Here is a 57671-nt window from a genome sequence, read left to right on the forward strand (position 1 = left end):
TCCGTTTGTGGACGGTGCAGGAGTGCAGGTCAAAGAAGGGCGGAAAAAGTTTGGCCTGGTGGATTTTGAAATTTTTCCCCTAAAAAGAATTTGGGTTCGAGCCGGGTTCCCATGAAACGTCCGCCGACTATTACAGGAAGGGACCCGGAAAAGAACCTTGAGTCCGGCAGGCGCGAAGATGGGGAGGGGGTGCAAACCGGATTTATTGATTCCCAAGAGTCCTGCCATAGCTCATGCCTCTGAATAATCTGCCAATTGCAATTCCAATAACGAACCAACCAGATACTTTCGGTCTCTTCTCAACCAGAAGAAACTTTCGTCACACCTGATTCTTTTCCAAGGCTCATTTCCACGCATTCAGGCAAACATAGATGGTATGTGGACAAACAGTAGTAGTATTTGTTCCCCAAAATATAAAAAATTCCGGCTCTCCACCCCCTTCCTTTAGGAGAGAAATTGGAATAACAGGACTGAATGGGCTTATTCCAAATGTAAGCACATTCACGGTTTATGCCAATACCTAATTAAGTATAATTATATTTACTTTACCGAGATTAGTGAAAATTTACAAGTCGGAATTTATATCCCAGTCTTTTGAATTTATATTAACCATTTAAAAATAAATGGCTTATTAATTCAGTCAACCGAAAATTCCAATGTTAAATCTGAATAAAATGAGGCAGGAAGTAAAAACGATATTCGAGTTTGGGTGGAAAAAATCGGAATTGTATAAAATATGGGGTTGACTACAGCCCTTAAGGATTGAGACGGGGGAATTTGAAAATTTTGCTTTTTAGCAGACCTTCCTGGATTGGGGAACTGATATTACTGAAATTGAGTGCCACGAGCGGAAATGGGAGGCAAATTGGACGGGACGGGGAAGAGGGCTAGTTTTCCGTATACATAACTTTCTTCAGGATTTCCTGGATCTTCTTCGATTCATAGGATTTGCATAATGCATGCATCCGGTCGGCAAGCTGGGCCTCCTTGTCGCCCAAGTCTTTCAACTTGTGAATATTTTTTTCCAAGTCCATGAACAGACCCATGCGGGCACTCCGTTCAAGACGGTTCCAAAGGGAATGCGGGATGGTAATGGACCCGTAGTCCAGCTTTTTCATAGAATCTTTTTTTGTTTCCTCAGGTGGGGGAGGAGGTTCTGGTTCGGATTCTTCGGCAATGAATCTGGATTTCATCAGGTCCCGAAATAGGTTTGCCAACTCTTCAAATACGACAGGTTTTCTCAGGACGGCGTCTGCACCTTCCTGTAAAAACTCGCGGGTCTGGTGGGTCAGGGTGGAAGCGGTGGCAATGACAAATTTGAACTGCTTTTGCCCGTACTTTTTGTGAATCTCTTTCATCACCTCAATGCCGCTCATACCCGGCATGTTTTGGTCGACAAACAAGATATCCGGCTTCCATTCTTCGACAATTTTCAGACCCTTTTCCCCATCCTCCGCCGACTTTACTTCCACGCCCAGAGTTGAAATGAGTTCCCGCAAAATATCCAGGTTGTCGGGATTGTCGTCCACTAAAAGAACTTTAATGGCGTGGGAGCTGGTTTTTCTCTCCAGGCTCCCTGGAATCGAACCGTCATCTGTTTTCCTGTTCATGCTGACTAAATTCAGGGAAAAGAAAAACCGTGTTCCCTTTCCGGGCTTGCTTTCAAATTTTAATTGGCTTTCCATTATCTGGACCAGCCGTTTCGCGATGGTGAGCCCCATTCCGGTACCCCCTTTTCTCCGACCCTCTTTTCCCTGGCGAAAAGGTTCGAAGATGAGGGCGTGTTCCTCCGGAGGGAAGCCCGGACCGGTGTCGATAATCTCAAACCGGTACTCATCGTTAGCCTTGGAAGTGACTCGAAATAAAACGCCTCCCTTGTCGGTGAACTTGGTGGCATTGCTAAGCAATTTGACCAGAACCCGGCGTAATTTGCCCTGGTCGCCCCAAACCCATAATTCCTCGTCCAACGGAAACGCTTCCAGCTTGAACTGGAGTTCTTTCTGCTCGCAATCCACACGCGTGATCTCGGCCAGCTGCTGGATCAGGTTCGTCAGGTTGAACTCATGACGGTCCATGCTTTCCTTTTCCGCTTCTATTTTGGAAACGTCCAGGATGTCATTGATGAGGGATAGAAGGTGATCGCCGGACCGGTACACCATGTTGATTTTTTCTTTTTGGACATCCGTGAGGTTGGAGTCTCTTCTCAGTATCTGGCTGTAACCCAGGATGGCATTGAGCGGGGTGCGGATTTCATGACTCATGTTTACCAGGAATTGGCTTTTGGCATTGTCCATTTCTCTGGCTTCTTTTGCTTTTTTCTCTGCCTGAAATGCTCTTTGGGTACGCTCGATGACTTGCTCTTCCAATTCCTCCTGGTGCTTTTTGATCACGCTGGTCATGCGGTTGAAGGAACGCGCGAGCAGTCCGACTTCGTCTTTGGAATCGACTGCCAGGTCCACATCCCAGTTGCCGTGGCTGATGGCCTCCGTCTGCCGGGTCAACCGCTCAATCGGTCTTAGTGTGTGGCGAATAAAGGCCCCGACGGTTACAACCAGAATTAGAGAGACAATCAAAAAGCCGGTCAACAGGTGTAATTTCAGGTCCGAAACCGGAGCCAGCACTTCTTCCTCGTCCACAATGGTGACAAGGCTCCACCCGATCCCTTTGAAATTCTGCCAGCCGTCTGAAATGGTATACGCCATTAGGGAAGGACCGTACTCTGTAGGCCCATATTTGAAGCCGCGCCCCTCATTTTGTAGCCGCTTGATTTCCTCCCATTGAGGGTGTTTTTGTCCAAAATACTTTGCCAGGTTGACCGGTTTGGGGACCAGAGGGCTGGCTGCGAAGACCAGGATTTCGCCACTCGTGTTGAGCAGAAAAAGTTTCAGGGACTTCAATTCCGATTTTTTTCGCGAGTCATTCAGGATTTCTTCAAACAGTTCAATATTGAGTCCCGCTCGCACCAGCCCTTCATAACGGCCTTTGCCGTCAGTAACTTTTTTAGATATTTTCAGGGTAAAAGCATTGGAGCTTTCATCGTATTGAACGTCCTCTATAGAAAGGTCGTCCGGGCTCTGGACGGCGTTTTGGTACCAGGTCTCGTCCGCCTGGTAGAAATCCGTGGTGCGCGGGTAGGCCCCCATGATGACGCCGTATCGGTTTACGGCAAAGATCTCGCTGAATAAGTAAAATTTGAATTTGTTGTTCAGGAACCGGATCTTGTTTTCGAATTCCCGGGAGAGAGGATTGAGCAGGATGTTGCGGGTTTCCGGTGTGTCCAATCCTTTTTTCCAGTCCTCATCAGTCCTCGCGATGAAGCCTTCTCGGTCGGGCATGGAGGCGTATTCGTGGTTCGACCGTTCAAACAGGCGGTCGATGAACATATCGAGGGGTTGAAGTTCCACTTCTTCGACCCGCAGAAAGAGACTGCGGTCAACGGTGTCCATGGCATCTTCGGTCAGGTCGTGGATCTCGGAACCGATTCGGTTTTCGAGAACCGATTCAAACTGCTGGATGAGGGAATAAACAGAAAGGCCAACGGCTAGACTGATGCCGAAAACGAACAAGTATACCTTCGGTTTCAATTTCATATGGCCTGCTTAATTTATGCCGGTGCCGTTTTACGCTTTTGCGAGCGCAACCTGAAATCTTTCCAAGTATATTTTTCGTATTTGAGGGAGGAATATTAAGGAAAATGTATCTATAAAATTCAAAATTTTAATAATTTTAATTGTAACCCTAAAAAGGCTGATTATATAGGTTAGAATGAATCAAAGCTTCCAATTAATCGAATGCGCTATAAAAGACGAAAATTGAAAGCGTAAGGCATTTGGGCAATTTTCTATTCCGGGGTGGGGTGAAAGTGACTTGTTTACTCTTTAAATGATTTCCAGCTACATTTTGGACAGGAGCATTTCAACCATGGGTTGGATTGAGGAACAACCTTGGGCGGTCACGATGCGATCGTCGGCGAGAACCGGTATTTCTTCACAGGCGATACCCAGGTTTTCAAGCTCCGATTGAGCGGCGGCATCCGCCGGGCAGGCCGCCCGGCCGGGCAACAGGCCGGCCTTTGCCACGACCACAATGGATGTGCCCAGGGCGGCGATAGTGCTTCCCGCTCGGTGATGGTCGACCAAAATCTGCGGCACGATGGGGTCGTTCCACAAGGATTTGGCCGCTCCTTTGCCTCCGGTCAACACAATGGCAGGGTATTTTCCCGAAAATCCTTCCTGCTTGTTCCAGTCGATGATCGTGCCGTGTGGTGTGAACCGTTCCTTCTTCATGCCGGCTGCCTCCCTCCCCGATTTGGACAGGACCACGACCCGCGCACCTGTGGATTTCAGGGCTTCCAGCAGCCCCAACAGTTCGTCTCCATCGAACTGATTATTTGGCATGATGATAAGGATGGCTTTTCCTTCAATCGGCATAACTTATCCAAAATAGTTGATTTAATACGGTTTTTGTATGAAAATGAGGCTCTGCCGGTTGGGAAAAGCAGTTTTATTGCATCCATTCCTTTTCGTGAGGCCGAAATAACTTGAGTCAGTAATTCCCGAGGTCAAAATGATTCAAAAAAACCTGATTCTGGTGGTGGATGACGACCCCGACAGCTGCCAGATTTTAAATGATTTTTTTCAATCCCTCAATTACAGGGTACAAACAGCCGAAGATGGACAGGAAGGACTGCAGAAGTTTTTTGACCTCAAGCCCTGCCTTGTGGTTCTGGATGTACGCATGCCCATCATGGATGGGTACCAGATGCTGAAACGGATTCGGGAGCTCGACTCTGCCACTCCGGTTATCATCGTGTCCGCCCAGTCCTATCTGGATGGTGCGGATGAATGCATGAAGCAAGGGGCGACCGATGTTCTTCACAAGCCCATTGAACTGGATCAGCTTGAGAAAAAGGTAACCCGCTATCTGGAGAAATGAGGCGCCTCCGTGTAAAAGTAACACCCATAAAAAAGGTGCCTCAGGTATATGAAAGGGGAACCAGGTAAACCTGTTCCGTGTCTTCCTGTTTGATGAAGGATTTTGTGGTGGGGCATTGAAACGGGTTGGCCAACACATTTTTAACATCCGCCGGAAGGTCCTTCCCCTCCCAGAATTCTTCCACGCTTTGGGTCTGATCCGGACCGTCTTCCAGCAACACATGATGGCGGGTGGGGTGCACGTCCCCGCAGGCATCGCACACGCTGTGAACTTCATACTTTTTCATTATCCACTCCCTACCAGAGAAAAAAGAACACCTGAAAAGACAGGCATCCGAATTGTTTCCTTTATTTGCCCTCTTTGTCAAGAGGACTCAATCTTCTATTTCGGGGGATTGAAGGGAATCTCCAGGGTGAATACGGGAGGGTGACGTGAATCGAAATGTGCCTCGGCCACCAGCACTCCACGCTGGTCGTCGCCCTTGACCACCAGTTGGCGCCCGGCTTTATTCAGGTGGGGTTGCCCGGGAACAATCAGGGTGTCTTTCGGAATGAGGGGAATGCGCAGGGATTTGGCCCCCTCAACTTCGTCGGGGTGGCCATCTTCCGCCGGCGGCCAGTTGGCCTTGCCAACCGTGGAGAACATCCATTTCACAAATTCGGTCGGGCGGCCTTCTGGATACATCGCGGTAAACGATGAGCGGGAGACCTGCCGGGGAGAGGACAGGTATCGCACCACCTTCACCGCCTGCTCCAGTCTTGGATAGGCAGGGGGATTCGTCCAGTCAATGAACAAAAGGGGAACGACCAGCAAAAACCCCAGCGCGCCCCAGATGGCAAACGCCTTCGCTCCCTGACCTGCAGATTTCATCTTCCTCTCCAACCCGTTTCATTCGACAAAATCCAGTTTCGCAGAATCTGGAAAAGAATCAATATGGATTTATGAAAGAGGAGAGGGTGCCTGCCACTCAATCTATGTCCTGCTTGAGAACCTGGAGCAGTTCTTTCTGTGCCAAGGGATTGGTGGACAGCTGATCCAGGAACCGCAACTCGAAAATCACCTGCTTGTCCTTGATCCAGATCTTGGGGAAGGGCGTTTCGATTTCGTTGAACACGTACTCCCGCTTGCCGACCTTCATGATGGCCCGGGGCGAAGGGGGTTCGAATCCGAATGCGCTGGTAAAAGGAATTTCCTGTTCCTTTAAAAACGCTTCCAGCTTGCCCTCGCTGTCGGCCACCATCAGCTTGTGATCCTTCGCCCATTCACGAAACGATTTGAACATGTCGCGGGGAAAGGCACTAATGGGAATGGTATCGAGGTGTTCCCAGCGTTCTCCCTTGTTCACTTCAATGACCAGGTCGAAGTGCTGCAGGGTCTCGTGAACATCGGGCAGGGTCACCTCGATGTCTGACTCGCACGCGCTCTCCGCAACCTGGGTAACGGGAACCGAGTTGGTATTCTGCTTGTGAAAAAGCTGACTGCGGATCAGGGTGCAGTTGTGCAATTTGTATTCGTTGGGGACGCTCAGAGTGGCGCCCCCGAATTGATGGTACTCGCTTTCCTGAGGCAAAGCGGAGAGGACAGGAACAGGGAAAATCAGGATTACAAACAGCCAGGGAAGAAGGCTTGTTTTGCGGGAATGGGGTGGACCGGAACCGGGTGAATTAGGAAAACGAGCGGGCATGATCCTTACCTGGAAAGCGGTTGTTTCTGGCAATCATATCTAAATCAGGTTTCGGCGCATAGCGCAAAAATAGGGCAGAATCGGCTTTTAAAAGCGAAAACTTTGAAATTGTTTTCCTAACGCATTTGGTAAGAAGCGTCTATTTAGGACGGAAAGGAATACAGGCAAACTCCTTTCGAAGTGTTTGCGGGAATTTTCGAACAAACTTATTAAAATATTACAGATACGAACTGAAGTTCCAGTCAGGTGAAGGCCGCTTCAACGTCTCAAAGAAGATGGCCCCTGTCTGGTGGCTTCTGTTAAAATCAAAATCTTCGGATTGGCTTCCAAGCCGACACCGCAATTCGTTTTCATGTTGTTCTTCGACCTGCTCCCTGTCTTCGAGTTCTTTTCGAAATGAAACTTTATTCTGTTTTCTTCAAAGCGCTGCTGTTTTACCTGTTCTCTGTGGCAACGGTTTTTGCCGGGCAGGCAAATCCGGAAGTGATCGTCTCCCCTTCCACCGGTATCGAACTGGTGCGCATACCGGGCGGCTGTTACATGATGGGCGACGACCGGGGTTACGATTACGAACGCCCGGCTCACGAGGTGTGTGTTGGTGACTTCTACATCGGGCGCTACGAGGTGACGCAGGAGCAGTACGAAAAGTTGATGGGCAGGAATCCATCGAAGTACAAAGAACCCCGACGCCCGGTGGAACGCATTTCGTGGAACGATGCTGCCGAGTTCATCCAAAAGCTCAACGAAACGGAGAACACGGATGTGTACCGCCTGCCCACGGAGGCGGAATGGGAACGGGCCGCGCGGGGCGGCACCACCACACGTTATTACTGGGGTGACGAAATCGACAACAACTACGTCTGGTATTACGGTTCGGCCGAATTTCAGACGCATCCCGTTGGAACGCGCAAGCCGAATCCCTTCGGATTGTATGACATGCTTGGGAACGTGTGGGAGTGGGTGAGCGACTGGTACGATCCGGAATATTATTCCAAAAGTCCGCGTGACAATCCCAAGGGACCCGGAACCGGGCGTTTCAAAACCCGCCGCGGCGGGGCCGTGACCAACCTCGTCACCTATGTGCGCTCAGCCACCCGCTACCGGGGTCCCCCTGGGCATCGGCATTACATACTGGGCTTTCGCGTTGCCCGCTCCGTGGAGGGAGATGGCGGCCGTTAAAATCCAATTTGAGGTTTCGATTTCACATCAAATGGTGTACGGTTTGGGGCATACCGTCATCGATAATCAATGGAGAGAAAGGGTTATGCCTTCCGAACACCAACGCCGATTTTCACTGGACAAGGTCGAGATCGATCCCGCCATCAAAAACCGTATCATGTCCGCCGATGGAGATGACCATGTCGGCGACTGGGACGGCGAACACATCGAGGACCTGGTCAAGGAACTGGACCGCATTGAGGAGAGGGTGGATCCCAGCTATTCCACTCTGCCGCACCGTGAAAACATCCCTCAGGACTTGCAGGACAAAGTGGAAAAGGATTATCCCGTCTGGGCCTGTGACCGTCATGGCAAGTGCCTGGTCGGGGAAAACTCCGATACCATTGAAACCGTCGAAACCATCCGTGCCCACTATGAAAAAGAATATGGTGGCGTGGACAAATTCCTCGAAAAGCTTCGTATCGAGCGGGAAAAATTCGAAGCGGAGCTGCGCGCAAAAAATAAAGATATATAACCTTAACCCAAACAGGCTAAATTGTTGTGATTGAAATTTAACGGCTTTTTTGCCCGTTTCCGGATGGCCTCATCAATCCCCCCGATCCGCCGGGTTCCGATAACGGATAAGCCTTGACAGCCTTTAAATACCTGATATAAGGAAATTGGATTTAAAGATTTTGAGGGGGATTGTTATGCCGATCGGAAAAGTTAAGTGGTTCAGCAACAAAAAAGGTTATGGCTTCATCCAGTCAGAAGAAGGAAAAGACATTTTTGTGCACTACTCAGCGATTCAAGAGGAAGGTTATCGGTCACTCACTCAGGGGCAGGATGTGCAGTTTGAAATCAGCGACGGTCCCAAAGGCCCACAGGCTTCGAATGTGTTGAAGAAGGAAGTCTAGTCCACCGGCTACAACAAATCTGCAGGCGGGGCTTTGGCCCCGCCTTTTTTTATGCCCGGTTATTTTGAAAACATCGAACTCCCAAGGCGGCAAGAAACAACACCCCGAAGGTGGCAACAATCATCGCACCGGTCGGCACATCGAGTGAAAAAGACAATGCCAGTCCGGCCAGGCTTCCCACCACACCAATCACCGAACCCAGAACGAATTGACGGTACAGGTTATTGGCAAACAACGTGGCACACACTGCTGGTATGATGAGCAGGGTGAACACCAGGAAGATGCCTGCTGTTTTGATCGACACGGCAATCACCAGACCGAGCAGGGCGTAAAACACGAAATCCCATAAGGCACGGTGGTAGGACCCGGCGTCGGCGATTTTTCGGTCGAACCAGGTTTCAATCGACTTCCGCCATTTCCAGGCGAGCAGGCCGACGATGACGGCGGTTGCTGTCAGGGTGCCGACGCCTGTCCAGGTGATCCATAGAATGGAGCCGTTCAGCATGAACTGGATGTGCTCCGCAGCATGCGGCGCCCGGTCGGCAATGATGATGGCGAGGGACGCGCCGACAACATACACAATACCGATCACCGCTTCCTGGGACACTTCGGGAAAGCGGTATTCGACCAGTGCGAAAAACAAGGCGCCCAGGAAAATGAACAACAGGGAGAGTCCTTGCGCCCCCCATGAGTGGGCATCCCATTCCAGTGCAAAACCCAGTGTCGCACCCAGCGCCGCCAATTGTGCGAGGGACAAATCGACAAAGATCACCTCGCGTTTCAGCACATGCAAACCGAAGTAAGTGAAGACAAGGGCAAGAATGATGCATCCGGCGGCAGGTGCGGCCATGAAAGTGAAGAATCCGGTCATGGTTGAAGGGCTCCGTATATCTGGTGAACCAGAAAGTCGAAAAAATCGATTGTGGTCCGGGCTTCAGGCACGCCTCCAACCCCCGGAGGCAGGCTGAGGATACGCGCCCCGGTTTTTCCTGCAAGCAGTTCTGAAAAACGCAGACGGTAATAACTGGCCTGCAAAATGATCGTCACTTTTTGCGAATTCATTTTCTCCGCCAGTTGGGCAAGGTGAACGGGAGTGGGCTGCACTCCGGGTTTCACCTCGACAGTACCGATCGACTCGATACCGAACCGCTGAAGAAAGTAATCCCATGTGCGGTGGTAGGTGACGAGCCGGGCTCCTTTTACCGGTTCCATGATTCGCTTCCATTGCTTGAGTTTTTCCTGGAAGCGTTCCATGAACCGGTCGCGGTTGGATTCGAATTCGCTTTCGTGTTCCGGGTCGAGTTTGGCCAGGTGATCTGCCAGCAGAAACACCATGGGTTTGATGTTCTCGGGATCCAGCGTGTAGTGCGGGTTTCCGAAGGGATGGACGTCGCCCATCGACCGGTCCACCGGACCTGTGGGTATCTGGATGGGATCGACAGCCAGCGACATGTCGAGCAGGCCCGGTTCGCCGAACCGGATTTTTGAATTGCGCGCGCCCTGGATCAACAGGGGCAACCAGCCCACCTCCAGGTCGAGCCCCTGGTAAATCAGGAGATCCGCATCGTGCAGGGTGACCATGAGACTCGGTTTGGCCTGAACGAAGTGCGGGTCCTGATACCCGCGTGTGAGGCTGGCGGCTACCACATGGTTTCCACCCACCTCGCGCACAAGCGAAGCAATGTCCTCCGTGGTGGTGACGACCTTCATCGCGGCGTAACCCGGGACCGCGCCCAGCAACAACAGGAGCGCGATCCCGAAGAACGCCACAGGAAGTCGGCATCTGTACGACGTTGAGTTGCCGTCTCCTCTCATCGAATTCCTCCTCAATACGTGTGTGCAGGATGGGAGCCCATCGAGAAGTTCAGCTGCAACAACACCTGTTGTTCCTCTGAGAATCCCTGGTCGAGATAATTGTACTGCAGGCGGATGGCGGAGAACTCGCTCGGCACGTAACCGATGAGACCGGACCAGCGGTACGAGTCGTCAAAGTGTTGCGGCTGGTGGAAGCCGACGTAGTCGTAGCGGCCCTGGACCCACCAGCGTTCCTGAAACTGGTACTGCAACATGGTGTACATACCGCCCCGGTTGAGGTCTGGGTTGGCGACGTTGGTGACGGGATTGGTCCCGGTCTGCTGAAATGAGCCGATGTACTCCGTCTGCCAGATGAGTGTTTTGTAACGCGAACGCTTGGCGGGATTCCATTTTACCGTCATGTTGCCTCCCACCAGGTTGGTGCGGCCGCGCCCGGAACCGGACTGGGCTCCTGCCTGGTTGCGTCCGGTGGCGAAGGAGCCTCCCAGTTCCAGCGTGGTTTCCTCGTCCAGGTCCCACAGGTTTTTCAAGTGGGCCAGATAGAGAAAATCGTTGTTCAGGGGCCCATTGAATTGGATTTCATTGTCGCCCTGAACCACTTGAAGTATGGCTTCCGAGTACCAGGGCACCGGAACAAGATAACTGGTTCCCACGCCGACCTCAAGCAGGCCTTCGTCCCCAAACAGGGTTTCATTGACCAGGGGCTGGTCAATGAATGGAAACTGATGGGTATGAAGCAGGTTGTGCTTGCCAAAGCTGGTATAAAACTTTCCGGCGCGAAGAGCCAGCCGGTCCATCAACAGTGCATCGATGAAGGATTCCTCGATTCCCACTTCGTCGCCTTCAAATGTGGCACGGAAATTGGCCCGCAGATAGGTGTCCACGTTGGCGGTGAACTGCAGTTCCATTTCCTGGATTTTGAAGCCGGTTGAGTTTTCGTTGTTGGGATCGGTATTGCCAATGGACCGGTACTGCCCGAGGAACAGGCCGTTGACGGATATGGCCGGGTTGAAAAACCGCGACAATCCGGTTGCCGTGGAAAACGAAGAGTCGGCGGAACTGCCGGTTCCTTTTGGCAGATTCTTATAAATATCCGGCGTGGTGGTGCCGGATGGCTGGGTGCCGGGTGCCTGTTGCGGCTCGGTGGGCCCGGATGGCTGAGTCTCCAGCTTTTTGATGCGCCGTTCCAGGCGTTTGATCTGCTGTTCCAGTTTGTACGTTTCCGAATCGGTGTTTGCGTCCTGGGCCCAGGCGGAACTCGCCAGCAGGAACGCACTCCACACCATAACGGAGAGCTTGAGCGGATTCATGCAAAACTCCTGAATTTGAATGCAACACGCAGGGCATGCCACGCGTCCGGAAATTCTGGGCGCAGCAAGGGTGTTGCAGTGAATGATCGTGGATCAAAAACCTTGAATGTTCAGGAGAAAAGGGGAGGGCTTCTGCCGGAGTGGCGGATGGAAACGGGTTCGGTATGTGTTTCCTGGTAAAAGGCGATCTGGGAAACCGCATCAAAGTCCGTGGTCAACGGTTCGAGGATTGGGATCAGCCCTGCATTGGAATGGGAAAAATGGCAGGGGGAGCAATCCTGATGCAGGTCTTTCAGGTCAAATTCATGACTGTGAAGGAAAGGCGATAAGCCCACCATGGCCGCAAAACAGAGGGTGAACAGCGCGGTCCATATGAATTTTCGCTTGAAAATGGGTCTCTTGGTCATCATCGAATTTGCCTTTGCCGGATAATCCGGGTTGCGCTTAGGATGCGTTCAATCCTGCAAGGATTCTAATTTAATCAAAAAATCAGAAAAACAGAGAGGGGGCAGGGGAGATAAAATGGGGCCCAAAAAGAGGAACCCCCCTCTTACTGTGGAAGAGGGGGGCTTGACCTCTAGGGAGGAGTGAGCCCTGTCCTTGGCAGGATTGGACTCGGGAGAAAATCAATCTTCGCTGTAAAAGTGGTCTTCGTATTCCAGCCCACCGTACATTTCGTTCAGCAGTTTGCGATTTACGTCTTTCGGCTTGATTTGGAGGTTTTTCTTTTCCGGATCAAAAAAACTTTCCCAGTATTTTTTGCTTAGGGTCTGTGTGGACACCTCTTTTTTTAATTTACCGTTGCGACCGAAGACTTTAACCGGATATAGCATGATTACCTCCTTCAGCTTAGGTGGGCGGAACCTGATTTATTTGTTACCGGCAGTCGGGGCCGGTTGGTTTAAAATTGACAATGATTTGATTGGGGCAGAATAAGAAGTCCCCCCCTTTTTCTATTGTTATAATAAGAATTGAGAATTAAATGAGGGTTAAAGCAATATTAAAAAATTTTAATTTTAAAGGAGCCATTCGCATTGCGGGGAAGCAGGGAAGCTGGGGGAGAGGACTAAAAAAATTGCCGAAAGGCTTGATTTGGCCGGAACAAAACGTTATTTTTTGAAACATGAATCTATGAGTTTAGGCGAACTCTCAACCGGAATTTTTAAAAAATTATGACTTCGAAATCTCCAAAACCCCTTTGGGATAAAGCTTTTTGGGCCAAACCGCTTAGCCTGGCGGAATCCCTGAAAATCCGGGACGGCCTTTCATCTCCACCACCGCAGCAGGTGCCTTCCCCTGTTTTGCAGGCCATCCAGTCCCGAATGAACCGAAACCGAATTCGTGGTATTTGCCTGAATTGACCGGGTTTTTTCCTCGTGTGATTCGAATTTGAACGGGAAGGGGGGCGGTCGCCAAAAGGAATAATTGCCTTCCCGCCAATAATAAACCCCCTGCCGGGCTCAAACCGGCGGGGGGTTTTTGTTTTCGGGGCTATTTTTGTTTCAAGGGAAGGGTCAGGGTGACTGTGGTCCCCTTTCCAGTTTCACTGCGAATGTCGATATCCCCCCCGTGATTTTTAACAACACCAAGCACCATCATTAAACCCAGGCCAGCTCGCTTGCCGGCTTTTTTGGTGGTAAAGAAGGGGTCAAAAATGCGATCACGGATCTCTTCAGGAATCCCGCAACCCGTATCCTGGATATGGATTTTGACGTTGTCTTCCAGCTGTTCGGTGGCAAGCACAATTTTCCTGTTTTCACCAGAGGTTGCCTCCACGGCGTTGCGGAACAGGTGTTCAAATGCAAGCTTCAATTGCGCCGGATTACCCTGGACCGGTCTCAAATTTGAGAAGGATTGCTCTTCAAGACGGATGGAACCATCTTGAGGAACGATGTCCGGTTTCTTCATAATCTCTCTCAATAATTCATGAAGGTCGATTGCCTCCGGTTTCCCCAGCGGAGGAATTTCGCATCGTTGCAACCGTTCGCTGAGATCCGCAATGCGGCGGCATTCGTTGAGAGCAACCATCATGAGCCCTTTATGTATTTCCTCCATTGCGGCCCGGTCACTGAGTTGTTCCAGAATATTCTGAATTCCCTGGATTGGATTGGTGATCTGGTTCGCAAGTCCAAGAAGCACCTTGGTGGCGGCCGCAGAGCGTTCGGATGCTATTTGCTTTTCGTGGTGCTGGTTCATGGACTGGAGGTAGTAATCCATTCTTTCCTGGAACTCGGTTTTCATGCGGGCCAGTTCTGACTCCAGTCGGTTGCGATTGGTGTTGTCGTTCAAAACCCCGCAAACCCCATACAGGATTCCGGACGAATTTCGCATAGGGTGTTTGACCATTGTGTAATTGTGGATTCCGTCATCGTGCAGAATGGAATCCTTGGACTCCACATTCTGTCCCTTATCCAGTGCTTGCCGATCGGATTCGGAGAGTATATCGGCAATATCTGCAGGAAAAACTTCATGGTCCGTTTTCCCAATTAACTGATCGCGCCGGACATTGAACAGCTTCTGAAACGCCGAGTTGGCAAGCAGGTAACGCCCGTTCATATCCTTGATGTAAATGGGCAGCGATGCCTGGTTTAGAATATCGATCAGGTGGCGCTCGCTTTCCTGAATGGTTTCTTCCGCACGAATCTGGGGTGTGACGTCCCTTATGATGTTCAGGCTCATCTTTTCGTTTTGAACGAGGAATGAACTGATGACCACCTGTGCGGAGAAAACGGTGCCGTCCCTTTTTGTGAAGTGGGCGAGATTGCTTTTTTTCCGCGGATGGAGTCCCAATGCGCTTCCCTGGGTTCCCCCGGAAAATTCTGAATTGGACCCGTTGACCACGAGGTCGGTGTATTTCAGTTTGCCCAGTTCACCCCGGCTGTATCCGAAAAGCCTGGTTGCGGCTTCATTGCCGTCCAGTAACTGGTTGTCCGAAAGGTTGACAAGAAGAATGGCGTCGGTCTCCGCCTCCATCAGCTTGCGGAATTTTTCCTCGTTTTCCATTGAAGCGATTTCAAATTCTTTGCGTTTGCGAACGTCGTGGATGATCCCCACGAACATGCGGCGGTAACCCTGGTAAATCTCGCGTACCGCGATCTCCATGGGGAAAGTCGATCCATCCTTGCATTTTCCAAGAAATTCCCTTGGCTCTTTTCCCACCAAATTGCTTTTGCCCGTTTGTAAATAACGGGAAAGATAGTTTCCATGTTCGCTTCGGTAAGGTTCCGGCATCAGGATACTGACATTGTGGCCGATAACTTCCGCGCTGCTGTATCCGAACATCTTTTCTGCCGTGCTGTTGAATGACTGGATGATTCCGCTCTCGTCAATTGTGACAAAACCATCCACTGCCTGGTCAATAATGGATGAAAGAAGAGCTTCTCTTTGTTTGATATTGTTTTCGTGTTCGCGCATTTCGTGGATGTCCTGCGCGATGGCGATGATGGAAGCGTTTTCCTGTTCACCCTCCTTATTTATAATAAGGTTCCAAAGGAGGTTTCGTTTTTCAGAATCGTGTGTGGGGGTGAGGCTTTCAAACTGATGGATCCCCTTATTTTTTAGCGTTTCCTGTGCTGAACTTTCCATCGCCTTCCAATCTTTACCTGGCATGATGTGCTCAAAGAAATTACGGTTTTCAACCTCAGGGCTGCTCCAACCCAGACTGGATTCCGCATCGGGGCCGACTTGGAGGATTTTGAAATCTGCCGAAAGGAGAATGGGAACCAGCCCGGACTTTTTCAGGATGGAATCATAATAATTTTTGATCTCCTGTTTTTCCGTTTCCGCAACTTCCTTCAAGCTTTGCAATTCCCCTTCCAGTTTCGTGCGCAATTGCCTAATTTCTTCAACGGTTTTTGGGTCATGAGAAATGTCAACTAGAACGCCAAACGCTTCCTTGGCTTCATTTCCATTTTTAAAGAGAGCCAGGCTGATCAGTCCTTTCTTGCAGTTTCCCTGCGAACCATTTTCAAAAGTCAGTGGAAGAATCAAAGTGGTCGAACCCTTCTCCTGGAGGGGATCAAGCACGTCTCTCTTCAATTCAATTTCCTCACCCGGGGGAAACAGAAAGCTCAGGGATTGCCCCTGTGCGGCCTCTTCAAGGTAACCGGTCAATTCCTGGGCACCTTGATTCCACGTCATGATGGTGCCCTGTGTGTTCATGGTGAAAAGGGGCAGGTCCACTTTATCCAGTCGTTGGTTCTGGTATTGGAGATCTTCTATCTGGTAATCCTTTTCTTCCAGATCTTTCAGCATTTGCTGGTTTGCTATCTCCAAATTGCCCATGTCATGCCTCAGTTCCTTTAGTTCACCGGTTTGCAGATCCAGTTTATCCTGGATTCCCCGGAGTTCTTCCAGCTCCGATTCCAACAGGGTCCGGGAAGCTTCCAGCACTTCCTGATTTTCCTTGTATTTTTCAAGGTCCTTTTTGAGCTGGGTATATTCTGTTTCCACCCAGTTTTTAGCAACATGGGCCTCGTCCAGAGATTCTTGAATTTGCTGTAACTCCAAGTCCTTGGAATCTACTAAAGCCTGGAGGTTTTCCAGTTCTTCCTCAGATGGGGCATTTTCCCTGAATTCCTCGAAACTTTTTTGAAGAGTCTGTAATTGGGCGGTTTTTTCTTCCAGAAGGGCCTTCAATTTTTCAATTTCATTTTTAAAGGTTTGAGCTTCTTTTTTATAGTCTTCTTCAGGTTTTTCCTGGATGCGTGTCTTTGAAGCTCTATAATTTTTTTCGGAAATGGAATTTTGTGGTGACTCCAATTGGGATTTTAATTCTGCGATTTCAGCTTCTCTGTCTGCAATTTTTTTCTCCAAAACCGTGTGTTCAACTTTTATCTTTTCTTCCAGTTTTTCTTTTACATGTAATTCGTTTTGAAGTTGAGCCTGAACCTTTTGCAGCTCGATGGATTTGTTGGAAAGCTGTTTTTCAAGGTTTGTAGCGAATGCGGATTTCGCTTCGCCGGGGTTTTGAATTTGCAGGGCCTCCCGAAGTTTCTTTTCATCTTCCAGAGCCTGTTTTAGTTTTTGAAGCTCCTGGGTTTTGGAGGCGAGTTCCTTTCGGGCGGACTCTTCTTTGTTTGATATTTGGGATTCAAGATCTTCTTTCACTCTTTTGGTTTCATCCAGTTTCGCCTGAATCGCTTCAAGCTGCTCATTGTTCCCTATGGCATTATTGTCGTCTTCCTTTAAAGCCTTTATCTGCTCTTCAAGGGACTGCTTTGTCAGCTTTTCCTGTTCAAGAAGGTTGTTCAGCTTTTTCAGCTCCAGGTTTTTAGTCTGGAGCTTTTCTTCCATTTCGGTTTGGGCTGATTTCAAATTGGCTTCGCTGGCTTTACTGAGTTTCAGCTTGTTCTCAAGTTCGGTTTTTACGGTTTCAAGACTGGTAATACGTTCTTTGATCTCTTCACCCACTCGGCCCTGTAGTTCTAGGATGTCATCATCTTGAAGAGGTTCATCAAAGCCAAGGCCCAGCTCTTCTTCATTCCAGTCCAAATCCGGGTCGCTGAAGCTTCTTTCGGCAATGGGCGCACCACTGGAGTCCCTCTGGGAGGGCTTTAAAAGATTTGACATTTGCCGGGCGATGATTTTCAGGATTTCGACTTCGTCCGAGTCCCATGATTTTGGTTCATGTATGGTTTCGAAACCAATGCATCCCAGAATGATTTCATCGGAAAACAGCGGGACGAGGAGCAGGGATTTTGCTCCCTGTTTATTGAGAAGTTTTTTTTCAGCGCTGGCTTCCTTGGGCAGGTCCCCTACGTTTGGTATGTGCAAGGCTTCCCTGTCGTTTAGTTTCTGGTTCAACCAGGGAAGTTTTGACAATTGGATTGGATCCGCATCGGGTTCCATGTCAGGTTCGTCTGAAACCCAGATGTGGGTGTTGTTCATTGTTTGACCGTCTTCGGAAATTATATTGATAAAACCATGGTCCACATTGGATAGAGTTCCGTAATCTTCAAGGACCTGGTTCATTTTTTGGTTGAAAAAATCCTGATTGGATACATCACCCGGTTTCAATGAAAGCAGGTTTTTCTCCAGGTCAAACCAGAATTTGAAACGAGCTTTTGCATGAGCTGTTTTGATTGCTTCCTGGTGGTATTTCTGTTTGTTTTCATTTAACTCATTGGTCAGTTTCTTGATCTGAGGATCGTATTTGGATTTGATGGTTTCCAAATCCTTTGTCAGGGATGTCTGCGCCGTTACGTCCTGGCCGGAAATGATGGTCCCATACACCTGATCCCGCTCATCCTTGAGCATGGCGGCCTGCCATTCGACTCTATGTTCCTTGTTTGATTTGTTATGCACCGGGGTGGTGAACATTTTAAATTGTTTGGAGGGATCGTTTACAAAAGCAAGGAATTCGCGCCGCAACACCTCCCGCTCCTTATTGCGAATGAGAAATGCCATCCAGTCTTTTCCAAGCAACTCCTCTTCTTTATAACCAAGGAATTTGAGAGCCTTTTTATTGACCTGCATGATCTGGTTTGCGGTGTCCACGACAATTAAGATGGAATTGTCCACACTAAAAAATATGCGAGAGAGAGTTTTTTCCCCAGCCAGGGATTCTTCTACCAGCTTGACTTCTTCGTGGAGTTGCCGGATTTTTCGAAAAGGAATGATCAGGGAAAGGCAGACGATCACCAGGCACGCGGCTATGAACTCCCACCGCTGGAAGACCGAAAAATTCCCCGATTGCGAAAGGGTGGCCCCAAAAAGGAGTGGCTTGAGAAAATACTCCCAAGCTAACAGAAGGAAAAGGGCAACGATCAGGGTGACCCCGACCTGCGCTCCAATTTGCTCATTCTTCTTCGACATGGAGGTTTCCTTAAATTATAGGACTTTGTCCATTGTGCGCAGGGGTAACGGTTTGAAGCGTTTTCCCGGCCAATGTCCAAGGTTCCCTTTAAGGCATTTCACATCCCCTCCTTCTTAAGATCAAGAAAGATGCCGAAAAGGAACTCTTTTCACAGGGGCGGTGGCGAGCCGCTCCAAATGAAAAGTGAGATCACTTTTTATTTCAGGGTACCCTGAGTATAGCTAATAACACTTTGAAAAGCAACAAATTAGCCGGGATCGGCAAAAATTTGGGAAAGGGTGGGGGAAGTTATACCAGGCAAGCCTTTGCGGCGCCCGTTGTAAAGCCATAAGTCCTTTTTTTATATGAGGTTGTTGAGGGTTTGGAGGGAAGAATCGGGTGTCGCCCGGTTTGGAGAAAGGGCGATGAACCGCCCGCGCGGGAAGGAAAATATTGAAACTGCTTTACTTAGCCTCACTCTGTGGGGGCGGAGACCGGTTCGTGGTGTGCGTAAAAAACACTTTTGGGGCTGATCCTCAGAATGAATCGCTCATTGCCCTGCTCCGGCACGATGACATTAAGCGAAAAACGCCATTGGGCCACCTTGTCGGATTGGTGGGGGCCGCCTTCGACCAGAATGGCGGATTGATGGGGGTTGTTCACAAGCTGGAAATCGGCGGGCTCATCAGGCCCTTCATTATACCGGTACACCCAGCCGAATAGATGGCTGATAGTTTTTACTCCATCATTCCGGATTTGGAAGAGGATGAAATTCCGGTCCTCATCCAACTTGTAAGCCCTGTCATATGAAACCAGGCCCTGTGAAACGAATTGGTCCGATTTGGATTCGGGTGCCTGGGCAGGCAGGGAGGTGGGGAATAAGGTTAAAAGAATCCCCCCTGTCAGAAATCTCGCAATGCGAAACCGGTTTCGAATCGTTCGTTCTCCCTTTATGCCCTGATGTGTCAGCATATGATCAAAAAAAAGTTGTTGTTCGGGAAGCTTGCCTTACACTAAAAATACTAAAACGACAGTCCGGATCGAATCAAGAAATTATGAGTCAGGGGACAACCCAAAATCAGAAATATAAAATTCTCTTTGTCGATACTGAAAGGAAGGTATTGGCATCTGCGAAAAAAATTTTCGCCCAGAGTGGATACCAGATTGAAGTGTGCGACGGTGCCATGCGAGCGGCGGATATGGTGGCAAACAATGGTCCCATCGCGGTCGTTTTCACGGATGAACGCATGCGTGGAATGCGTGGAACGGAACTTCTTGAAATCGTGAAGCGTGTTTCTCCCAACACCGTCAGGGTGCTCACCGCCGCACAGGTCGAAGATCACATTGTAGAAGATATCATCAATAAAGCGGAAGTTTACCGATTCATAAGGAAGCCCATCGATTTCAACGTCGCGCTCAAGGTGGCGAAGCAGGGGGTTTCGTTTTATGAACAGGCAGTGAGAAATGAGCACCTGGATCTTGCTCTTCACGAAATTGAAGCCGAGAAAGACAAGATTGTCCGCGAGGCAGCCGGTCTTACGGCGCGAATCAACAAGCTCAAGCGGTCCACCCTCTACTGGTTCGGAGGTATCCTCCTCGTCATCGGGCTTGCGTTTGGTTTCAATTTTTATCAGGAATACCTCCGGCAGCAGGACCTTCAGGCCTCGAGCAACAATATGGGCAATTGGGTTGCCTATAAAAACCATACGGCGCTGGACACGGTTAACAACCTGATGTGGATGACGCGTGATTTCCGCATTATTGAAAAACGGTACCCCACTTCCTGGCAGGAAGCGATGGATTGGGCGCAAAAAATGAATGCCCGGAACTACGCGGGTTATTCCGATTGGCGGCTACCAACGGTGGCGGAATATAAAAACACTTTCGATCCCGACCGGACCAAACTGGCCTTCGACGGTAACCAGGAGTACCCCGTTGGATACCCGAAGCCCTTTGAAAGCGGTGGGGGATATGGATTCTGGACGAGCGAGAGGGTCGGAGAGAATTCGGCCAAGTATTTCTTTTTTGTGGGGGGCTACGGCCGCACCGAAGCTCTCAATTATGGTGGGCCCACAATGAGCGTCCGGCTCGTTCGGAATTTGAAATAAACAGTTCTTGCGGCAATATCACCCGCAATGCTGCGCCAGCAGTTGTTGCCAGCGCGGTCCTTCCACCAACCGGCGCACGGTCAGCATGGCTTCCGGACCGAGGTCCTTGCGCTGAAACAATACCCCGGGTGACTCCGGAGTGTGCGCCTTCCAGTCGCCGGATTGCCACTGCTTCAATACCCTTTCCATCAGCTCCACTCCCAGCTTGATGGTTTTTCCGATCAGAGACTGTTCGTCATCGCCGGTTTCGATGTTCACCGTGTCCTTTGCGAGGATGGCGCCGGTGTCGATGCCGGGGTCGATTTTCAATATGGTCGCACCCAGGCAGTCCAGACGTTCATCGTGAATGGGCCAGAAATTGCAGGATGAACCACGATACTCCTCAGTAAGTCCGACATGCAGGTTCAGGATGCGGCCGGGAAACGCGTTTATGATCGGTTCGCCGACCAGCCCGCAGTCGAACAGGAGAACCAGGTCAGGGGCAGCGCACTGCAATTTTTCTAAAAACCCCTCCCTTTTCAATCCGCCCGGTTGCAGGGGTTCATAAACGGGATGGTTGACGCCGGGCCAATTTCGGGCGGGGGCAAACTCGCGCTCTTCGTATTCCTTTCGCCGCTGGAAAAACCAGTGCCACGCGTTTTCGGCTTCGGTGGTGGTGGACGGAAGGGACGGATAGTTTTTGCTTTCTATGAAAACAGATTGAACGGGGTGACGGGCGTTGATGCGGCGTATAAAATATTCGTGCCGCAGGTCGTTGCCAGTGACCAGTGTGAGACGGGGTGACTGCATTTGCCTTCCTTTGTTTACCTATGATTCTCAGTCAGTGCAATTATAACAGAGGCGGTGGGGCTTCCAACCTGGGAATGGTACAATGATTCCGGTTTGTCGCGCCACCCTCCTCAATCCCGAGTGGAGCCGTCCTGTTGCTGAACATCATCTGGGTTTCATTCTTTCTGGTCGCCTTCCTGGTTGCCCTCTTGAAATGGATCGTGTGGGGCCAGGGGGACGTCTTTGTCTCCATCATGGGTGCGACCTTCGAGATGTCCCGCGTGGCATTCGAGATCGCGCTGGGCCTCGTCGGAATCATGAGTTTCTGGATGGGAGTCATGCGCATTGGCCAGCGGGCCGGAGTTCTGGACCTGTTCGTCCGCATCCTTCATCCTTTTCTCCACAAATTGTTTCCGGAAGTACCGGAGCGGCACCCGGCCTTCGGCGCGATGGTCATGAATTTTTCCGCCAATATCCTGGGTTTGGACAATGCTGCTACGCCGCTTGGCCTCAAGGCGATGGACGAATTGCAGGAACTGAATCCAGATAAGAATTCCGCCACCAACGCGCAGATTCTGTTTCTCGTTCTCAACACCTCGTCGGTCACGCTGTTTCCCGTCACCGTCTTTGTGTACCGGGCTCAACAGGGTGCAGCGGATCCCACAGACGTGTTCCTGCCCATCCTGCTCGCTACCTTCTGTTCTACTTTGGTGGGTTTGATTTCCGTCGCGGTGGTACAACGAATCAACCTGAAAGACCCGGTCCTGCTGGCGTATCTGGGGGGACTGGTCGCATTGATTGGGGGACTGGTTCTGTACTTTTCACAACTCGACCAGGCCGCCATGCAGGTACAGTCGGCCCGCCTCAGTAATTTTCTTTTATTTGCAGTGATTGTGGCATTCATGGCTTCGGCCCTGTGGAAGAAAAAGAATGTGTTCGATATTTTTATTGACGGCGCAAAGGAGGGTTTTGAGGTAGCGATCAAGATCGTACCTTACCTTGTCGCCATGCTGGTGGGAATTGCTGTTTTCCGGGCCAGCGGCGCCCTGGAGATGTTGCTGGACGGAATCCGCTGGCTTGTGCTGGGCATCGGTGGGGACACTCGCTTCGTCGATGCTCTGCCGACAGGGTTCATGAAACCATTGAGCGGCAGTGGCGCGCGGGGCATGATGATTGAGACCATGCAGACGTTCGGTGCCGACTCCTTTGCAGGGCGCATGGCGTCGGTCATGCAGGGGAGCACCGAGACCACCTTTTATGTTCTGGCGTTGTATTTCGGAGCGGTGCGGGTGCGCCAAACACGCCACGCCCTGCCTTGTGCCCTGTTGGCCGATGCGGCGGGTATTTTGGCCGCCATTTCGATCAGCTACTGGTTTTTTGGCTGAGAATCACTTCAATTCATCCCAACGCATCGCAGGTTTCAAAAAACAATCGCAGTGCCTCGCCCATGCCATTTCGCAGGAACTGGAGGCGATTGGGATCCACTGATAATTCTTTCCGATCAAACCAAGGTTCTTTCAGGTAAAGCTTGCGGTTCATTTCGATCTGAATCCAGGGGATCGGCCGGTTGCCGTAGGTGCGGGTGATGTGACCTCCGGCGAACGGCTGGTTCAAGCTGACTTCCCTGGCTGGCAAATGAAACACCTTTCTCAAACAATCCGCAAAGACATTGGCAATGACGTCCGGGCAGGTTTCGCCAAACCGGTTGCCGAGGCAGAAGGTGGGCCGAGGTTTGCCCGCATCGGGGGAAATGGGTGGGGCCAACTCCGACATGGTGTGGCAATCGAAAGCGATTTGTAAATCCTTTCGCGTTTTCAAAGTGTCTTCAATGAATCCGTGAAACGGCCGATGGAATGTTGCGATCAGTTTTTCGGCCAGCGCTTCATCCATGGGCTGTGCGGGATCGTACACCGGGACACCAAAGCAGGTGTGGGTTTTGACGACACCATCCGGATTGGCAGGCGGGCGGTCGCCGGCATCGCGATTCAGATCGACCACCGGCCGCGCGACGTCCGTGTCCTTCCACACGCTCACCCGTTCGGACAATGCGTAAATGTCACGGGTGCAGGGATCGATGTCATCGAACAGGTCTTTCGCGGGGAGGATGAACCGGCCTGCAAGAAAATCAGGAACGCGGGTGCCACCGTGGGGAACTGTGATCAGGCAGGGCAGGGTATCCATGGAATCAGTCGATGCCCGCGGCGGTACCGTCGCGGCGGATTTCGGCAACGCCCTGAAACGTATCGCATGTTTGCATCTTGACCACCGCGTGCACCGCGCCCAGGTAGAACGCGTAAGGATCCTTGGGTGACATTTTGTAGCCCGCATTTTTGAGATACTTGATGACCTTGGAGGGAAAGCGCTCGGTTTCGTAACTGAGTGTGCCGCCCAGCGTACAATGCATGCGCGGCCGGACCATGGCCTGGTCGATGGGCAGATTGCCGTCGATGATGTGGGTGAGGAACTGGCTCATGGTGGAGAAGATGCGGTCGCTTCCCGGGCTGCCCGCCACCATCCACGGTTGTTTTTTGTAAAAGACGATCACCGGTGCAATGCTGCTCCACGGCACCGCACCGGGCCGCAGGTAATACGGGTGGCTGGGATCGTGAACCTCCATGGCGCTCATGTAATTGTTGTAGAGGAAACCCAGTCCTTTCGCTGCCGAGTGGCAACCGTAAACGCGCTCGATCGATTGCGTGATGCCCACGGCGTTGCCGTCCGCATCCATGGCAGAGAGGTGCGTTGTGTCCTGCCCGGATTCGTACGGCTCGGCCAAAGGCAGGCTGGGGTCGATGACGTTGCGGATGGTGGAAGACAGTCGGTGGGCGTAGTCTTTACTGAGTATCCTTTTGTCGTCCGGCAGCTGTGGGTAGATGTTCGGATCGTACGGCCGCTCTTTGTGGTTCATCAACGCCTTGCGGAAAGTTTCCGCAATGAAATGAAATGATTCCGGGGAACGGTCCCGCAGGAACTTGGACGGCAGGTTGTTGAGCATCTGCAGCGTCAAAAGCAGGGTGCGGCCGGAGGTGGGCGGCGGACAGGTAAAAATCTGCGTTTTGCGGTACCGGCGTTTGAGAGGTTTTCTCTCCACGGGCCACGGAATGTAGGCGAGGTCTTCTTTGCGCAGAAATCCGTCGAAAGCGCGCATGTCGGCATCGATCTGTTCCGCAATCTCTCCCTGGTAAAACGATTTGGGTCCGTTGTACGCCAGGTGTTCGAGCAGGTTGGCCAGGTCATTCTGCACAAACGTTTCACCCGGAACGTAGGGAACCTTCCCATCTTTCAAGAAATACCGGGCCCCCCATTCGCAGGCCGGTTTTTGAAATGTTTCCAGTTCCCGTTCCTGAAGCTGGCTTTGCAGAAGGGTGATGCGGTAACCCTCGCGGGCGATTCGAATGGCGGGCGCACACACCTGCCGCCAGCTCAGGCGTCCGTAACGGAAATTGAGATAGCCGAGGAAAGCGACGGTGCTGGGCACCGTGGTGGCGCGGTGACCGACCAGCAGGTTGTCGTCCTTGAAATGGTCGATGTGGGCCAGCGACGGGGCGCGGCTGGAACCATCGACATAAATGACCTTGCCATTCAGGTGCAGGATGCCCGAGGACTGCCCGCCAATGCCGCTTCCCTGCGGTTCGCAAACCCCCAAGGCGAGGGCGGAGGCCACTGCGGCGTCCACCGCGTTGCCGCCGGCCCCCAGCATGTCCACGCCCGCCTGCGTCGCGTCCGGAAATGCTGTGGAGACCATGCCTTTCCTGGCTATGGCGCTTTTACCGTCTGCCCGGACCTCAAGTCGTGTTTCTATTCGGTCGAGTTTCATTCCTTGAGGTCATTCGCGGAAAGGTAGATCAGGTATGCGAGGAGGATGGACCGGTCGAGCAGGCTGTCGCGTACGACGTATTCGTTTCGCGTACCCATGCCTCCTGAGATCGGTCCCAAATTACCCAGAACCGGTTTGTCCGGTGAAACGTGACAGAGGGATGTGGACGAGGTGCCGTGTTCCTTCTGTAGTCGAATTTCCAGGTTTTTGGCGACTTTGCTGACCTGCTCGTAAAAACTGGCGGTCGCTTCCGATTCCATCAAGGGCAGACGCAAAAGCGTGCGCGAGATATTGACCTTGATGGGACTGGTGGCGCTGACTTCGAAAGTTTTGTAAATCTGGTCCTTAAGTTGCTGGCTGAGGTCGGGCGACCGAAACCGGATGCGGAAATTGAGATTGGCAAAATCCGGAGTCGCTTCATCGAGTCCCTGGGTATTGATCGAAGTGATGGCAACAGACACATCCTCGTCCTTCGTGGTCATCTTGCGAAGAGCGTTGATCTTTTGTGTGAGGAATGAGATCAGGTCGGTCTGTTCCCCTTTGGTCTTGGACAATTTCCCCGGGGCGTACTTGATCTCCACGTTGTATTTCATCACTCCGGAAAACGATGTGGTTGCCTGGCCGGAAAGCCCCGCTCCCTGTAAACCAATCACATATTTTGATTTGTTGGACAGGTCTCCGATGAGCCCTTTTGAAGTGCGCCCGCCGGCGGTTTCGTCGGATATCAACAGGATGCCGCATTTCACCTTTTTTGAGCGACCGCGTGTAGCGCAACGCCTGCAGGGCGCCGAGCAGGATGGCGAGTCCGCCTTTACCGTAGTAGACGCCGGAGCCGTAAAGTTTGCCGCGCTCTTCCTGGTAGGCAACGTAATCCTGGCTTGGAATGGGGTTGTCCAGCTGGCCGATCAACAACACGTCATTTTCTTCGCCGGTGTGATTGGAAAAATATAAAACGTTTCCGAACTCCGCCTTGGTGTGCACTTCACGCTGGAATCCCATGCGCCCCAAATGGTTGGACACCCATTTGCCGAGAGAATTGACTCCATCCAGGTTGCGGGCGTAGGAATTGATTTCCACCATGTGGGCAAGGAAATCTTCCATGGTGCTCACATTGCCGCGAAGGTGACTGCGCAGCCGCACTGGCAAAGAAGTGGTCTGGCTCTTTAAAAGACTTTTAAAAAAAGATTCCTTTTCAGGAACTTCATTTATGTCCTTTTCTCCGAAATACCGCTCCACGGCGACATCGAGCATGCGGTTGATGAGGGTTTCGTAGGTATATCCCGCAACCTTGGCAGCGTGGACATACGAACCGGTAAGCCCGAGGCTGGCCATCGAGTTCAGCTCCAGCACGTACAGGTTTCCCTTGTCGTCCATACGAAAATCGGCGCGGCAAAAATCATATAGGCCGAGAGCGCGGAACGCCCCTTTCGTGAGTTCGCCCATCTTTTCCGCCGTGGCCTCATCAATCTTGGCCGGGCATACCTTTTCCTTCGGCTTTTTCATTTTCTCGTCGTAGGTCTGGATGGCGTTGGGATCGCCTTCCATATCGAATTCGACGATGGGCAGGACTTCGGGGTCACCGTTGCCCAGAAGTCCCACCGCGAATTCGCGTCCGGGAATGAATTCCTCCACCAGCACCTGCTGGCTGTATTCCTTGACCAGCGTTTTGACCGTTTCTCGCAGGCGTTCGATGTCGTGAACCACCTCGATACCCATCGACACCGCTTCCATTTTGGGTTTGACGATGACGGGGAATGGGATGTCTCCCGGTATCTGTTCTTCACTGAAGAACGACCAGTAGCGCGGGGTCGCCACATTATTAGCCTGGAACAATACCTTGGAAGTGATCTTGTCCAGGGCGATGCCGTGTCCCGCCGGACTGGATCCGACGTAAGGGATGCCGACCATCTCCAGCAGGGCCGGAACGTGGGTGTAGCGGCTGACCCCCTGTATGCCGTAAGCCATGTTGAATACCATGCCGGGTTGCTCGCCGTGCATCACTTTGGGCATGAATTCATTGAGCTTTTCAATGAGATGGATGTTGCCGTCGATGACACGGACGTTGTGTCCGCCTTTTTCAAGAGAACTCGCTACCCGCTCCACGGTTTTGGGGTTGTAAATTTCACGGTTCTGGGCACCGAAGACATTGATGACTTCCGACTGGTTTTTGTTGTAAATGACCGCTACTTTCATTGGACGTTCCCCGAAAAAGTGATATTTTGGGCAAAAGCTTCCAATGCACCCGTTACCAAATTTATGAAATCTATTGTAACGCTATTCAAATATTTTTGATGGTTGAATTTATTAATTCAATGAGGGGAATGGGTTATGGAGATCCTGCGCGAATGGATGAGCCAAAACTCAGGAGTGGTCTGGGTGGAAGGCGGGTTCTGGGCCCTTCTGACATTTTTCCTGCTGCTCTTTGTACGGGGCCGTCTGCGCAGCATTTTTAAAAACAGGTACCAGAGAACCAAGGCGCTGGGCGACCGCCTGGTCAAACGTCTTTCGGATAAAACCCACTGGCTCTTCCTGCTTGTGATCGCGCTCTATGCCGGAAGCCAAAAATGGCCCATCCCGGATGACCTGGCTGACCAGTGGATGCAGGTCACGTTTCTGCTGGGTCTCGTTCTAGTGGGGGTGTGGGGTCACAATGCCATCCTGCTCTGGGCGGAACAGGCGTACGAAAAAAGAAGGACAAAGACCAGTCCTTTGCCACAGCCCTGGGTGTGATCAAGTTCATCATCCTTCTGGGATTTTATGTGGTGCTGGCGCTGGTGGCGCTGGAAAACGTCGGGGTGGACATCGCGGCCCTGGTTGCCGGTCTGGGTATCGGCGGCATTGCCATCGCACTGGCGGTGCAGAAAATATTGGGCGACCTGTTTGCCTCGCTCACCATTGTCATGGACAAGCCGTTCGTCATCGGCGACTTCATCATCGCGGGGACGGATATGGGTACGGTACAGCACATCGGCCTGAAATCCACCCAACTCAAAAGCATTGATGGGGAGCGGTTGATCATTCCCAATTCCGATCTGCTGGACAGCCGGATCCGGAATTTCCGCAAAATTCCGGAACGCAGGCAGTTGTTTTTAATCGGTGTCACCTACGACACCCCGGCGGACAAGCTGGAGCGCATCCCTGGCATGATCAAAGAAATCATCGAGGCCCAGCCGGACACCCGGGTGGACCGCATTCATTTCAAGCAATTCGGGCCGTACTCGCTGGATTTTGAAACCGTGTACTGGTTGTTGAGGGGGGATTTCGAATTCAAGATGGATACCCAGCAGGCCATCAACCTGGCGTTGTGCAGAAAATTTCAGGCGGAAGGCATTGAGTTCGCGTTTCCCACGCAGACCATCCAACTGGAACCGGGCGAGAACCCTCCTCCCAGACCGGACCGGGTTTGACAGTCTCCGGATTTCCCCGTATGATCCCGTTCTGAAATTTTTGAGAGAGGGGTTTATTTTTCGCATGCCGTCTGCGTCCAGCCCGAAACCCTTCAAGCAGATTTGTACCCTGATTATTACAACCTTTCTGGTGTCCACGCTTTCCGCCTGCGCCAACCTGGGTGCGAACCGCATTGAAGGCGAGCGGTCCAATTACAATGTCGCCATCCAGCGCACCAACGATCAGCAATTGTTGTTGAACCTGGTCCGCCTGAAGTACCGCGATACCCCTTATTTCCTTGAAGTGAGCAGTGTAGCGGCGCAATTCACACTGACTACCAGCGCCAACGCCAGCGCGTCGGTGCCGGAGGGAGCGTTGTCCACTTTCGGGTTCGGTGCGGGGGCGCAGATGCAGGAAAAACCCACCATCACCTACTCCCCTTTGCAGGGGGACAAGTTCATCCAGCGGGTGCTCTCGCCCATCTCCATGCAGACCATCACCCTTTTGTACCATTCTGGCTGGCGGGTGGACCGCCTGTTCCGCCTGTGCTTTCAGCGCATGAACCGGATTAAAAACGCGCCCGGCGCTTCCGGACCCACGCCCGGCCGCTCACCGGAATTCGAGACGTTCACACGGATGGCGTCCATCCTGCGTACTTTTCAGAAGAACGACATGATGGAACTGCAGTACTCCGAGGAAAATGATGTTCCAATGATCATCATCAAGCTGGATGAGGATGCCCGGGAAACGGAAGATGCCCGCCTGCTGGCCGAGCTTTTGGAGGTGAGCCCGGTGCAGGGACGTTATTACCTGACTGCGGTGGACGATCCACGGTACATCCGGGTGCAGACGCGGTCTTTGCTGGGCGTCATGTATTATCTGTCACAGGGGGTGGAGGTGCCGCCCGACCACGTCGATGAGGGCAAGGTGACCGTAACCTATAATGACGATGGAAGCCGCTTCGACTGGCAGAGGTTGACGGGCACGCTCTTGCGGGTGCGCCATGGGGAGGACTTCGATCCAAACGCGTTTGCGGTGGCCATCCTGCACCGCGGCACCTGGTTTTACATCGACGATTCCGACCTCAATTCAAAATCGACGTTCTCCCTGCTTTCGCAGATATTTTCATTGCAGGCGGGCAAGGTGCCGTCTTCGGCTCCCTTGTTGACCCTGCCTATCGGGCAATAGGGGTCATTCCAGAAAGTCGTCTTCGCTGTAGTTCCGGTGCCAGGCTTCGTAACCGCCCATCAGGCTGTGCACGTCTTTAAATCCCTGCTGGCTGAAAAACATGGCGGCCTCGATGCTGGAGATGCCATGATAACAGCAGACCACGAGGGTTTTGTCTTTTTCGAATTTTTCCAGACACTGTTCCACCGGTGTGCGGCTTAAAGGGACGGCGTTCGGCACGTGCCCGGCGTCATACGAGGCTTCGTCGCGGATGTCGAGCACGTTGACCGGCCCTTCTTCCAGCAGGTCGTGGAGTTGCTGAACGGTCATTTGCTTGATTTCGGACATACTGCGCTCCATCATTTATAAGGCCCAGCCTGAGTCAGCGGTTCCGGTTCGATTTGATACGGAGGGCGAACCGTTTTCTGGTAAGATTGGGACATTTTCATAACCGATTCTCGTTGCACTCTGCGGTTTTACACCGCCTGGAGTTGCAATTCAAGTTTTATCCGGAGGACTGACGAACATGGCCAATCAGCAACACGTGGAGTTGATCAAAAAAGGAGTTGAGGGCTGGAACGCCTGGCGCGAGGCAAACCCCACCGAGGCGGTGGACCTGTCGGAGTCGGACCTGCGCGGCGCCAACCTGTCGAAGGCCAACCTGAAGGACGCCAATTTGCAGGGCGCGAAGCTCCAGTTCGCCAACCTGAGCGGCGCCAACCTCCAAAACGCCAATCTCAACCAGGCACGCATGCAGGAGGTGAACCTGAACGGCGCGCAGTTGCAGGGCGCGCAGGTGAAAGGGTGCAACCTGATGGAGTCGTCACTCATGCAGGCGAACATGGAAAACGCGGACTTGCAGGGCTGCCAGTTCAACGAGGATGTGGAATTCCACCAGGCCAACCTGAAAGGCACCAACCTGGTGGAGGCGTCGGGACTCAGCATCGGGCAGATCAAGGCCGCGCAGTATGACGCCAACACCAAACTTCCGGAGTACCTGAGCGACGACACGGATGATGAAGATTTTTTGAATTCCTTTTTATGAGTGCTCTTTCATAAGAGAGTGCTCCAATGGTTCGTTACCAAACATTCTGGAGAAGGCCATGAAAGCAAATGAAGGTGGAACGGTGTACCCGCACAACCTGTTGCGGACGGGAGACGATGAAGCCGACCTGAATTACATTTCCACCGGCATCTCCCGTCGGGACTGGCTGGCGGGGCTGGCCATGCAAGGACTGCTGGCATCGGAGGGCATGACCGCCGACCCCACCCGCGTCACCGAGCACGCCTACGAGATCGCCGACATCATGATCGAAAAAAGCACCGAGGACAAAAAGGACAAGTGAGGAAAGGGGTGCGGGGCACCACGCGGTTCCCAGTTTCTAGTAAATGTCTTCGCGGTCGTCCGGTTCCAAAAACTTCCACTTGATCTCCGGAAACCGCTCGCCGATGCGGTCCTCGATCTGGTTGAACGCCTCGATCAGGTGCGTCACCTTCTGAATTTTTCCAGGATGAATCTTGATGCTCAGCATCACTTCGTTGTCGCCGGTCTTGAGCGCGATGAAGTTCAGGATTTTCGCGCCGGGCAGGTATTCACGGGTGATGGTCTCCACCTCGTGCCGGTAATCCCGGGCCGGGGCCTCGCCGATGATAAGGCTCTTCACCTCCACCGACAGCACCACCGCCAACACAACCAGCAGCACGCCGATGAGGATCGATCCCAGTGCGTCCCACATGGGATCATGCAACGCCCACGAGAGTCCGATGCACCCCGCCGCCAGCGTCAATCCCACCAGCGCCCCCAGGTCTTCCGTGAAAATGACCAGCAGTCCCGCCCGCGTGGTGCGCCGGTACCAGTTCCAGATGGGCATGCCGGGGTCGCGTTTGCGCACTTCCTTCAGGCACGCCAGAAACGAATATCCTTCCAGCAGAATGCCGAAAATCAGGATGCCGAGGGCGAGGCCGGGATTGGTCACCTCGTGCGGATCGGTGATCTTGTGCGCGCCTTCGTAGATGGCGAACAGCCCGCCCATCGAGAACAACAGGATCGCCACCACAAACGACCAGAAAAACGACTCCCTGCCGTAGCCCAAAGGATGCGACGCCGTCGGCCGTTTGCGCGAGCGCTTTTCACCAACTAAAAGCAGAACCTGGTTGGTGCAATCGACGACGCTGTGGATGCCCTCCGCCAACAGCGACGCACTGCCGGAGATGAACGCGCCGACGAACTTGGCGACGGCGATGCCGAGGTTGGCGCCGAGCGCGATGACGATGACTTTTGTGGAACCGGATGCGGACATGCGTTTTCAGTTAGAGTGGGAACAGAGCGAACAAAACGTGGCGGATACTATAACACGGTCGATTGATGGAAGAGAATGAAGGGATTGGAAAGGAAAGCTTAACGAAACAAGAAAAGGTCACGGACCATTCCGTAACCTTTTTATGAAAAAACTGGTCGGGGCGAGAGGATTTGAACCTCCGACCCCCTCAACCCCATTGAGGTGCGCTAGCCAGGCTGCGCTACGCCCCGACCCTTTTGATCTGGTGTGCGGTGTCCGGTCCCGCCCGCCCGTCGAGCGGTTCGAATCCCCCTTGTTCCGGTAAATGCACGCGCTGCGAGTGTGCCTCCGGGGACCGCATTGTGGTTTCAAAATAGTGGATGTCCCCAGATAAGTCAACACATTATCCCTCTGCCAGCCGGCCGTGTCGGAACCGCTCCTACAATTTTTCTTGAAGCCGCCGGGTTCTGTGGTAGAATCCCCCAAACTTCGCAATTTCAATGGGCTTGGGGCCTTCCCTCGGCCTTTTTTAAGACAAAGGGGTGGGCATGAAAGTTCTCAAGGTTCGGGACCAGGCGGCCTTCAAGACTGAGAAGATGAACAAGGTCAGCCTGTTCGACACGGATCGGTTTTTCTGCGACGTCTATTGCCTGGAACCGGGCCAGGCGCAAAAAGTTCATGCGCACGAGGGCTCGGACAAGATATACTATGTTCTCGAAGGCAAGGGCCGGGTGACCGTCGGCACGGAAGAGAAGGAAATGTCGGCGGATGAGATCACCCTCGCCCCCTCGGGAGAAGAACACGGGGTCGTCAACCACACCGACCGGCGGTTGGTGATGCTGGTCTTCATGGCTCCCAAACCGCAATAACGCGCCCGGCTTTGCGGCCCGCGGTACGGAATGTTTTGAAACATGATCTACCTGGTTTTTCCATCGTCGTGGCATCCTTCCCAGCCCTATCTGAGCCTGCCTGCGCTCAAGGGGTTTCTGCACCACAACGGCATCGATGACGTCGTCCAGCGCGACCTCGCCATCGAACTGCTTGACCACCTGTGCACCTGGGAAAAAACCAAGCCGCTTTACGACCGCATCCTGAAACAGGCGCGCGAGCTGGGTTCCAAGCCTTACCACACCGATCTCGAACGCGAAAAATATGAAAAGCTGATGGAGGCGCAGGAGATCATTCCGGCGCTCTGCGACCAGATCGACGCGGCGAAGGCGTCCCTGCGCTGTGAGGAGTTCTACGAGATCGACCGCTACATGGAGTCGCTCAAGATCATCGACGTGTGGCTGGACAGCATCCTCGCGCCGTACTACCCGTCGCAGTTGACGGTCATCGGCAGTCAGCTCCGCTATTCGCCGTATTCCACCGAGGAGATCCTGCAATCGTTTCAGGACCCGAACGAAAACTTTTTCCTCGATCTCTACCGCGAGCATTATCTACCCGGCATACTGAAAGAAGACATCGACATCTTCGGCATCTCCATCACCTCCGTCGAGCAGGTGATTTCCGGACTCACGCTGGCGTACCTGGTCAAGCAGGCACGGCCGGAAATCCACATCACCGTCGGCGGCAGTATCTTCACCAAGCTGGTGGACGTACTGGAAAAGGGCTCGCCGCTGTTCGACTTCGTCGACAGCTTCATTGTGCACGAGGGCGAGACGCCGCTGTTGAAACTGGTTCAGCAACTGCGCGGCGACAAGGACCTCACCCAGGTGCCGAACCTGGTTTATAAGGACAAGAAGGGCACCGTTCAGGTAAACCGCCCGTTCGGCAAGGAGGAGTTGAACGCTCTGCCGACACCGGATTTCGACGGCCTGCCGTTCGACCTGTATCTCTCGCCGGAGCGGGTCCTGCCGGTGATGGGATCGCGCGGCTGTTACTGGGAGCGCTGTGCGTTCTGTTCGATCCCGTTTGACCACATCGACTTCCACGTGCGTTACGCGGAGACGGTGGTGCAGGATTTCAAGAACCTGAAAGAAAAATATAACTGCCGCTACTTCTTTTTCACCGACGAGGCCCTGCCGATCAATTTCTTGCGCACTTTCGCCCAGAAGCTGGTGGAGGAAAAGGTCGATGTGCAGTGGACCGGTGAGTTGAAGTTCGAAAAGAGTTTACTGCGCGACAACCGGCTGGAGCTTCTCTACAAGTCGGGGTGCCGCAAACTGATTTTCGGCATGGAATCGTACAACCAGCGCGTGCTGGATTTCATGCAGAAGGGGTGCCCGAAGGAAGTCATCGACCAGACGGTGGAGGAGTGCATCCGCATCGGCATGGGAATGCATTTTTACATCCTCGTTGGTTTCCCCACCGAGACGCGGGAAGAGGTGATGGATTCGGTCAACTTCGTTATGGACAACCGGCGCATTCTGGAATCGCCGGGTTTTTCCTGCATCGCGTCGCAATTCGACCTGGAAAAGGGCACGCCCATCGCCAAGGACCCGGAGGCGTTCAAGGTGTACGACCTGTTTAACCCGCCGCACCACGATTTGGCTCTCGGTTTCAACCACAAGGTACGCGAGGGATTGACGCCGGAGCAGGCGACGGAACTGTACCAGGAGATCGTACAGAAGATCAGCCGCGAAGTCATGACCTTTCCCCACAACTACTCCCTGGCCGACGGATTGCTATACCTCGGCTACCACGACAAGGAAATCATTCAGGAACGGCTGGCGTCGCTGGTTGTCTGATTTTCCACTTTCCTAGAAAAAAGCCAGAATCCCGAAGGGCAAACTAAAAAGCAGCAGCATCACGATGGCGTTTGCCGCCTGCAGGATCATGATGTTGTCATGAATCGTGGACAACAGAAACTCCACACCCACACGGCGAACGGCGCTTTCGATGTCGGCGCGCGTCACCTCCTCGCCGGGCTTCTTGCTGATCTCCTCCATCATGTCATCAAGGAAGAAAAACTTCAGCGCTTTTAAAATGATGCGGAAGATGAGTCCCTTGATGTAGCTGATTGGACCACCCTTGAGCTTGAGATCTTCCATGAACTTGTGGCCGATCTGATCAAACTTTTCTCCCAGCTCTTTTTTGGAAATGTTTTTGCTGAGGTTGGGGTAATAAGAAAACACGCCCTTGACCAGGATGTCCAAAAGGTCGTGCAAACCGTTGACGGCTTCTTTCAGTTTTTTACCGACGGTAGCCAGAGCGCTCGCCACCAATCCGTGAAACATGCCAAGCGGCAACAGCCAACCCAGCGCTAGAATCAATATCAGCCATTGAAGGCCCATGCTCAATCCGGTTGGATCGAGGAACCACGTGTCCAATCCCCATCCTGCGAGTGCGGCCAGAAACATCCCTGCTGTCGCAAACAGGAAGAGGCTTTTGAAGGTTCCGACCAGTAGGTCGCTGAAAAAGTTCCGCCAGTAGGTTACGAGTTGGGTTCGATCCATAGGACGTTTCAATCACATACGGGTGGGTGTGGGTTGCGGCGCCGCTTTGGTGGTTTGCGGACGCACGCGCGTTTCGGTTTCCATCGGCTCCGGCGGTTCACCCTGGCTGATGCTGGAGCTCAGGTTCATGAGGCTCGGAATGAGAAACAGCGTGAACAGGGCGCTGAAAAACAGTCCCGATAAAATGACCACGCCGATGCCCCTGTAAATTTCACTGCCCGCGCCGGGAAACACGACGAGCGGCATGAGCCCGAAGATGCTGGTGAATGTGCTCATGAAGATTGGCCGAATCCGGTTGCTCACGCTTTCCAGGATGGCGTCGCGGTAGTGCATGCCGTCTTCACGAATGTGCAGAAGTGCCTGATAGATGATCAGGATTGCGTTGTTCACCACGACGCCGATCAGAATAATGAATCCCAGCATGGTGAGCACGTCCAGCGGTTGCAGAATGAATTTGTTGAGCGCCCACAGGCCGAATACACCGCCGACGGCGGCCATCGGCACGCTGAGCATGATGATCAGCGGAAATCCCCAGTGCTGGAACAATACCGCAAGCAGGAGATAGGTGATGACCAGAGCCAGCAGGAAATTTCCGCCCATCGCCTCGCGTGTTTTTTCCAGCTTGTCCGCGTTTCCGGTGAGGGTGATGGAGTAGCCTGCTGTCAGGATTCCCTGGTCACGCAAGGGCTGAATGATTTTTTCCTTCACCATGGCGATTGCATCTTCCAGCGCAATCGTCATGGGCGGGGTGATCTCCAGCGTCACCGCGCGTTGGCGCTCAAAGTGGCGGATTGTTTCCGTGCTCACGGTTTCCACCATGTCGGTGATGCTGTTCAGCGGTACCGCTTGCCCCAGGGGAGTGCGGATGATGAGGTTCGGGATGTCTTGTGTTTTCCGCAGTTCCATGTCCCGGCTCATGAGAATGAGGTCGATGCCGTCACGCGGCAAGTAGGGCGTCGCAACTTTATCGGCATCCAGGTAAACCTCGTCCGCGAAGACGCCATCCACCAGGGCCGCCACGGAGTAACCCAGTTCCGAGGCATCGACGCCCATCTCTGCGGCTTGTTTCCACCGGGGTCGAATCTGGATTTGTGGCTGGCCCAGCTCGATGCCGGGATTGGGGCGGATCTGCGCCTCGGGCATGATTTCTTGCACCTTGAAAAACGAGTTGCGTGCGATTTCAGTGATGCGTACCAGGTCCGGTCCCGTGATGTTCATCTCGATCCCGCGCGAACCGGTGAATGCGCTGGAGAATAAGGACAATTGTTTGGAAACGGCGATCATGCCCGGAACTTTTTTCAGTTCTTCACGGAGAACCGGAATGAGGTCCTTGGCGCGTTCCGGGTCCTTTGCCTTGACCACAGTGAACAAACGCCCGCGGCTGCCGATGAACAAAAAGTTGCGTACGGCCGGACCTTTCAGTTGTGCCTCTTCCGGGCTACCTGGTTCTACCTGCCAGTACGGCGCATAGTTTTGCTCCATTTCATTTCCGATGCGGGTCATTTCCTGGATATTGTATCCTTGAGGCGGAATCATCATGCCGATGATGACGTTCTGGTCGCCTTCGGGCAGGTATTCGGTTTTCGGCAACATCAGCCACGCGAGATACGCCGGCACCGCCGTCAACACCAGGATCACCACGACCTGTCGCAGCTTGGACTGGAAAATGAAACGCAGAATGCGGACCACCCCTTCATTGAACCTCGATGCCAGCGGAACGATGCCGAACAGGTTGCGGAACGAGGAGATGAACCGGCTGTTCGATGAGGCATGGATGTTTTCGAAATTGAGCAGTTTGCGGCTCAATGCAGGAATCACAAGAATACTGACAATCATCGACAGAGTGACCGCGGCGCTGATTGCGACGGCGATGTCCTGGAACAATTGCCCGACTTCTTCTTCAATGAACAGGATCGGGATGAACACCGCGAGGGTTGTGAGGGTGCTGGCGAAGATGGCACCCCACACTTCCCGTGCCCCGTCGTGCGCCGCGTCGAAGGTGTCTTTGCCTTTTTGCCGGTGACGGTAAATGTTTTCGAGCACGATGATCGACGCGTCCACCACCATGCCCACGGCGAAGGCCATGCCCGCAAGCATGATGACATTGATTGTCTTGCCCATCAGGGTGACGACCAGGAACGAACCGATGACGCTGATGGGAATGGCGACAGCAACGACCAGGGTGCTGAAAAAGCTGCGAAGGAACACGAGCAGAATGATAATGGCGAAAGTACCACCCACCACCAGGTTGAACATGACCATGTCGATGGAACGCGAAATGTATTCGGTTTTGTCCGCGGTCTGGTGAAGATGCATGCCCATCGGGTTCAGCACGTTGTCATTGAGGTCCTTCACCACCGCCTTGAGCTCCCCCATCACCTGCAGGATGTTGGAACCGATCTCCCGGCGGGCGTTCAACGAAATACCCGGAAGGCCGTTGTGGCGCACATAATCGCGTAGTTCGTCATGCGCGAGCCGGACCTCGGCTACGTCCTTGACGTATACAGGCGTTCCATTGACGTGGGTGAGGATGGTGTTCTCGACTTCTTCCTCGGATTGGAACTCTCCCGTGGTTCGAACGATGTAACGCCGTTTTCCTTCATCGAAATCGCCACCGCTTATGTTGCGGTTCTTTTTGCGCAGCTCTTCACGGAGTTGGAAAATGGTGATTCCGCGTTCCGCCAACGCTTCAGGATCGAAGACGACCTGCAATTCGAGTGGACTGCCGCCGTACACCTCGCTGTCGGAAATTCCCGGGACGCGCTGAAAACGGGTCTGGATCACGTCCTCGGCGAAATCGCGGTAATCGTAAACGTTGATCTCTTTTTCCTTGCCTGGGAGCGGTTGCAGAACGAACCATCCGATGGGCCGGTCTGAGATGTTGCTGGTCTTGATGATGGGCTGGTCGACGTCTTCCGGATAAGTCTCGACCTGGTCGAGGGCGTTGGCGGTACGGACGAGGGCCATTTGCAGGTTCGTGCCCACCTGGAATGTCAGGTACACTTCCGCGACGCCCGTTTTTGCCGTGCTTTCCATTTCCACCAGCCCGACGATGGATTTGAGCTGGGTTTCCTGCTCGTCGATGATCTCGCGTTCGATCTCTTCCGGGCTGGCACCGGGCCAGGTGGTGCGGATGCTCAGTTCCGGTTCGCTGATTTCAGGAATCAGTTGGACGGGGATACGGAGGAGGGACATGATGCCGAACATGAGGATGAGGATCACCCCCACGGCCACGGTAACACCATATCTTAGGGATTGTTCGACCAGCTTCATGGCACATCAATTGAGATGTTTGTTGATGATGCGGACTTCGGTGTCGGGTTTCAAACGCTCGTTGCCATCTACCACCACCCATTCACCGGGTTCGATTTTGCCTTCGATAAATTCCACGGCAATCATGCTGTCTACCAGTTTACCTGTTTTCACCGTCACCTTGTAAGCCATCATTTTCTTTTCTTCGTTCTCGCGCACCACCCAGACATTTGCCCCTTTTGGGGTGCGCACGATCGAGTCCTTGGGTACAAACATGCGTTTCTCAAGGTCTTTCTGGTTGGGGGTGAAACGGACTTTCACCAACATGCCGGGTGCGAGGGTGGAATTGGTTGTGGAAACCTTGATCCGGATCGGAAACGTGCGGGAAACCGGATCCCCCTGCGGTACTTTCTCGATGACGTTACCCGAAAAAATAAGGGGTTTGCCGTTGGTGTCTCGGTTTTCCAAAATGATTTCGGCGGCGGAACCTACCCGGACTTCGTTGAATTGAAATTGCGGAATATTGACTTCCACTTTAAGTGGACTGGCGGCGATCATGGCAACCGCCTGGTCACCCTTTTCCAGCCACTGGCCGACTTCGGTGAGTTTTTTCGTGATGTATCCATCGAATGGGGCATAAATGGTGCCCTGCTGGATATTGTCTTCGATCAAATGAATGCGCGCGTTGGCGGCTTCCAGGTTGGCTTTTTCCTGCTGGATGCGTTCGATACGCGGTCCGGCGACCAACTCTTCCAGCACCGAACTTTTTTCCTGCAGGAATGCCGCCGCCTGGTCGGCTTCCGCAGCGGCCTTGTCGTAAGCATCGAGACTGAGGACGCCTTCCTGGTACAGTTTTTTGATGCGGCGCAGTTCATTTTCCGCAAGGGTCAGCCGGGCCTTGGCCTGATCCACCGCATGCCGGGCGGCTTCGATGGTTTCCTGCCGGGTTCCGGTTTCCAGTTCCTGCAGAAGGGTTTCGATACGGCGTTTTTCAGCCACCGCCAGGTCGCGTTCCAGGAGCAGGGGCCGGATGCGTAACTTCACCAGCGGGTCGCCTTTTTTCACCCGGTCCCCTTCATTGAAAAGGATGCGTTCGACGCGGCCGTCGATTTCCGCTGAAAGCTGGGTTGTGGCCCAGGGATAGACCGTCCCGGGAAGTTCGATTTTTTCCCGCACCGACCGCTTCACCGCCTTGGCCACACCGACGGGGACGGTGAAGTTGAACTGGCTCCACACTTGCGACGGCCAGAAAATCAGGCAAACCAAGAAAACGGCGCCAAGCTTTGGGAGCAAATAGCCTTTATTCGAATAGGAGTGGGAGCGGACGAATTGATTTATCAAAGGATCGGTCACGGATATTTGGAGGATCGGTAGAAGTTTGAATGATCGATGGCTAACATTGGATTTAAAACCATGAGCTTACAAGCATAGCGCATTTGAGGCCGGGCTTGCATCAACCATTTTAATGTGCCTGTGTGGCCACTCGATAAACAGATAAGGGCCGTCAGGCAGTGACTTCCACGGTCAGGATCACATCCCCGCGGCGATCTCCCTGTATTCGGCCCTTATTGCGGATGCGAAGGCGACCACCCGGCTGAATGCCGGCCGGGATGGCTACCATCAGGTGCTCGGTATTCTCGCCTACCTTGTAAGTCAATTCCTTTTTTGTGCCTTTCCGAGCTTCATCGGAAGGGATGGCGATTTTGAAATGAAGGTTCAGGACATTCTGGTGGGTGTCGGTCTCGGGTTTGACAAACAGGGCCTTCACCTTCTGAAACAGGCCAGGTTGCCCGGTGTCCTCCACCCCCTCCGCCTGGCCCTGCGCTTTTCTGCGCCGATTCATGGTGTACAGGGCGGTGCCGACCGATTGCAGGACCCACAGCCCGGTTCCGATCCGGCCGATGGGACCGGGAATCATGCGGAGCATGCGGGCCAGGGTTCCTGCGGCGCCGGTGAACAGCATGGTTTCGAAAAAACCGGTCCCGTGGCGGAACCCGGACTGCTGGAAATCGCGGTTCAGGTTGTTGAACATGTCGCGACCGAAGGCCTGCCGGAACATGTTCTCGAAAATTTCCTGCTGGGTGTAGTTGAATTGCCGGCCCGACTGGCCACCCCCCAGGCGGCGGAACATATCGTACTCCTGGCGTTTTTTGGGATCCATCAGGACTCCGTAAGCTTCCGTAATGTCCTTGAATCGTTCTTCGGCTTTCGGGTCGTTGGGGTTTCTGTCGGGGTGGGTTTCCACCGCGAGCTTCCGGTAGGCTTTTTTGATCTCTTCTGACGAGGCGGCTTCTGCAACTCCCAGAATCTGGTAATAGTCTTTGGTGTGGGTTTTCATGGCTTCCGGAAAAGCCGGATCACATTCCCAATTGTTGTGGATACACCGCCTCGGCTACGGCAGGCCCTTCCAGCTGGGTGTTTCCCTGGACGGTGGCCAGGTGAAACGTTTCATCCTTGTGAAGCCTCTGTTTCATGTTCTCGAAATGAATCAGGACGGGTTTCGACTCGATTATCCCCTCTGGCGACTGGGGTGCGATGATAAAATCCTCCTTCGCCAGAACATCCCGGTATTTTCGTTTCATGTTCATGGAGTAGGCGACGTAGCCGGGTATGGTTTCCGTTCCCAGGTAAGGCTCCTTGTTGATGACCTTGTAATTTTCCGGTATGTACACGTTGGCGAAGTAGTCCTTGCCCAGCGAATGGTGGACGACGGTCTCGACTTTTAAAATACTCAAGGGACCCTCGACATCGGTCAAATTCATTTTGACGAAATACGTACGGTCGTGAAAATTCAGGTTTTCGAGGAAGACTATGCCGTACAGGATATTGAATTTGAATTGCAGGAAAATACCGAGACATATCCAGCCAAAGATGGCCCAGAATTTTTTCAATTTTCCGCCCTTCGCTAAATGGTTCTATGATAAGGTTTAAAGACCGACATGGAGCAGAAAACGGCTTGGTGGAAACGCGTCCCGCCCGTTCGGGTTGGCTTTTTTTAATAATTATGAATTAAAAAAAGCCAAAAGCAACTGTCCGAAAACGCCATTGCGGGGCCGGAATTTTCCTATGGATACTGGGAGCGATATGAAGTTGGACCGCGGCTATCTGATTGCGCTGGAGGGCATTGACGGTACGGGTAAGACCACGCAGGGGAACCTGCTTGCTGATTATCTGGAACAGCGTGGTCTGCCTGTCGTTCGCCTGCGTGAACCCACGCAGGGGATGTGGGGGCAGAAAATCCGCAGAATTTTAACGGAAGGGCGGGGCGGCACAACCCCGGAAGAAGAGTTGCAGTGGTTTTTGAACGACCGTAAAGAGGATGTGGAGCAGAACATCCGGCCAGCACTCAACACGAACAAGCTGGTGGTGATCGACCGTTATTATTTTTCCACCGCCGCCTATCAGGGGGCGCTGGGGTTTGACCCGGTAAAAATATGTGCGGACAACGAAGCCTTTGCTCCGCGTCCCGACCGGGTCCTGATATTTTCCGGTTCACTGGAGACCAGCTTTGAACGCATCGCAAAAGGTCGGGATGGATTCAGCTCCTTTGAAAAAAAGGATTATCTTCAAAAAGTGCAGGCTATTTTCGACTCCTTCGAGGGACCCCATATCCGACGCATTGACAGCGATGGTTCGGTCGAGGCTGTGCACGGTCAGGTGGTGACTGTGGTGGATGCTCTTCTCGGCATCGGGGAGCCGCGATGAAGCGATTCATTCTTGCGATCACCGGTGCCAGCGGTGTTTGCTACGCAAAGCGGCTGTTCGATGTCCTGCAACCGTTGGCGGAACTGCATGTGGTCCTTTCCGAGCGCGGGGTGGAACTGCTCAAACTGGAACTGGATCTCTCGCCGTCCTATTTCAAAAAAGAAAACGCAACAGTCTATAAGAATTCGAAGATCAACACCTCCATAGCCAGCGGTTCATTCAAGACCGACGGCATGGTCATCGTTCCCGCCAGCATGGGTACGGTCGGGCGCATCGCCGCAGGGATCTCGAGCAGCCTTGTGGAACGCGCGGCGGATGTGGTTTTGAAGGAAAAGGGTAAATTGATCATCGTGCCCAGGGAGGCACCGTTCAGCACGATTCATTTGAAAAACATGCTGGCGCTCGACCAGGCGGGCGGTCTGATCCTCCCCGCCAATCCGGGATTTTACAACAACCCGAAATCGGTTGGGGATCTCGTCGATTTCGTGGTCGCCCGCATCCTCGATCAATTGGGTGTCGATCAGGGCATTGTGCCGCCCTATTCGGCCTGACAGGAAACAAGAATGAAATGATTTATCTGGACAACGCCGCCACCACACCGATGGACCCGGAGGTGATCGAGGTGATGACGAAGTCAATGCAGGAAGACTTCGGCAACTCCGGTGCGGTGTACCGCCTCGGCCACGATGCCAAGCAGAAAATTCAGGAGGCGGAGGATTGTATCCGCGATAGTTTGTGCATTCCCGCGCGGTTCCGCATCGTCTTCACCAGCGGCGGAAGTGAATCGAACAATCTCTTCATTAAAGGGACGTGTTTTCCCGACAAGAAGGTGGCGTATTTGGGGCTGGAGCATCCCAGTGTGAAAGAAACGCTGGACGCTTTAAAGGAATACGATAACGAACCGGTGTCTTTGCTGGAATACCAGAAAGACGGCAGGCTGGATACGGCCTCGATTCCCGAACTCAAGAAGCGCAAAGTGCGCTGGTTGTATTTATCGCACGTCAACAACGAACTGGGCAGCATCAACGATCCCCGAGTCATCGCTCCTCTTTTAAAGGAGCACGCACCGCAAACTCGGCTGTTTCTTGACGGGGTGCAGGCGGTGGGCAAAATGCCGATCACAGAGACCATGTGGGAGGGCCTTTCGGGCTATTCGGTATCGGCCCACAAGTTTCATGGGCCGAAGGGCATCGGTCTGCTGGTGGTCGATTCCCGTCTGAGTCTCAAGCCGCAGATCCACGGCGGCAAACAACAACACGGCATGCGCTCCGGCACTTTACCGGTGCCATTTATCGTGGGTCTTGGATGCGCGGTTAAACTGGCAGCCCATCGGGCATCATTCGCGAACAAAACATTCTCTATTTTGCGGGAGCGCCTGGTAACGGGACTGAAAGCGCTCGCATCCAGCAATTCCAACCTGAACTTGAAATTCAATTCTTCCGTTGATCCGGACAATTCATTTCAATCGCCGGCAATCGTCAATTTCAGTTTCGCGCCGGTTGAAGGAGAAGTGGTCCTTCATCATTTGGAAAAGCTGGGCATTTATGTGGGTCTCGGTTCTGCGTGCAGTGCCCACTCGAAAGAACCGTCCAAAATTCTGATGGGCATCGGGTGCACGCGGGAAGAGGCGAGGTGCAGTCTTCGCATCTCCTTCAACCACAACAACACGGTGGAAGACGTGGACTGCTTTCTTGCGGCTTTCGCCCAGGCTCACGAAACTCTTTACCCTTCCTTTTCTCGTCGATTCGCCAACTCATGACACAACAATGCACGATCCTGGTCCGGTACGATGAAATCGGGCTCAAGGGAAAAAACCGAAGTATGTTCATCAACCGGCTTGCCGACAACATCCGCCACGCGTTGAAAGGGTTGGACGGGATCGCAATTCAAAAACCACACGGCCGCATCCGCGTGGACTGTCCAATGGAGGCGGCAGATGCGGCCGGGCAACGCCTTGCCTGTGTTCCCGGCGTGGCTTCGTTCAGTCTGGGGGTGGCGATGGAACCGGATTTCGAGAAAATGGCGGAACTCGGTGTGCAGTGGATCGAACCCCTCCTGAATCATGGAAAACATCTCAAGTTCTGTGTGAAGACAAAACGCGCTGACAAACGGTTCCCTCAAACCTCCACGGAGGTAAATTACGAAGTGGGTTCGCGCATCCTCGGCCGGCTTCACGAACGTGGCCTGGAAGTCGATATCGACCACGCCGATTTCACCCTGGAAATCGAGATCGGCCAGGAACATACCGTTGTGTTCAAGAACCGAATCGCGGGCTTGCGGGGATTGCCCGTTGGCAGTTCCGGCGAGGTGCTGGGATTGATTTCCGGTGGCATCGACAGTCCGGTCGCCTTGTTTCGCATCATGAAACGCGGATGCCGGGTGCATGGGATTTTCTTTGACAACCAGCCGTACATGGGTCGCGGCGGATACGACAAGGTGAAGCGACTGTCCCGCCAACTGAACCGCTACCAGAGTCGGGCCCGTTTGTATGTAGTGCCGTTTGAAACGATTCAGGAATCGATTCGTGATCACTGCCGTGCGCCCAATCGTGTGGTTCTGTACCGTCGCATGATGTACCGCATCGCGCAGTCGGTGGCAGAAAAACAGGGATACCTGGGGCTGGTGACCGGCGAATCTCTGGGACAGGTGGCATCGCAGACTTTGGAAAACCTGAACGCGGTGTCAGGACTGGTGGCGCTCAGCGTCTTCCGTCCCCTCATCGGCACCGACAAAAACGAGATCATTCGCCAGGCGAAGGAACTGGGGACATACGAAATTAGCATCGAGCCCCAACCCGACTGCTGTTCGGTATTCATGCCGCCCAATCCAACCACCAAAAGTAAAATTCACGAACTGGAAGAAGACGAAGCGCGATATTCCTGGCAGGAACTGATGCAGTCGGCAATCGAGAAAATGGAGATCATCGAAGTCGATGAATTAGGTTGAGGCCGGGAGACGCGTCACTTGCAAAGGGTCCCGCACCTCCCTCAGCAGGTCTGCAATGGTTTTGTCGATCGTGGGATGAACCAGGTCCGGTGCGATTTCCGCCAAGGGTTCCAGTACAAACCGCCGCTCGGCGATACCTGGATGCGGCACTTGCAGATTCTCTTCCTTTACCGTGTCCCCATTGTACAACAACAGGTCCAGGTCGATCTTGCGCGGCCCCCATTTTCCCCGCCGTTCCCGCCCCATTTCCTTTTCGATGCTCAACAGGACATGTAGAAGATCCACAGGTGAAATATTCGTTAACACCTGAGCAACGGCGTTGATGAACCAGTCCTGGTCGGTTTTGCCGTAGGGTTGGGTTTTGTAAAGGGAAGAAGTGGTGTGCAGGTTCAACGCCGGGTGTCTGCGCATGCGGTCGATAGCTTCCCGGCAATGGCCGGGAGCGTCTCCCATATTGGAGCCGATGCCGATGAAAGCGGTGTGGGACATAACGGGTCCCTTAAATAAAGCCGTCGTTAAAACTCGAACTTCACCGTGGCCAGGCGCTTTTTGATTTCCTGCATGATTCGAACTTCGTCGGCTTCATCCTTGGCCGCGAAGGTGGCGGAGAAGCGGACGAAATTGCCGACGTCGTCCCAAGGCACGGTGGAGATGAGGTGTTCGGTGATCATGTACTGCGAAAACGCTTCGGCATTTTCGAACTTGGGTCCGCCCTGAATGCCTTTCGGTGCCTTGACGTACAGGAAGAACGATCCGCCGGGCATGGTGGCTTTGAACCCAACCGAGTTCAGGCTGTCCACCAGCAGGCGCAGGCGGCGTTGGTATTTTTCCACGATGCGTTGCGTGATCTCCGGGTGCTCCAGCGCATAAATGCCTGCCTTCTGGATGGCCGCGAACTGGCCGGAGTCGATGTTGTCCTTGATATTGGCGAAACCTTTGACCACCAGCTCGTTGCCGACGATGAAGGCGATACGCCATCCCGTCATGTTGTACGCTTTGGAATGCGAATGGAACTCCACGCCGACGTCCATCGCTCCCGGAACCGAAAGAAAGCTGAGAGGCTCGGTGTCGTAAGTGAGCGTGGCGTACGCTGCGTCCTGCACCACCACGATATCGTTGCTCTTCGCGAACTCCACGACCTCTTCATAAAACTTGCGGGTGGCGTTTGCCCCGGTCGGGTTGTTGGGATAATTGATGCAAAGCAGTTTGGCACGTTTGGCGGTATCGGAGTCGATGCTTTTGAGATCGGGAAGAAACTGGTTCTCTTCCGTCAGGGGCAGGTTCACCACCTCGCCTCCAAGATACTGTGTGTGCGTGCCCATTACCGGGTAACCGGGGGTGGTCATCAGGGTCACATCGCCAGGATTGATAAAAATCAGCGGCATCATGGCCAGTCCGGGCTTGGAACCGATACTGTGGTTGACGTGTATTTTAGGATCAAGCCCTCTCACACCGAATGTCTTTTCCATGTAACGAACGGCTGCTTCCTTGAAGGCGTCAATGCCGTTGTCGGTGTATCCGCGGTTTTCCGGTTTGCGCGCTTCCTGCTCCAGCGCGGCGATCACGCCGCCATCCGCCATTTCGTCCGGTTCACCCACGCCCATGTCGAACAGCTCTTTGCCGGGATTGGCTTCCAAGGCCGCGCGTTTGGCCCGTTTGATCTTTTCGAACTTGTAGATTTTGGTGTCTTTGCCAAACTGTGTGCCGCCAATGCGGTTTGCGAACTGGGACTGTATATAACTTTCCGACATGAGTTGGACTCCGGTATGTCTGTGTGATTAGAGGTGTGGACTTTCAGGAGGGGTTAATTTAGCCAAAATCAGGGTGGGTGTCAAGGCGGGGAGGGGCACTTCACCCTTCCTCCACTTCATCTTCCTCGATTGGATCCTCAACCGGTAAAGGCTCGTCAAAAAACTCATCCATCGCTTCCGCATCCATCACCAGGTTGGCTTCCTTCTGGCTGTAACGCAGGTACTTGATGATTTCGGTGATTTCTTCATCTGTGAACTTGCCTTTCTGTGAAGGCATTTTGCCGGAACCGTTGTTGATAGTGTGACGGATTTCCTGGTCGGAAAACTCGCTTTTGACAAACACTGCATCGATCAGGTTGGGGGCTTTGGTATGGCCACCGAGGGCATCGGATCCATGACAGTTGGAACAAACAGCATGAAACAACTCCTGCCCGCGTTTGTATTCTGCCGGAACGGTTTTAGTGGGCTGGGGGGCACATGCCACCAGCCACAGGCAGAATAAAAAAACAATTGACGAAGTTCGGGTCCAGTTCATTCCTGTCTCCAGATATTATGACCGGTTTCAGATAACCGGATCAATCGAGGGTGAATGCGATGGGCAGTTGAATCGTCATCGAATCGCGGTTAAGCGCTTTGGGGATGACGGGAAAGGGTGCACCGTTCTTCACCGATTCCAGTGCGGCATCATCCAGTATGCCGCTTCCGGAAGAAAGCGCCACGTGCAGATTTTCAATGCCGCCTTTACGTGTGATTTTAAAATGCACCACGGGTTGCCCTTCCAACCCCCGCCGCTTGGCCAAACGGGGATAAAACTTGTATTTTGCGATCCGGTTTCGGATTTCCAGGATGAAACCGTTTTTCAGGGTTTCCAGATCCTCTTCCTCATGGAGGGAACCCGTGAATCCTTTGGATGCAAATGGGTGGTGACCGGATTCGATATTTTCTGAATTAATTGCATCCTTCATTTTTTGGGAAGGAGGTGCTTTACCGAAACTTTTTTCCGCAACCGGTTCTTTCAGGGGCTTTTTCGATCCCGTTTCCGGGCCGGTCCATGAGGCTGTGGGGAGAGTTGGAAGAGATTTTTCATCCAAAAGTTCCGTGGTTTTTTCATGCGAGAAGTGCCTTTGCCCGGTTTTTGTTGCCGGCTTGATGCCGGCAATGGTGTGAGTGGGTTGCACGGCTTCGGCGTGACGGCCTCCCGCAGGAGCTTCCCAACCGTGAAATTGCGCGAGCGTGGGCCGTCCCGGTAAGGGCGGGATGTAGTTGATTGGAGACTTGGGAAGGATTTCTTTTTTAAAAGCGATTCGGGCCTGAGTCCTGGGCCGAACGGAATTTATGGTGTTCACGGTCACGGTTTGGGGAGCCACATGAAAAATGGAAATGGATTTTGAAGAGTGGGGGAGCAAGAGCTCCGTCGGCTGTTTGTTTACTGTCGAGGGAGAGACTGAATCGAGGGGGAGCATCTGGTCTGTTTTGTTTTTCCATTTGAAATGCGGCGATCGCATTTTTGCGGGAACTCCTTTGAAGGAAAACTCTTTTGATTCAAAGGAGGGGAGCTCCTTTTGCAGGATCTCCTGTTGGCGACTGGTACGAGAACCGGAGGGTGACGAGGTCACAAGCCGGACCTTCTGGACTTTAAAGGTTTTATTTTCCACCGCACTCTCTTGGGATTTTGGCCAGAAAGTGAGACCCCAAAAAACCAGGCCATGCAAAACAAGAGAACATGTCAGCGCCAAGAAGAAAGTCCGCTTGGATTGAATGTCCCTGTTGGTGGAAAACATGGTCTTCAAATCAGTGAAAGGAATATTCGAATCCGGCGTAACCGGAAATTCCAGCTGTTCCAAAGAACAGCGACTCCTCGTATTGTTTGTTGAGCAGATTTTCTCCGCGCGCAGTCAGTTTGAGCTGTTTCGTCAACTGGTATCCCAATGCTGCGCGCACGATGGCGCGTCCTCCGACGCGTCCGGTGCCGGAAACCATCGCGCTCCGGTACTGCACCGTCACCAGCCAGTCGAGCAGGTTGCGCCAGGTGTGGTGCAGGGTGGCGGAGGCCGTATGGCGCGGCCGCCTTACAAGAAGCGCGCCGGTACTGGAGTCTACCGCCTGATTCCACGTGTAGGCGGCGTTCACATCGATGTCATCCATCACCTGCCAGAGAACGCTTGTTTCGATGCCCTGCGACCGCGCGCGGCCGATGTTCTCGGCGATGAACGTCGCCGGATTGGGCTGGATCTGGTTTTTCAGATCCATATTGAAATACGTGACGGCCACGGATACGCGGTCGGCCAGCAGGGCCTGCTCCACTCCGATCTCAAAACTTTCCGTTTCTTCCGGCTGGATGTTGGGATTTCCAAAAAATGGAAACAGGATTTCATTGACGGACGGGGCGCGGAAGCCGGTGGCAAAACCACCGCGCAGACGGGTATTGGTCTCCAAAAAGCGGTAGGCCGCCTCGATCTTGTAGGTGAACTTGTTGGCGAAACGGGTGTTGATGTCTTCCCGCACGCCGGCGTTAAGCAAAAACCGATTGTCGTGATTGAATTGGAACTGAAGGTAATAGCCCTGGTTTTCGTTTTGCAGGGCGATGCCCTGGCTGGCGTTGGAGGCGTTGGTGGCCTGGTGCTCGAATCCGAAAACGGTCGAAATGTTCTTATTAATATATACATTGTTCTGCACGTCCACCGTGTAGGTCCTGTTGATGATGAACGAATCGCCAAAGGTGGGATCTATAGTGTCCAATTCGTCCACGAACACGCTCGGAGTGATTTTCAAATCCCAGTTTTCGGTGAGGGCTTTTTGCAGGGGCAACGCGCCGTAAACGGTGTCGTTGTTTATGTGATGCGGCAGGGTGTCGGAGAAGGTGAAGGTGAGGGGATTGAATCCGTCAAAGTGGCTGCGCGCGCGGATGTAGCGTCCAATGAACTCCACCCGTCCGTCTTTAAGAAAGTTGTAACCGAGGCGGGTGGAGAAAGTGCGATTTGAATAACGGTCGTTTTCCGTGCCCCCGCGCCGTTCGTTGAATGCGGAAAAGCCTTCGCTGTCGGTGTTCGACGCGCTCAGAGAGTAATCGAAGCTTTCATGTGAACCCGAACTGGTGAGGGTTTCCTTGAACGTTTCAAAACTTCCGCCCTCGAATGACAGTGTGTGCGTGGGTTTGCCCTTTCCTTTGCGGGTGACGATGTTGATGACGCCCCCTACCGCATCGGCGCCCCACAGCGTGCTTTGGGGACCACGCAGAATTTCAATTCGCTCGATGTTGTCCATCTGCAAATGAGCAAAACTGAAACTGCCGGTGGAATTGGTCTTCACCTGAACGCCGTCGATCATCACCAGTGTCGATTGAGAATTGGCTCCGCGCATGAACAGGGTGGTGGAACTGCCCAGCGGTCCCGTCTGTACGACGTTGACTCCCAGTTGTTCCTGAATGATATCTTTTACCTGCATGTGTTTTTTCTTTTTAATTTCTTCGCGGGTGATCACCGTGTAGGACGCGGTCTGGTTTTCCGGTTTGATCTGCGAACGGGTGGCGTGGATTTCGATCGCGTCCAGTATTTCCAGTTGCTTATCCTTTTCTTCGGCGATCGCGTGACCGAAAACGAAGGGCACACATAGGGAGATACCTGTTATGAATAAAAGCTTCTTCATTTTTTGATTCCGGTTCCTTTCAGTTTTCAATCAACGCTTCAATGCGTTTCATTTCTATAGAAGCGTTCAGCCATTCTGCCAGCCGGTCCCATTGCCGTTTGCGGAACAGCCGGTAATCAAACGGTTCTTTGACTTGTGGAATGTCGCAGTGACGGCGGACACGGTTCAACAGCGCGTGGCGCAGGGGATCGTTGTCCAGAATGCCGTGCAGGTAGGTGCCGATCAGGGTGCCCGTTTTGTTGCAAACCCCCAGTGCATCCGTATTTTCTTCACTTCTATTTTGGAACAATGGGGCGCAGGGACCGGCAATCTCCGAGACGCCGTTATGGATTTCGTATCCCCACGCCGTCAGGCCGGCGTCGAACGCTGGTGAGCGGTGGGTGGTGCACCGCACCTGCCGTGTTATTTTTTCCGCCTGCATCTTTGTGATGACAGGCAAAAGGTCCAGTCCGTCTATTCTTCCGACCGTGCTTTCAATGCCATTGGCATCGGTGAGTTCCTGCCCCATCATCTGGAATCCGCCACAGATACCGAACACCACGGCTCCTTCTTGATGGCAACGATGAACGGCGCGGTCGAGTCCCTGTGTTTTCAAAAACCGCATGTCCTCCAGCGTGTTCTTGGTACCGGGGAGGACGATGAGGTCCGGCGATCCCAACTGCGCCTCGGTCCATACATAGCGCACCGCCACCGCCGGGTCTTCCATCAGCGGCGAAAAGTCGGTGAAGTTGGCAATGCGCGGCACGCGCAGGATGGCGACGTCCAAGAGGCCCGCGTCCGTTTTCATTTCGCCGTGCGTTCCAAAGGGCAGGGAGTCTTCCTCGTCCACGAACAGGTTGTGGTCGAATGGAATCACCCCTAACACGGGTTTGCCGACCAGGTCTTCAAATTGTTTGAGGCCGGGCTTGAGGAGCGCGACGTCGCCGCGAAACTTGTTGATGAGAAACCCGGCGACGCGGTCCTGCTCGTTTTCACTCAGCAGGTCGTAGGTGCCTTTCATCCAGGCGAAGACGCCGCCGCGATCGATGTCCCCCACCAGCAGCACCTTCGCATCCGCCTCCTTCGCCATCGCCATGTTGACGAAATCCATCTCGCGCAGGTTGATCTCGGCGGGGGATCCGGCCCCTTCGAGGATAACCAGGTCGTATTCACGCCGCAGGTCCCCCAACGCCTGTTTGACCTGATCGAGATAAGCGGGTTTGCCCTGGTAATAGTCCCTGGCGTTGCGGGTATGCGCGGGGCGGCCCATAAGGATGACCTGCGACAAATTGTCGCCCGCCGGTTTTAAAAGAACGGGGTTCATCTGGACCGTGGGGGCGATGCCGCAGGCCTCTGCCTGGAACGCCTGCGCGCGCCCGATCTCGCCACCGTCCTCACAGACGTAGGCGTTGAGCGACATGTTTTGCGCCTTGAATGGTGCGACCTTGAAGCCTTTCCTGTAAAACCAACGGCACAGGGCGGCGGTGATGACGCTTTTGCCGACGCCCGATCCGGTTCCCTGCACCATCAAGGTTTTTGCGGTCATGATCGAATCACCTCTGCCGTTTCAACAGCCACACGAAGAATGGTCCCCCGAGAAGCGCCGTGATGACGCCGACGGGAATTTCCACCGGCGCGATGAAGGTTCGCCCGAATGAATCGCAAAGAATCAGAAAACTCGCGCCAAAGAAAAACGACGCGGGAATCAGGAGGCGCAGGTCCGGCCCGATCACCAGCCGCACCATGTGCGGTACGATGAGCCCGACAAAACCGATGGGTCCGCTGGTCGCCACCACCGTTCCCGTAGTGAGAGACGCCAGTACGAAGGCCAGTTTTTGCGTGCGTTTCACATCCACGCCGCGGCTCTGCGCCGAGTGGACGCCGGCGCTGATGAGGTTGAGATCGCGCGCGATGTAGAGCAGCCCGCAAAACCCGATCAGCACCAGTGGCAGAATAGACCACACGGTTTCGTAGCTGGTGATGTCGAGTCCGCCCATCATCCAGCGCACGATCTGGAACGACTGCGTGAAATCGGACAGGTAATGAATGAACATGACGAGCGATGCGAAGAAGAAATTCGCCGTCACCCCGGCGAGAAGAAGAACACCTGTTGGAAAATCGCCGTGCCTGGTCTTAACCAGACTGAACACCAACAGCATTGCCCCGAGCGCACCGAGGAAGGCGGCGATGGGCACTGAAGAAAATCCGAGGAACATGAAATTGAGGTTGAGTGCGATGGCGATGACCGCGCCCAGCGATGCACCGCTGGAAATTCCCAGCGTGAACGGCGCGGCGAGATCGTTGCGCAACAACGCCTGCAAAACCGCGCCGGAGATGGCGAGCGCACCGCCGGTGAGCGCGCCCAGCAAAATACGGGGAAAGCGTGCGACGAATAAAATATTCGCATCCACGTTCTCCGCGAACGGGATGTCGCTGGACAACGCTTTCATCAGGTTGACGCTGGTGGGACCAATCAACGGGGCGATTCCCAGTACCAGGAGAAAGAGCAGGAAGAACGCGGTGACCACCTGCACGTAGCGGCGGGGTGTGAGTCCATGCGTGTGGGTCAGCATCACGCGCCCTCCGGAGAAATCAGGAAACTGCCGTCGGCCTCGTCGCGATAAATGTTGACGCCGATCTCGTACACCTCCTCCAGGATGTCCTTTTGTAAAACTTCCTCTGGTGCGCCGTCTTTGATCACTCGCCCCTGTTTCAGCAATACAAGGCGGCAGCAGTATTTTGAGGCGAGGTGCAGGTCGTGCATGGCCACGGCGATGGTGACATTCTGTTTGCTGTTGAGGTCGTTCAGAATCCGCAACAATTCCACTTGGTATTTGAGGTCGAGTGCGGAGGTCGGTTCGTCCAGCAACATCGCTTCCGGTTCCTGCGCGATGGCGCTGGCCAGCATGACGCGCTGTTTTTCACCGCCGCTGATTTCGTTAAACAGGCGCTCGGCGAACATCGAAGTCTGCGTCTGTTCCAAAGCGCGGCGGACGATCTCGAAATCGCTTTCGCCCTCGAAGGTGAACGCGGAGAGATACGGATGCCGCCCCATCATCACCACCTCGCTCACTTTGAACGGAAAGGGCATGTGGTGCTCCTGCGGAATCCAGGCGATGGACTGCGCCAGTTGCTTGCGGTTGCAGGAATGGATGTCGCGGCCGCGAAACAGCACGCGCTGGCTATCCGGTTCCAGAATCCCCGCCATGAGTTTGAGCAGGGTGGACTTGCCTGAGCCGTTTGGACCGATGATGCCGACGAACTCCCCAGAGGCGATGTCCAGCGACACCTCCCGCACCACGGGGTCCTTGTCGTAGGCGAACGAAATGCCTTCGGCGCGCAGGAGCGGTTGTGTGGTTGTGGAAGCGGCGGTGGTCATCCCTGTCCTCCCGTAGACGACGTTTCATTTGATGGTCCGAACACCTCCGGGTGCAGGGCACGGGCGAAGTCGTCCAGAATGCTGAGCAGGCGCGGTCCGGGGATGAGGATGTAGTCGGCGCTGATGAAATGGATGTTATTTTCGGACACTGCGCGGATGGTGGAAAAGCGCCGCCATTCTTTAAGACGCGCCGCCTTTTCTTCCGCTGTCATGTTCATGGCGGGTCCAGCCTCGATGATCACCTGCGGCGATTGCTGGATGATGTACTCCTTATTGATCTTCGGGTAGGGCGCAATCGTGTCGGTGACGATGTTTTTTCCACCCGCCAGCTCCAGCAGTTCCCCGAGAAACGAACTCGGCCCGACAGCGTAAAGACTGCGTCCCGGCTCGTTGCTGTCGCCCAGTATCAATAAGGTGGATTTCGGCGCGTGTCCTTTCAGTTTCTGGCGGTATGCGTCGATTCCGGATTTCAGGCGGTGGATCAACTCCTTCGCGCGGTCTTCGATATGAAGCGCCTTCCCCATTTTGTGTAACGATTCGTAAATCTGTTCGAGGGTCTGCATCTCGACGGCGAGCGTGCGGATGTGGAGATTCACCGCGTTGTTCTTAAGAGTATGGCTGGTGGCCTGGTGGATGACGAGGTCCGGGTTCAGCGTGATCCAGCGCTCGATGCTGGGATGCAGGAGACTGCCGATCTTCGTGCGTGCGCAGGCTTCGGGCGGATACTTACAGAAGTTGGTGACGCCGACGACGCGGTCGCCCACGCCCAGCTCAAACAGAAACTCCGTGATCGACGGCGACATGGAGATGATGCGTTGCGGCGCGTTACCGGGTTCCACCGCCCACGATGAAAGCGGAACCGCCAGCAGAGCTAGCAGGCACAACGCCGCACAGACGCTTCGGAAATAGCTTCCGAACGTGGCGGGCTTTGAATACAACGATGGCTTGGGAAAGCGATTGATTGCCGGGCGCGCGGTCATATCCGGTACCGATCCGGAAACCTGGAAGGCCCAAACAAAAAATCCCTTTCCGGGTGGAAAGGGAAACAGGTCATGTCACCTTCACCTCTCAGGTCCCGGAGAGTGTGTGAAGCATATTCAGACAGGCTTTCTGGCTTCCGGATCGTCCTACCGCCCGCGCCTTCCCGTTCCCTGGAACAGTGGCAAGATGCGGGTGTCGTCCCCGGTTACAGCGGCGGCACCGCGACGGATTCGCACCGTCTTTCCTTCATCTGAATACAGCGATTCAATTTGGGATCAGCATAGCAAAACGCTGGGGCAAGTCAACGAAATTCCCTGGAATGGGGAGAGGGGTCAGACCTCGAGGAACTTGATCAAATCCTGGATGTTTTCCGCGCTCACTTCGTGCCCCTGCGGGGTTTCTTTGATTGTCAGGGTATGGCCGTGGCTCTGCATTTCATCCAGTGCGTGCTCGGCCAGGAAAGAGGGCACCACATCGTCGTTGGCACCGAAGATGCCGAGAATCTGCGCCGCGACGTTTTTGGTGGTGATCTCCGGCAACTCCGGCAGGAAGCCGCAGATGGACGCCACCTTGTGCACCGGATGTTTGCCCATCAGTGCGTACACCAAAGACGCCGCGCCGCCCTGGGAAAATCCCCACAGGCAGGTGTGGAATCCGTTGGCGACATTCTGTTCCTTCATGAAGCGGTGGGTTTCGTCCACCATTCCGGTGGTGAAGTCGAGAAACTGCTGGACCGCTTCCTTTTGCCGGGGACCGTCCAGCCACCAGCTCCACACGCCGTTGCCCGCATCCACCGGACCTTCCGGATAAATGGCGACGATGTTGTTCAGTTGCAGCCGGTTGCCGTGGATCAGCATGTTCTCCGGTGTCGATTCCGCCCCGTGAAACCCAATGAGCACATTCACCGGTTTGGCTGAATCGATTTCCGTCTGCCCGATAATGACTTTCTTTCCCAGCCAGGTCTGGTTCTGATATTGCATGTTCATGTTTCCCGCTTGAGTTTGAGTTGTTGGATGAGATCGGCGGCCAGCGCCTCGGCCTGCCTGCGCGTGGCAATGCGCCCCAGAACACGGGCTTCCTCCACGCGGTCGAGTATGGTTTTGTATGCGGGAGACGGTGACAGCTGGAATTTGCGTGTCAGCGTTCTCCCGTTCAACAGCGTCGGGTTTGCCTGTGCCGGCCGGTAAGTGTTCAGGTAAAACTCCACGAGCCGGTTGAGGGCCAGCAGGAACGGTTGCAGGTCGTCGCCGACCTCCATCTTAACAGCCGTTGCCAGAATGGCTCCCGAAAAGAAATCGTCTTCCGCCTGTTTGCATAACTGGTAGATTCCGGATAGGTCGTCTTCCTCGTTGGTCGCGGGCATGTTGGTCGCGTATTCCAAAACGTTGTGGTGCACAGCCAGGGCCCGGTCGGTGAAAAGAATGTGGTCGTTGCTGAGCCGCAGGTCTTTCATGATACGAACGGGGAGAGAATCGTTGCGGATTCTTGTCCCGGTTAAATGCTGATCGGGGGCATCCTCCAAAGGACGCAACAGCACCGCGAGCTTGAGCAGGGCGCGTCGAGGTGGTACGTCGATGTATTCGCGGAACCGGGTGCGGTGCTTCGGCGAAATCTTTTCGGTTTCCACAAGCAGGATTTCCAACCGGTCCAGGATGCGAAGGGCCTCAGCCCCGTTGTCCGTTAAAGAATCCGCAGGGCCGTCGTCGAAATGCAGGGCTAGTTCCGGGATGAGCGCGGACAGGAGACCCGTCTCCACCAGGCGATCGAGGTGCGAGTTGGGAGTGCCGAGCAGGATCAACAGTTCGTGGGACAGGCGTTCGGCGGCGACGGTGCGGATGCGTCCGCGGGTTTCGGCTATGCGCCGCGAGGTTTCTTCGTCGATGTCGAAACCCAGCGTGTTGGCGAAACGGTAAGCGCGAAGCAGGCGCAGGGGATCGTCTTCGAACACCGGGCCGGGCAGGGCGCGTACGGTGCGGCTTGCGATGTCCTCAACCCCGCCAAAGGGATCGACCAACGTGTCTTTTCCGGCGATCAAATCTTCCAGCGGCTGACCCATCGCATTGATGGTGAAGTCGCGGTGCGCCAGGTCGTCTTCCAGCGTTTTGCCCTGCAGGGTGGTGAAATCGAAATACACGTCGCGCGCGATCACCACGCGGTGGGTTTCGCGTCCCGGCGTGGAGTCCAGAGGCACCAGGGTGAGTGAATGTGCTTTCGCAAAGCGCTTGGACACCTCCGGCGCTTCGTTGCAGGCGAAATCGAAATCGGCGCAGGCCTTGCCCATAAATCGGTCGCGCAGGGTGCCGCCCACCACGTAAAGCGGGCGACCCAACTCGCGGCTGAGACGCAACAGGTTTTCAAGCTGGTTTTGGTAATCTTTCGACATGCGATCCCGGAAAAAGGGTTTCTGCGGGATATCTTAACAGATTCGAAAAGAGGGGGCAGGCAGGGTGAGCGGACAGGGGGCGGTGAGGCGGGTGAACCTCAGCGGTCCCAG

52 protein-coding genes, 1 tRNA gene and 1 riboswitch (1 of these 54 only partly in view) are annotated in these 57671 nt (G+C 53.6%); of the genes, 17 read left to right on the forward strand and 36 right to left on the reverse strand.

Translation table 11 applies throughout. The features are described from left to right. Nucleotides 1-887: 887 nt before the first annotated feature. Together TX82_RS09375 and TX82_RS09380 are read right to left on the reverse strand one after the other, a co-directional pair. Nucleotides 888-3590 carry an ATP-binding protein gene (locus tag TX82_RS09375; protein WP_005009696.1) on the reverse strand — a complete coding sequence of 901 codons (2703 nt, stop codon included), beginning with the start codon at nucleotides 3588-3590 and terminating at the stop codon, nucleotides 888-890. 303 nt (nucleotides 3591-3893) lie between these two features. Continuing rightward, nucleotides 3894-4430 (reverse strand): DJ-1/PfpI family protein, encoded by a 537-nt coding sequence (locus TX82_RS09380; RefSeq protein WP_005009698.1) that lies wholly within the window; start codon nucleotides 4428-4430, stop codon nucleotides 3894-3896. Nucleotides 4431-4566: 136 nt separating this feature from the next. Here TX82_RS09380 and TX82_RS09385 point away from each other — a divergent pair, with 136 nt between their 5' ends. Next, nucleotides 4567-4935: a response regulator gene (locus TX82_RS09385; RefSeq protein ID WP_005009699.1), complete on the forward strand. Its 369-nt coding sequence runs from the start codon at nucleotides 4567-4569 to the stop codon at nucleotides 4933-4935. A 40-nt stretch (nucleotides 4936-4975) separates the two neighbouring features. On the opposite strand, the gene TX82_RS09390 is transcribed toward TX82_RS09385, so the two are convergent. The 3 genes from TX82_RS09390 to TX82_RS09400 all read right to left on the reverse strand — a co-directional run bounded on the left by TX82_RS09390 (nucleotide 4976) and on the right by TX82_RS09400 (nucleotide 6439). Next, nucleotides 4976-5221 carry a hypothetical protein gene (locus TX82_RS09390; RefSeq protein ID WP_005009702.1) on the reverse strand — a complete coding sequence of 82 codons (246 nt, stop codon included), beginning with the start codon at nucleotides 5219-5221 and terminating at the stop codon, nucleotides 4976-4978. Nucleotides 5222-5316: 95 nt separating this feature from the next. Continuing rightward, a complete protein-coding gene (locus tag TX82_RS09395; protein WP_005009704.1) occupies nucleotides 5317-5805 on the reverse strand; it encodes a hypothetical protein in 489 nt (162 codons plus the stop codon). Nucleotides 5806-5902: 97 nt separating this feature from the next. After that, nucleotides 5903-6439 carry a hypothetical protein gene (locus TX82_RS09400; protein WP_042251004.1) on the reverse strand — a complete coding sequence of 179 codons (537 nt, stop codon included), beginning with the start codon at nucleotides 6437-6439 and terminating at the stop codon, nucleotides 5903-5905. Between the two features lie 576 nt (nucleotides 6440-7015). Here TX82_RS09400 and TX82_RS09405 point away from each other — a divergent pair. From TX82_RS09405 to TX82_RS09415, 3 genes are all read left to right on the forward strand, one after another. Further along, on the forward strand, nucleotides 7016-7798 hold the full coding sequence (locus tag TX82_RS09405; RefSeq protein ID WP_005009708.1) for a formylglycine-generating enzyme family protein: 783 nt from the start codon (nucleotides 7016-7018) through the stop codon (nucleotides 7796-7798). Between the two features lie 85 nt (nucleotides 7799-7883). Beyond that, on the forward strand, nucleotides 7884-8312 hold the full coding sequence (locus tag TX82_RS15255; RefSeq protein WP_052338240.1) for a hypothetical protein: 429 nt from the start codon (nucleotides 7884-7886) through the stop codon (nucleotides 8310-8312). Nucleotides 8313-8487: 175 nt separating this feature from the next. Beyond that, nucleotides 8488-8694: a cold-shock protein gene (locus TX82_RS09415; protein ID WP_005009714.1), complete on the forward strand. Its 207-nt coding sequence runs from the start codon at nucleotides 8488-8490 to the stop codon at nucleotides 8692-8694. A 49-nt stretch (nucleotides 8695-8743) separates the two neighbouring features. On the opposite strand, the gene TX82_RS09420 is transcribed toward TX82_RS09415, so the two are convergent. From TX82_RS09420 to TX82_RS16020, 6 genes are all read right to left on the reverse strand, one after another. Further along, entirely contained in the window at nucleotides 8744-9565 is an 822-nt protein-coding gene (locus tag TX82_RS09420) for a metal ABC transporter permease (RefSeq protein WP_005009715.1), read from the reverse strand. Beyond that, nucleotides 9562-10509, reverse strand: coding sequence for a metal ABC transporter substrate-binding protein (locus TX82_RS09425; RefSeq protein ID WP_005009716.1), 948 nt, complete (start codon nucleotides 10507-10509; stop codon nucleotides 9562-9564). The genes TX82_RS09420 and TX82_RS09425 overlap by 4 nt, the downstream gene beginning before the upstream one ends. A gap of 11 nt (nucleotides 10510-10520) precedes the next feature. Continuing rightward, the gene (locus TX82_RS09430; protein WP_005009717.1) at nucleotides 10521-11819 is read right to left on the reverse strand and encodes a porin; all 1299 of its coding nucleotides are present in this window, start codon (nucleotides 11817-11819) and stop codon (nucleotides 10521-10523) included. Nucleotides 11820-12445: 626 nt separating this feature from the next. Then, nucleotides 12446-12652 carry a hypothetical protein gene (locus tag TX82_RS09440; protein WP_005009719.1) on the reverse strand — a complete coding sequence of 69 codons (207 nt, stop codon included), beginning with the start codon at nucleotides 12650-12652 and terminating at the stop codon, nucleotides 12446-12448. A 658-nt stretch (nucleotides 12653-13310) separates the two neighbouring features. Then, on the reverse strand, nucleotides 13311-18635 hold the full coding sequence (locus TX82_RS09445; protein ID WP_005009721.1) for a PAS domain S-box protein: 5325 nt from the start codon (nucleotides 18633-18635) through the stop codon (nucleotides 13311-13313). Nucleotides 18636-19089: 454 nt separating this feature from the next. After that, nucleotides 19090-19404 (reverse strand): hypothetical protein, encoded by a 315-nt coding sequence (locus TX82_RS16020; RefSeq protein WP_144079147.1) that lies wholly within the window; start codon nucleotides 19402-19404, stop codon nucleotides 19090-19092. Nucleotides 19405-19436: 32 nt separating this feature from the next. Here TX82_RS16020 and TX82_RS09455 point away from each other — a divergent pair, with 32 nt between their 5' ends. Next, nucleotides 19437-20723 carry an Lcl domain-containing protein gene (locus TX82_RS09455; RefSeq protein ID WP_187291944.1) on the forward strand — a complete coding sequence of 429 codons (1287 nt, stop codon included), beginning with the start codon at nucleotides 19437-19439 and terminating at the stop codon, nucleotides 20721-20723. An 18-nt stretch (nucleotides 20724-20741) separates the two neighbouring features. Here TX82_RS09455 and TX82_RS09460 read toward each other — a convergent pair whose 3' ends face one another. Next, on the reverse strand, nucleotides 20742-21512 hold the full coding sequence (locus TX82_RS09460; RefSeq protein WP_005009728.1) for a formyltransferase family protein: 771 nt from the start codon (nucleotides 21510-21512) through the stop codon (nucleotides 20742-20744). Nucleotides 21513-21646: 134 nt separating this feature from the next. Between TX82_RS09460 and TX82_RS09465 the strand changes: the two genes are divergently transcribed. Continuing rightward, nucleotides 21647-22876, forward strand: a complete 1230-nt coding sequence (locus tag TX82_RS09465; RefSeq protein WP_005009729.1) for a spore maturation protein — start codon at nucleotides 21647-21649, stop codon at nucleotides 22874-22876. Nucleotides 22877-22889: 13 nt separating this feature from the next. On the opposite strand, the gene TX82_RS09470 is transcribed toward TX82_RS09465, so the two are convergent. The 4 genes from TX82_RS09470 to TX82_RS09480 form a co-directional block, all read right to left on the reverse strand. Further along, on the reverse strand, nucleotides 22890-23672 hold the full coding sequence (locus tag TX82_RS09470) for an N-formylglutamate amidohydrolase (protein WP_005009731.1): 783 nt from the start codon (nucleotides 23670-23672) through the stop codon (nucleotides 22890-22892). A gap of 4 nt (nucleotides 23673-23676) precedes the next feature. After that, nucleotides 23677-25236, reverse strand: coding sequence for a gamma-glutamyltransferase family protein (locus tag TX82_RS09475; RefSeq protein WP_222823001.1), 1560 nt, complete (start codon nucleotides 25234-25236; stop codon nucleotides 23677-23679). Nucleotides 25237-25304: 68 nt separating this feature from the next. Beyond that, a complete protein-coding gene (locus TX82_RS16280; RefSeq protein ID WP_052338242.1) occupies nucleotides 25305-25769 on the reverse strand; it encodes a zinc-binding metallopeptidase family protein in 465 nt (154 codons plus the stop codon). Next, on the reverse strand, nucleotides 25726-27501 hold the full coding sequence (locus TX82_RS09480) for an ATP-grasp domain-containing protein (protein ID WP_005009738.1): 1776 nt from the start codon (nucleotides 27499-27501) through the stop codon (nucleotides 25726-25728). The genes TX82_RS16280 and TX82_RS09480 overlap by 44 nt, the downstream gene beginning before the upstream one ends. 156 nt (nucleotides 27502-27657) lie before the next feature. On the opposite strand from TX82_RS09480, the gene TX82_RS16285 reads away from it, so the two are divergent. The 3 genes from TX82_RS16285 (at nucleotide 27658) to TX82_RS09490 (ending at nucleotide 29883) form a co-directional block, all read left to right on the forward strand. After that, entirely contained in the window at nucleotides 27658-28038 is a 381-nt protein-coding gene (locus TX82_RS16285; RefSeq protein WP_187291945.1) for a hypothetical protein, read from the forward strand. Further along, nucleotides 28035-28715 (forward strand): mechanosensitive ion channel family protein, encoded by a 681-nt coding sequence (locus TX82_RS15270; protein ID WP_005009746.1) that lies wholly within the window; start codon nucleotides 28035-28037, stop codon nucleotides 28713-28715. The genes TX82_RS16285 and TX82_RS15270 overlap by 4 nt, the downstream gene beginning before the upstream one ends. Before the next feature lie 64 nt (nucleotides 28716-28779). Beyond that, nucleotides 28780-29883, forward strand: coding sequence for a hypothetical protein (locus TX82_RS09490; protein ID WP_005009749.1), 1104 nt, complete (start codon nucleotides 28780-28782; stop codon nucleotides 29881-29883). Nucleotides 29884-29886: 3 nt separating this feature from the next. Here the strand turns inward: TX82_RS09490 and TX82_RS09495 are convergent, their stop codons facing one another. Continuing rightward, on the reverse strand, nucleotides 29887-30210 hold the full coding sequence (locus TX82_RS09495; protein WP_005009753.1) for a rhodanese-like domain-containing protein: 324 nt from the start codon (nucleotides 30208-30210) through the stop codon (nucleotides 29887-29889). Nucleotides 30211-30388: 178 nt separating this feature from the next. Between TX82_RS09495 and TX82_RS09500 the strand changes: the two genes are divergently transcribed. Further along, entirely contained in the window at nucleotides 30389-30907 is a 519-nt protein-coding gene (locus TX82_RS09500; RefSeq protein WP_005009763.1) for a pentapeptide repeat-containing protein, read from the forward strand. 58 nt (nucleotides 30908-30965) lie between these two features. Beyond that, nucleotides 30966-31208 carry a hypothetical protein gene (locus TX82_RS09505; RefSeq protein ID WP_005009765.1) on the forward strand — a complete coding sequence of 81 codons (243 nt, stop codon included), beginning with the start codon at nucleotides 30966-30968 and terminating at the stop codon, nucleotides 31206-31208. 36 nt (nucleotides 31209-31244) lie between these two features. Here the strand turns inward: TX82_RS09505 and TX82_RS09510 are convergent, their stop codons facing one another. Further along, on the reverse strand, nucleotides 31245-32162 hold the full coding sequence (locus tag TX82_RS09510; protein WP_005009767.1) for a cation diffusion facilitator family transporter: 918 nt from the start codon (nucleotides 32160-32162) through the stop codon (nucleotides 31245-31247). A gap of 152 nt (nucleotides 32163-32314) precedes the next feature. Then, a tRNA-Pro gene (locus TX82_RS09515) sits at nucleotides 32315-32392 on the reverse strand. Between the two features lie 297 nt (nucleotides 32393-32689). Between TX82_RS09515 and TX82_RS09520 the strand changes: the two genes are divergently transcribed. Both TX82_RS09520 and TX82_RS09525 read left to right on the forward strand, forming a co-directional pair. After that, nucleotides 32690-33010, forward strand: coding sequence for a cupin domain-containing protein (locus TX82_RS09520; RefSeq protein WP_005009770.1), 321 nt, complete (start codon nucleotides 32690-32692; stop codon nucleotides 33008-33010). Nucleotides 33011-33052: 42 nt separating this feature from the next. Next, nucleotides 33053-34831, forward strand: coding sequence for a B12-binding domain-containing radical SAM protein (locus TX82_RS09525; protein ID WP_005009772.1), 1779 nt, complete (start codon nucleotides 33053-33055; stop codon nucleotides 34829-34831). Between the two features lie 12 nt (nucleotides 34832-34843). Here TX82_RS09525 and TX82_RS09530 read toward each other — a convergent pair whose 3' ends face one another. From TX82_RS09530 to TX82_RS09550, 5 genes are all read right to left on the reverse strand, one after another. Next, nucleotides 34844-35539 (reverse strand): hypothetical protein, encoded by a 696-nt coding sequence (locus TX82_RS09530; protein WP_005009773.1) that lies wholly within the window; start codon nucleotides 35537-35539, stop codon nucleotides 34844-34846. 12 nt (nucleotides 35540-35551) lie between these two features. Further along, on the reverse strand, nucleotides 35552-38812 hold the full coding sequence (locus tag TX82_RS09535; RefSeq protein WP_005009774.1) for an efflux RND transporter permease subunit: 3261 nt from the start codon (nucleotides 38810-38812) through the stop codon (nucleotides 35552-35554). Between the two features lie 6 nt (nucleotides 38813-38818). Beyond that, entirely contained in the window at nucleotides 38819-40057 is a 1239-nt protein-coding gene (locus TX82_RS09540) for an efflux RND transporter periplasmic adaptor subunit (protein ID WP_042251014.1), read from the reverse strand. A 238-nt stretch (nucleotides 40058-40295) separates the two neighbouring features. Continuing rightward, nucleotides 40296-41129, reverse strand: coding sequence for a J domain-containing protein (locus tag TX82_RS17010; RefSeq protein ID WP_005009776.1), 834 nt, complete (start codon nucleotides 41127-41129; stop codon nucleotides 40296-40298). Nucleotides 41130-41148: 19 nt separating this feature from the next. Next, nucleotides 41149-41682 (reverse strand): hypothetical protein, encoded by a 534-nt coding sequence (locus tag TX82_RS09550; protein ID WP_005009777.1) that lies wholly within the window; start codon nucleotides 41680-41682, stop codon nucleotides 41149-41151. A 193-nt stretch (nucleotides 41683-41875) separates the two neighbouring features. On the opposite strand from TX82_RS09550, the gene tmk reads away from it, so the two are divergent. From tmk to thiI, 4 genes are read left to right on the forward strand one after another with little or no spacing between them, the layout of a single operon-like run. Then, on the forward strand, nucleotides 41876-42496 hold the full coding sequence (gene tmk / locus TX82_RS09555) for a dTMP kinase (RefSeq protein WP_042251016.1): 621 nt from the start codon (nucleotides 41876-41878) through the stop codon (nucleotides 42494-42496). After that, the gene (locus TX82_RS09560; protein WP_005009780.1) at nucleotides 42493-43047 is read left to right on the forward strand and encodes a UbiX family flavin prenyltransferase; all 555 of its coding nucleotides are present in this window, start codon (nucleotides 42493-42495) and stop codon (nucleotides 43045-43047) included. The genes tmk and TX82_RS09560 overlap by 4 nt, the downstream gene beginning before the upstream one ends. A gap of 17 nt (nucleotides 43048-43064) precedes the next feature. Continuing rightward, nucleotides 43065-44255, forward strand: a complete 1191-nt coding sequence (locus TX82_RS09565; protein ID WP_005009782.1) for a cysteine desulfurase family protein — start codon at nucleotides 43065-43067, stop codon at nucleotides 44253-44255. Next, a complete protein-coding gene (thiI, locus tag TX82_RS09570; protein ID WP_005009783.1) occupies nucleotides 44252-45442 on the forward strand; it encodes a tRNA uracil 4-sulfurtransferase ThiI in 1191 nt (396 codons plus the stop codon). Before TX82_RS09565 ends, thiI begins: the two co-directional genes overlap by 4 nt. On the opposite strand, the gene folK is transcribed toward thiI, so the two are convergent. From folK to TX82_RS09630, 12 genes are all read right to left on the reverse strand, one after another. Further along, complete coding sequence (folK, locus tag TX82_RS09575; RefSeq protein ID WP_005009786.1) at nucleotides 45434-45931, reverse strand: 2-amino-4-hydroxy-6-hydroxymethyldihydropteridine diphosphokinase; 498 nt, start codon at nucleotides 45929-45931, stop codon at nucleotides 45434-45436. The genes thiI and folK overlap by 9 nt on opposite strands. Before the next feature lie 26 nt (nucleotides 45932-45957). Further along, a complete protein-coding gene (locus TX82_RS09580; RefSeq protein WP_005009788.1) occupies nucleotides 45958-47193 on the reverse strand; it encodes an LL-diaminopimelate aminotransferase in 1236 nt (411 codons plus the stop codon). 100 nt (nucleotides 47194-47293) lie between these two features. After that, complete coding sequence (locus TX82_RS09585; protein ID WP_005009791.1) at nucleotides 47294-47728, reverse strand: c-type cytochrome; 435 nt, start codon at nucleotides 47726-47728, stop codon at nucleotides 47294-47296. Nucleotides 47729-47768: 40 nt separating this feature from the next. Next, nucleotides 47769-49037: an energy transducer TonB gene (locus TX82_RS09590; RefSeq protein WP_042251018.1), complete on the reverse strand. Its 1269-nt coding sequence runs from the start codon at nucleotides 49035-49037 to the stop codon at nucleotides 47769-47771. Continuing rightward, nucleotides 48985-50838, reverse strand: a complete 1854-nt coding sequence (locus TX82_RS09595) for a TonB-dependent receptor plug domain-containing protein (protein WP_005009795.1) — start codon at nucleotides 50836-50838, stop codon at nucleotides 48985-48987. The genes TX82_RS09590 and TX82_RS09595 overlap by 53 nt, the downstream gene beginning before the upstream one ends. A gap of 19 nt (nucleotides 50839-50857) precedes the next feature. Then, the gene (locus tag TX82_RS09600; protein WP_005009796.1) at nucleotides 50858-52363 is read right to left on the reverse strand and encodes a cobyric acid synthase; all 1506 of its coding nucleotides are present in this window, start codon (nucleotides 52361-52363) and stop codon (nucleotides 50858-50860) included. Between the two features lie 7 nt (nucleotides 52364-52370). Beyond that, nucleotides 52371-53390, reverse strand: coding sequence for a FecCD family ABC transporter permease (locus TX82_RS09605; RefSeq protein ID WP_005009798.1), 1020 nt, complete (start codon nucleotides 53388-53390; stop codon nucleotides 52371-52373). After that, nucleotides 53390-54196 carry a heme ABC transporter ATP-binding protein gene (locus tag TX82_RS09610; RefSeq protein ID WP_005009799.1) on the reverse strand — a complete coding sequence of 269 codons (807 nt, stop codon included), beginning with the start codon at nucleotides 54194-54196 and terminating at the stop codon, nucleotides 53390-53392. The genes TX82_RS09605 and TX82_RS09610 overlap by 1 nt, the downstream gene beginning before the upstream one ends. After that, nucleotides 54193-55176 carry an ABC transporter substrate-binding protein gene (locus TX82_RS09615; RefSeq protein WP_005009800.1) on the reverse strand — a complete coding sequence of 328 codons (984 nt, stop codon included), beginning with the start codon at nucleotides 55174-55176 and terminating at the stop codon, nucleotides 54193-54195. Before TX82_RS09615 ends, TX82_RS09610 begins: the two co-directional genes overlap by 4 nt. Before the next feature lie 103 nt (nucleotides 55177-55279). Then, a riboswitch (cobalamin riboswitch) is annotated at nucleotides 55280-55446 on the reverse strand. Nucleotides 55447-55509: 63 nt separating this feature from the next. Further along, the gene (locus TX82_RS09620; RefSeq protein ID WP_005009801.1) at nucleotides 55510-56163 is read right to left on the reverse strand and encodes an alpha/beta hydrolase; all 654 of its coding nucleotides are present in this window, start codon (nucleotides 56161-56163) and stop codon (nucleotides 55510-55512) included. Beyond that, nucleotides 56160-57560: a tRNA nucleotidyltransferase/poly(A) polymerase-related protein gene (locus TX82_RS15275; RefSeq protein WP_005009802.1), complete on the reverse strand. Its 1401-nt coding sequence runs from the start codon at nucleotides 57558-57560 to the stop codon at nucleotides 56160-56162. Before TX82_RS15275 ends, TX82_RS09620 begins: the two co-directional genes overlap by 4 nt. 98 nt (nucleotides 57561-57658) lie before the next feature. Continuing rightward, nucleotides 57659-57671 carry the 3' end of a MinD/ParA family ATP-binding protein gene (locus TX82_RS09630; RefSeq protein ID WP_005009803.1) on the reverse strand. The gene runs 977 nt beyond the window's last position, so the window shows 13 of its 990 coding nt (coding positions 978-990); the start codon falls outside the window, past its right edge; the stop codon is at nucleotides 57659-57661.

The sequence above is a fragment of the Nitrospina gracilis 3/211 genome (genome assembly GCF_000341545.2).
In the GTDB taxonomy this organism is placed as follows: domain Bacteria; phylum Nitrospinota; class Nitrospinia; order Nitrospinales; family Nitrospinaceae; genus Nitrospina; species Nitrospina gracilis.

What these genes read in the sequence shown, in the direction of transcription:
- TX82_RS09525 (WP_005009772.1), top strand. Translation starts at nt 33,053, where the DNA reads ATGATCTACCTGGTTTTTCCATCGTCGTGGCATCCTTCCCAGCCCTAT.
- TX82_RS09385 (WP_005009699.1), top strand. Translation starts at nt 4,567, where the DNA reads ATGATTCAAAAAAACCTGATTCTGGTGGTGGATGACGACCCCGACAGC.
- TX82_RS09615 (WP_005009800.1), bottom strand. Translation starts at nt 55,176, where the DNA reads ATGACCGCGCGCCCGGCAATCAATCGCTTTCCCAAGCCATCGTTGTAT.
- TX82_RS09605 (WP_005009798.1), bottom strand. Translation starts at nt 53,390, where the DNA reads ATGCTGACCCACACGCATGGACTCACACCCCGCCGCTACGTGCAGGTG.
- TX82_RS09560 (WP_005009780.1), top strand. Translation starts at nt 42,493, where the DNA reads ATGAAGCGATTCATTCTTGCGATCACCGGTGCCAGCGGTGTTTGCTAC.
- folK (WP_005009786.1), bottom strand. Translation starts at nt 45,931, where the DNA reads ATGTCCCACACCGCTTTCATCGGCATCGGCTCCAATATGGGAGACGCT.
- TX82_RS09480 (WP_005009738.1), bottom strand. Translation starts at nt 27,501, where the DNA reads ATGAAAGTAGCGGTCATTTACAACAAAAACCAGTCGGAAGTCATCAAT.
- TX82_RS09530 (WP_005009773.1), bottom strand. Translation starts at nt 35,539, where the DNA reads ATGGATCGAACCCAACTCGTAACCTACTGGCGGAACTTTTTCAGCGAC.
- TX82_RS09490 (WP_005009749.1), top strand. Translation starts at nt 28,780, where the DNA reads ATGCCGTCTGCGTCCAGCCCGAAACCCTTCAAGCAGATTTGTACCCTG.
- TX82_RS15255 (WP_052338240.1), top strand. Translation starts at nt 7,884, where the DNA reads ATGCCTTCCGAACACCAACGCCGATTTTCACTGGACAAGGTCGAGATC.
- TX82_RS09375 (WP_005009696.1), bottom strand. Translation starts at nt 3,590, where the DNA reads ATGAAATTGAAACCGAAGGTATACTTGTTCGTTTTCGGCATCAGTCTA.
- TX82_RS09460 (WP_005009728.1), bottom strand. Translation starts at nt 21,512, where the DNA reads ATGCAGTCACCCCGTCTCACACTGGTCACTGGCAACGACCTGCGGCAC.
- TX82_RS09510 (WP_005009767.1), bottom strand. Translation starts at nt 32,162, where the DNA reads ATGTCCGCATCCGGTTCCACAAAAGTCATCGTCATCGCGCTCGGCGCC.
- TX82_RS09415 (WP_005009714.1), top strand. Translation starts at nt 8,488, where the DNA reads ATGCCGATCGGAAAAGTTAAGTGGTTCAGCAACAAAAAAGGTTATGGC.
- TX82_RS16285 (WP_187291945.1), top strand. Translation starts at nt 27,658, where the DNA reads ATGAGCCAAAACTCAGGAGTGGTCTGGGTGGAAGGCGGGTTCTGGGCC.
- TX82_RS09595 (WP_005009795.1), bottom strand. Translation starts at nt 50,838, where the DNA reads ATGAAGAAGCTTTTATTCATAACAGGTATCTCCCTATGTGTGCCCTTC.
- TX82_RS09420 (WP_005009715.1), bottom strand. Translation starts at nt 9,565, where the DNA reads ATGACCGGATTCTTCACTTTCATGGCCGCACCTGCCGCCGGATGCATC.
- TX82_RS17010 (WP_005009776.1), bottom strand. Translation starts at nt 41,129, where the DNA reads ATGAAAACCCACACCAAAGACTATTACCAGATTCTGGGAGTTGCAGAA.
- TX82_RS09580 (WP_005009788.1), bottom strand. Translation starts at nt 47,193, where the DNA reads ATGTCGGAAAGTTATATACAGTCCCAGTTCGCAAACCGCATTGGCGGC.
- TX82_RS09505 (WP_005009765.1), top strand. Translation starts at nt 30,966, where the DNA reads ATGAAAGCAAATGAAGGTGGAACGGTGTACCCGCACAACCTGTTGCGG.
- TX82_RS09470 (WP_005009731.1), bottom strand. Translation starts at nt 23,672, where the DNA reads ATGGATACCCTGCCCTGCCTGATCACAGTTCCCCACGGTGGCACCCGC.
- TX82_RS09425 (WP_005009716.1), bottom strand. Translation starts at nt 10,509, where the DNA reads ATGAGAGGAGACGGCAACTCAACGTCGTACAGATGCCGACTTCCTGTG.
- TX82_RS09500 (WP_005009763.1), top strand. Translation starts at nt 30,389, where the DNA reads ATGGCCAATCAGCAACACGTGGAGTTGATCAAAAAAGGAGTTGAGGGC.
- TX82_RS09475 (WP_222823001.1), bottom strand. Translation starts at nt 25,236, where the DNA reads ATGGTCTCCACAGCATTTCCGGACGCGACGCAGGCGGGCGTGGACATG.
- TX82_RS09395 (WP_005009704.1), bottom strand. Translation starts at nt 5,805, where the DNA reads ATGAAATCTGCAGGTCAGGGAGCGAAGGCGTTTGCCATCTGGGGCGCG.
- thiI (WP_005009783.1), top strand. Translation starts at nt 44,252, where the DNA reads ATGACACAACAATGCACGATCCTGGTCCGGTACGATGAAATCGGGCTC.
- TX82_RS09445 (WP_005009721.1), bottom strand. Translation starts at nt 18,635, where the DNA reads ATGTCGAAGAAGAATGAGCAAATTGGAGCGCAGGTCGGGGTCACCCTG.
- TX82_RS09535 (WP_005009774.1), bottom strand. Translation starts at nt 38,812, where the DNA reads ATGAAGCTGGTCGAACAATCCCTAAGATATGGTGTTACCGTGGCCGTG.
- TX82_RS09440 (WP_005009719.1), bottom strand. Translation starts at nt 12,652, where the DNA reads ATGCTATATCCGGTTAAAGTCTTCGGTCGCAACGGTAAATTAAAAAAA.
- TX82_RS09600 (WP_005009796.1), bottom strand. Translation starts at nt 52,363, where the DNA reads ATGACCGCAAAAACCTTGATGGTGCAGGGAACCGGATCGGGCGTCGGC.
- TX82_RS09430 (WP_005009717.1), bottom strand. Translation starts at nt 11,819, where the DNA reads ATGAATCCGCTCAAGCTCTCCGTTATGGTGTGGAGTGCGTTCCTGCTG.
- TX82_RS09620 (WP_005009801.1), bottom strand. Translation starts at nt 56,163, where the DNA reads ATGAACATGCAATATCAGAACCAGACCTGGCTGGGAAAGAAAGTCATT.
- TX82_RS09495 (WP_005009753.1), bottom strand. Translation starts at nt 30,210, where the DNA reads ATGTCCGAAATCAAGCAAATGACCGTTCAGCAACTCCACGACCTGCTG.
- TX82_RS09520 (WP_005009770.1), top strand. Translation starts at nt 32,690, where the DNA reads ATGAAAGTTCTCAAGGTTCGGGACCAGGCGGCCTTCAAGACTGAGAAG.
- TX82_RS09565 (WP_005009782.1), top strand. Translation starts at nt 43,065, where the DNA reads ATGATTTATCTGGACAACGCCGCCACCACACCGATGGACCCGGAGGTG.
- TX82_RS15275 (WP_005009802.1), bottom strand. Translation starts at nt 57,560, where the DNA reads ATGTCGAAAGATTACCAAAACCAGCTTGAAAACCTGTTGCGTCTCAGC.
- TX82_RS09610 (WP_005009799.1), bottom strand. Translation starts at nt 54,196, where the DNA reads ATGACCACCGCCGCTTCCACAACCACACAACCGCTCCTGCGCGCCGAA.
- TX82_RS09380 (WP_005009698.1), bottom strand. Translation starts at nt 4,430, where the DNA reads ATGCCGATTGAAGGAAAAGCCATCCTTATCATCATGCCAAATAATCAG.
- TX82_RS09390 (WP_005009702.1), bottom strand. Translation starts at nt 5,221, where the DNA reads ATGAAAAAGTATGAAGTTCACAGCGTGTGCGATGCCTGCGGGGACGTG.
- TX82_RS09585 (WP_005009791.1), bottom strand. Translation starts at nt 47,728, where the DNA reads ATGAACTGGACCCGAACTTCGTCAATTGTTTTTTTATTCTGCCTGTGG.
- tmk (WP_042251016.1), top strand. Translation starts at nt 41,876, where the DNA reads ATGAAGTTGGACCGCGGCTATCTGATTGCGCTGGAGGGCATTGACGGT.
- TX82_RS09405 (WP_005009708.1), top strand. Translation starts at nt 7,016, where the DNA reads ATGAAACTTTATTCTGTTTTCTTCAAAGCGCTGCTGTTTTACCTGTTC.